The following is a 57,671-nucleotide window of genomic DNA, read 5'->3' as shown; positions in this document are numbered from 1 at the left end:
TTTGATACGGTGGTGGTATTGGACGCCAAAGAGATTGCCCCACAGGTTACTTGGGGAACAAACCCGGGGCAAGTGATCGCCATTGATCAACAAGTGCCTAATCCACAAACCATGCAAGATCCCATTGAAAAACAATCCGCCGAAAAAGCCTTAGCCTATATGGGATTAAACCCAGAAGTGAATTTAACCGATATTTCAGTGGATAAAGTGTTTATCGGTTCTTGTACCAATTCACGCATTGAAGACTTGCGTGCCGCCGCTGCTGTTGCCAAAGGGCGCAAAGTAGCACAAGGGGTACAGGCGTTAGTTGTACCGGGATCAGGCTTGGTGCGTGAACAGGCAGAACAAGAGGGATTAGACAAAATCTTTATTGAAGCAGGTTTTGAATGGCGATTACCGGGCTGTTCAATGTGCTTGGCGATGAACGATGACCGTTTAGGCGAATGGGAACGCTGTGCTTCCACCAGCAACCGCAATTTTGAAAGTCGGCAAGGACGTAATGGACGCACCCATTTAGTTAGCCCAGCAATGGCCGCTGCCGCAGCGGTATTTGGTAAATTTACCGATATTCGCCAAGTTGAGTTATTAGGAGGATAAAATGGCAGGTTTTAAACAGCATACAGGGTTAGTTATTCCTTTAGACGTTGCCAATGTGGATACCGATGCGATTATCCCAAAACAATTTTTACAAGCAGTAACCCGAGTGGGATTTGGTAAACACTTATTTCACGAATGGCGTTACCTTGATCCAGAGGGAACCCAGCCAAACCCTGAATTTGTGTTAAATTATCCACAATATCAAGGGGCAACCATTTTACTTGCTCGTGAAAACTTAGGTTGTGGATCATCAAGAGAACACGCCCCTTGGGCATTGGCAGATTATGGTATTAAAGTGATGATCGCCCCAAGTTTTGCGGATATTTTTTACAGCAACAGTTTAAATAATCACTTATTACCCATTAAATTAACGGAACAAGAAGTGGACGAAATTTTCCACTGGGTAGCCCAAAACCAAGGTACGCCTATCTCCGTTGATTTAGAGCAACAGCAAGTTTATGTTGGCGATAAGATCTATCATTTTGACCTCGATCCTTTCCGCCGTCATTGCCTGCTTAACGGCTTAGACAATATCGGCTTAACCCTCCAACACGAACAAGCTATCGCCGACTACGAAGCCAAAATCCCAGCATTTTTGCGCTAATAAAATTGATGAAAAAAGTGCGGTTTTTTGACCGCACTTTTTTATTAGAATTGTTTCGCTTTCAAATAAGATAAGCGAGCCAACATTATTTTAGGGGCTGTACTAGATAACGAGAACAAATACCCTTTAACTAGTTGTTCTAAAATGGAAATTCGAGACTTTATATTACTGTGCTCAAAACGCATTCGCACTCCTTTAAAGGTAGCTCAAAATGGGCTTTAGGAATATCATTAAACTGACGTAAATAACGTTTTGCTTGGCTCCAAAAATTCTCAATGCCATTAATATGATTATGCTCTTCAGCAAAATGTGTGTTGTGATTGGTGCTAAAATGACCAAACTTACTCATATCAAGTACATCATAACTACGATAAGTATCGGTATAAACAATACTATCAGGTTTTACTTTTTCTCGAATAATGGGAAGTAACGTTGCTAATTTTTGTATTGGATACAGTAACAGCATAAACTCTACCATTACGCTTCAAAAGCCTGAATACAGCAACTTTATTTGCCCATCTTCGTTTGTGCCTTTACGAGCTCTGCCAAAATAGCTTTCATCGGCTTCAATTTCTCCTTCAAACTTGATAAGTCAGTAAGAGAGAAAAATAAAATGCGATTGTATTTTTATTGATATATACGAGTTCAGCAACTGTTTATGCCGTAATATCAACCACAAAAAACTCAATAAGTTTATGTGGTGTAATGGACAAAAATGTGGGAAAAAAGTGGGTTAAGACCTTATACTGCAAGGCTTTAACCTACTTTTTTGAAAATGAATAAAAAATTGTCCATATTGTCAAAATAACTCAATCCACAAACATGGAAAGAAAAATACCATTCAACGCTATAAATGCAATCATTGTAATAAAACTTTTACCTTTCAAAATAAATTAAATCCCACCGAAATTTGGTTTTATTATTCTCAAGGAAAACAAACGTATAAAGAGCTTGCCATTAAATATCAATGTTCTGTTAAAACAATCCAAAGAGATATTGATAAAGCCCCTAAAACAGCGTTAAAACTTCCTCTATCAATACATTTAAATATTATTATGGATACCACTTTCTTTAAGCGAGATTTTGGTGTGTTAGTGTTAACGGATAGCTTGACAGAAAAAGTGATTTATCATCAAATTGTAAAAACAGAAAAGGCTATTTATTATCAAATAGCTTTAAATAAATTAAGAGAAAAAGGCTATATTATTCAATCAATTACCTGTGATGGTCGTCGTGGGCTGTTAAAAGAGATATTCAATACACCTGTTCAAATGTGCCATTTTCATCTTGTGGCAATGGTGATGAGAAAATTAAGAAAAAAACATCAATCTCAGGCTGGAAAGGAATTAAAAATTATTATGAAAACCTTAAAAGAAAGCCAAAAACATGATTTTTTTCGTCGTTTGCATTATTGGTATTTAAAACATCAAGATTATTTGAATGAACGCTCAGAGAAATGTAATGAAAAAGGTTATTTTCCTTATAAACATAAAGGATTAAGAGGGGCATTAGCGAGTATTAAATATTATGAAAAGTATTTATTTACTTTTGAAAAGTATGAGGAATTAAATATTGAAAAAACAATAAATCGGTTAGAAGGTTTATTTAGTGAACTTAAGCGGAAATTAATTAATCATAATGGATTAAGTAGAAATCGTAAGGTTATGTTTATAAAGGATTTTTTGAATAAAAAGAGTCAATAAAATGATATAAAAATAATGAGATCCCACACTTTTGTCCACTTGGAATAAAAATGGACAAAATCCCACATTTTTGTCCATTACACCGTTTATGTTGTTTATGCTGACTTAGATGACTTTTTCTCATTGGACTATTGCAGCCTAAATAGAAAATTTGTCAGTTATCTAACAACCTCCATATTTTATTAGTAATCCAATTCATCTTTGTGCAACAAATAATCTTGCTTTAAGACATTCACTAATTGCACAAAATCCTCAGGTAAAGGAGCATACCATTCCATTTCCTCGCCTGTTATCGGGTGGTTTAACCTTAGCATTACTGCATGCAAGGCTTGGCGTTTAAATTCCCTTAATATTTGAGCAAATTGCTCGCTAGCATTTTTCGGTGGGCGAGGACGTCCACCATAAGTTTGATCGCCTAATAAAGGGTGAGCAATATGTGCCATATGCACCCGAATTTGGTGTGTCCGCCCTGTTTCTAAGCGTAAACGTAAGCGAGTATAATCACGAAAACGTTCCATAATACGATAATGGGTTACCGCAGGCTTACCCATAGGGTGAACTGCCATCAGGGTACGTTTAGTCGGGTGGCGAGCCATAGGTTCATCAACCTTACCCCCTTTGGTCATAATACCGCTTGCCACCGCCTCATATTCACGTGTAATTCTGCGTTTTTGCAAATCACGCACTAACTTTGTCTGAGCAGGAATGGTTTTTGCCACCACCATTAATCCTGTGGTATCTTTATCTAAACGATGCACAATACCTGCTCTCGGCACCTCAATAATGTTTGGATAATGATAAAGTAACGCATTTAATACTGTACCAGAACGATTGCCTGCGCCAGGGTGAACCACAAAATTTTGTGGTTTATTTAGCACTAAAATATGCTCATCTTCATAAATAATATTTAAGGGTAAATTTTCAGGTTCATAATGATTTTCTTCTTCCACTTCCACCTGAATAACCACTTGTTCGCCACCATACACCTTTTCTCGGGGAATATTGGCAATGCGTCCGTCAAGTTGAACTAACTCCGCCTCAATCCAAGTTTTTAAACGAGAACGTGAATAATCCGGGAACAATTCCGCCAGTGTTTGGTCTAAACGTTGTCCCATTTGTTGTGGCTCAACTTGCGCCGACAAGGTAATCTGTGCCATATAAAATAACCTGTGAATTCAATTTGCTTATTTAATAATGATCGTTACAATATTATAATTTAATCGCTGAACAAACAACAGGTTAAAAAATTTGTTAAATATAGGAAACTACTTATGCGTAAATTAAAATCCCTTATGCTTGTTGCTAGCGTTGCGTTAGCCGTTACCGCTTGTTCCAACTCCAATCAAGAGGTTGAACAAGCCTCTGCACAAGAACTATACAGCAAGGCTCAAACCTATTTACAACAAGGTAATTATTCACAAGCAATTCGCTATTTGGAAGCCACTGAAAACCGTTTTCCTTTCGGTAGTTACAGTGAGCAAACCCAACTCAATTTAATTTACGCTTACTATAAATCGCAAGATTATACCCTGACCTTAACGGTGGCAGAACGTTTCTTGCGTCAGCACCCTCGCAGTCCACATTTAGATTATGTGATCTATATGGCAGGCTTAACCAACAGTGCTTTAGGCGAAAATTGGATTCAAGGGGTATTCCATGTTGATCGTGCCTCTCGTGAGCCACAATCTGCCCTTAACGCTTTTGGTAATTTTCAAGCCTTAGTGATGAATTTCCCTAATAGCCCTTATGTTCCCGATGCACTGGCACGTATGGCTTATTTAAAAGAACGCCTAGCTCGCCACGAACTTTATATTGCTCAATTTTATATGAAGCGTCACGCCTATGTGGCAGTGGCAAATCGGGTTGCCGAAATGTTGCGTCAATATTCAGATACTAATGCGACTCTACAGGCTTTACCTTTAATGCGTGATGCTTATGAAAAAATGGGATTAACGGAGATGGCGAATGATGTACAACGCATTATTGATGCGAATCAAAATAAACCTATTAAAGAGGTAGAAAAACCTGCTGAGCCTGAGATTGCTATTCCTCAAGTATAATAATTTAAAATAGGACAAGGCATGCTAACGCCATATCGCCCTAATACATTGCTAGGGCGATTTTTTATCTAACCACTTTTATTACCAAAAGGCGGTTTAGCAAACCAAACTACCGCAATAAGGCATAAAAATAGCAATGCTGATAGCCAGAAAATTTCATTAGCACCAATAATAAAACCTTGTTTGGTAATCATTTCGGCAGCATAAATTGACGATTGGGTGTCCGATAGTCCTAATTGTTCCATTTGCTGATAATATAATTGGCTATTGATATTATAAGGGGTAATGGACTCAACTAAACGTTCGTGATGAAGTGCCTCACGGTTATACCACATTGCGGTAGTCACTGACGTACCAATAGAACCCGCCAAAGTGCGTAAAAAATTAAAGAGGCTTGAGGCCGATGCCATTTTTTCTGGCGGTAAACCTGATAAGGTAATGGTAGTTAATGGCATAAAAAAGCAAGCGACCGCCAATCCTTGTACAAATTGTGGTAATGCCACGTCCATAAAGCTCATATTGGGCTCAAAAGTTTCCGCACGCCAATAAAAGGTTAAGGCATAAACAATAAAACTTAAGCTAACCAAAATTCGCATATCAATTTTACTGCCAAATTTACCAATCAATGGCGATAATAAGATAGGTAATAGCCCCACAGGTGCAGCGGCTAAACCCGCCCAAGTAGCGGTATAACCATAGACTTGTTGTAGTAATAAAGGGATTAATACCACTGAGCCTAAATAAACTAAGAAAGCTAAACTGGTGCTTAAACAACCAATACTAAAATTACGCAGTTTAAACAATGAAATATCTACAATAGGATTTTTCTCGGTTAATTCCCAAATAATTAATAATATTAGGCTAATAGCAGAAATCACTGATAACAGCATAATTTCACTGGAATTAAACCAATCTTGTTCACGTCCTTTATCTAGCACTAATTGCAAACAACCTACCCCTAAAATCAGTAAAACTAATCCAATACGATCAATGGGTTGTTGAGAGGTTTGCGTTTCACGTTTTGCCAAAATTTTCCAACTAATTAGCACCACGCTAATCCCAATAGGCACATTAATAAAGAAAATCCACCCCCAATGTAGATTATCACTAATCCAACCGCCAAGAATCGGTCCAAAAATCGGGGCAACAACCACTGTCATTGACCAAAATGCTAAAGCCATACTGCGTTTTTGTGGGGGATAGTTATTAAGTAATAGGCTTTGCGACAATGGAATAATCGGCCCTGCAGCAATCCCTTGTAATACACGACAAAAAATAAGCATTTCTAGGCTATGAGAAATGCCACATAGCCAAGAAGCAAGTACAAATAAACTGGTTGCCAATAGAAATAAACGGACTTCACCAAAGCGTTTCGCTAACCAGCCTGTAATAGGAATAGCGATCGCATTGGCTACCCCAAAAGAAGTGATTACCCAAGTACCTTGGCTAGAAGATGCCCCAAGATCACCCGCAATAGTTGGAATAGCAACATTGGCAATGGTTGAGTCTAATACTTGCATAAAAGTGGCGAGTGCTAAAGCTAAGGTCATTAGCACTAACGCCCCACCTTTTATGGGTTCATATTGCGTTGTTTGTTGCATTAATCTGCCTATTTACTATTTTCAGAAATAATTTGTTCAATGAGTTGATTTACAGGAGCAAGATCATAATCAAGCACATTAGTACGGTAAATAGGTGTAAGGCGTTTATTACTCAATAACACCTCGCCAGAGGTATCGGCGGTATTTACATTTACAGTGGCTGATAAGCCAATACGCAATGGATACTGTGCAAGTTGATCTTTATTTAAACGAATACGCACAGGAACACGCTGAATAACTTTAATCCAATTTCCTGTAGCATTTTGAGCAGGTAATAAAGAAAATGCACTACCTGTACCTAGCTCAATTCCTTCTACTTTTCCCTCAAATTCAACCTTATCACCATACAAATCAAATACTAAAGTGGCTGGCTGCCCAATACGCATATTCACTAACTGCGTTTCTTTAAAGTTCGCATCTACCCACATATCATCAGTGGCAATCACCGCCAATAATGGGCTACCAACCGTAGCTCTCGCTCCAACTTGAGCAGTACGTCTTGCCACATAACCGCTTAATGGGCTTTTAATTTGAGTACGCTGTAAATTAAGCCAAGCCTGTTTAACATTATCAATAGCATTTTTTACACTAGGTTGCTGAATTAATGGCGTATTGCCCAATAAAGCCTGATTTGCCAATAATTGACTTTTCGCCACCTGTAATTGTGCATCAGCTAAAGCAACTGCATCTTTTGCATGTTGTAAAGATTCTTGATCAATAGAACCTGATTTACTTAATTGCTGACGGCGCGCCAAATCCCCCTCCGCTCGAGCTAAGGTAACTTGATTAGCAGCGACCGTTGCTTGTAATTGTTGTACCGTATATTCTAGCTGCTTAATTGAACGTACAGCACTGGCTAAAGCATCTTTACTTTGTGCAAAAGCTAATTTTGCATCTGTATCATCTAATAAAATCAATACATCGCCCTGATGCACAAAATCCATATCATCCACATTAATTTGCGTAATGTTACCACTCACTTGAGCTGAAACCATTACTTGATTGCCTGAAGCATAGGCATCATCAGTTTCTTGATGATTACGCAAAACCAAGAACCAATAAATGGCTACACCTATACCAACAAGCAATAAAATAATAAAGAAATAAGTTAAGATTTTTTTGCGTTTACTCGAGGTTTTAACAGAATACTGTTGTTGTTCCATTATTATTCCCTTTTACGATAATAAATAGCCAACGGAGAAATTAACGATGACTTAGCGTTAAATTGCCCTCAACTATCCTATGATTAAATTGGCTAAATTATACGCTGTTATTTTGCACAAGCATACAACCAAATCAATAAACAAAAAACCGCACTAATAAGTGCGGTCAATTCTACCAATATTTCTCATTAGATTTTTTGCATTGCAGCAACTTCTGCAGCAAAATCAGTTTCCACTTTTTCAATACCTTCGCCAACTTCAAAGCGAACAAAGTTAGTTACTTCAGCACCAACCTCTTTTAAGAATTCACCAACAGATTTTGACGGATCCATCACAAATGGTTGACCAGTTAAAGAAACTTCACCAGTAAATTTCTTCATACGACCTTCTACCATTTTCTCTGCGATTTCACGTGGCTTACCTGATTGCATCGCAATATCAACTTGAATTTCACGCTCTTTCGCCACCACATCCGCAGGTACATCTTCTGGACGTACAAATTCAGGACGGCTAGCCGCAACATGCATTGCCACTTTTCTTAATTCTTCTTCAGAACCTTTACCCGCGACCAATACACCGATTTTCGCACCATGTAAGTAAGATACTAACACATCGCCTTCTAAGAACTGTACACGACGAATCGTCATATTTTCACCGATTTTAGCCACTAATGCAGCACGTTGTTCTTCAAATTGTGCTTGTAAGGCTTCAATGGTTACGCCTTTATTGGCTAAAGCATAGTCAGCAACCGCATTGGCTAATTCTAAGAAACCAGCATCTTTTGCAACGAAGTCAGTTTCACAGTTCATTTCAACTAATGCACCAAAACCTGAACCAATACGCGCAAGGATAACACCTTCTGCCGCAACACGACCTGCTTTTTTAGCCGCTTTAGCTTGACCAGATTTACGCATATTATCAATGGCTAATTCAATATCGCCGTTTGCTTCAACTAATGCTTTTTTACACTCCATCATACCAGCGCCAGTACGTTCACGGAGTTCTTTTACTAATGATGCAGTAATTTCTGCCATTTTAATGTCCTCTGTTCAATATAATTTATTCTTTATGACAAAAAAGCAGGGTATTCATGCCCCTGCTTACCTATTCATTTATTAAGGGCAATCGCCTTGTTACCAAATTATTCTTCGGTAATAATTTCTACTGCAACTTCTTCAGTAACAACTTCTTCAACGCCTTTACCTTCTTTAACTGCCGCTGCTGCTGCACTTAAATAAAGTTGAATTGCACGAGTTGCATCATCGTTACCCGGAATAATATAATCAACACCATCTGGATCAGTGTTAGTATCTACTACCGCAAATACTGGAATACCAAGATTATTCGCTTCTTTAACCGCAATATGCTCGTGATCTGCTGCAATAACAAATAACGCATCAGGTAAGCCCGCCATATTTTTGATACCGCCAAGACTTAGCTCTAATTTTTCCATTTCACGAGTACGCATTAATGCTTCTTTTTTGGTTAACTTGTCAAAAGTTCCGTCTTGAGATTGAGTTTCAAGATCTTTTAAACGTTTGATAGATTGACGAACGGTTTTCCAGTTAGTCAACATACCACCTAACCAACGATGATTAACATAATATTGTTGACAGTCTAATGCCGCTTCTTTTACTGCATCAGTGGCTGCACGTTTAGTACCAACAAATAAAATTTTACCGTTGTTATGAGCAATACGAGATAATTCAGCTAACGCATCGTTAAATAATGGAAGAGTTTTTTCCAAGTTAATGATATGAACACCATTACGAGCACCAAAAATAAACGGTTTCATTTTTGGATTCCAATAACGGGTTTGGTGACCGAAGTGAACGCCAGCCTGTAGCATATCGCGCATAGAAACTTGTGCCATAATAATTTTTTCCTTTTTAATTGGGTTTAGCCTCCACATATCAAATTAAATTGAACCATTTGGCACCCCAATTTAATGAACAAGATATGTGTGTGTTTTTGAAATTGAATAAAAAAACGCCATTTGCACAACGCAAAATGACGGACGATTTTATACCATAAAGTGCGGTCTAAATCCAGTAAATTTTTAGCTGATTGTGCTTTTTAGTAAATTAAAGGAGAATTCTTGTTAATTAAAAACAAAACCATATAGCATAAGACTTCCTCGTTTTTGAATATAAGCACACTATTTGCCTTGAGAGTAAAATACAATATAACCACTGACAAAAAGTGCGGTGCGTTTTTGTTTTTTTACTGTCATTTATTCAACTTAGCTAAGAGTTTTCGTCATTATCAATTTACCTTATCTTTCGTGTAAAGAAAAGAAGCAAGCTATTACCAAACTTGACGAGAACAAACCGATACTGCAATCCTACCAAGGCTAGCAATATCAGGTAATAGGCTATCAACGGTTATTGCAAGCAAAGAGGATTCACCAGAATATGTCAAGGAAAAGGAAATTGCCTTGATATATAGTGAAATGGGAAGTTTTTTCGGGCAGTTAAAATGGAATGTTATTTTGACAAGGTTTTTAAGAGCGTTGAACAACTTACAACACCATTGCATGAATACATTAAGTATTACAATAATCAGCTTATTCAAGGTAAATTAAAAGGGTTTAGCCCTGTGGCATATAGAGTTCTGTCATTGATGAAATGATTTCAACTTTTTGGTGGTGCTCAAAAATAGTATAATCGACATCAGCAACCATTTTGTCCATTACAGCGATTTTTAATATATTGGCTTAACCCCTATGGCGGAAGGTCATGGGAGTTGAACCCACCCAAGACTGCTGGCAGCCTTAACAGGATTTGAAGTCCTGCCGTATCACCGGATACGACGACCTTCCTTTTTGAGAAACGCTGTGAACTTTAACTGAAAAAGCAGTAACTTGCAATAAAATCTCGTTGTATTATTGGTAATAAGTTATAATTCATCGTTTTCTAATGGTTATAAGTTTGTTGTTGTGATTAATATTGTGTTTATTGCGTTTTAAACAAAGAAAAAAGGATAATTATGGAGAAATTGTTTCAACAGTTACCCTCAGTGGATAAGTTATTAAAAACAACGCAAGGGCAGCAACTTAATGAACAATTTGGGCATAGTGCTATGGTGCGAGTTTGCCGAGAGCTGTTGCAACAAGCCCGACAACAGATAAAATTTTTGCAAAAACTACCGCACTTTTGTGTAGATGAACAACATTTTTTACAGCAAGTAGCGGTTCAGTTGCGAGATAGTCAGCAGGTCAAAATCCAAGTGGTGCATAATCTTACTGGCACAGTATTGCATACCAATTTGGGGCGTGCCTTATGGGCGGAAACCGCTCAGCAAGCTGGGCTAAATGCGATGCGTAATAATGTGGCATTGGAATATGATTTGCAAGCAGGTCAGCGTAGTCATCGTGATAATTATATTAGTGAGTTACTTTGTCAACTGACAGGGGCGGAAGCGGCTTGTGTTGTAAATAATAATGCGGCTGCGGTGTTGTTGATGCTGGCTGGGTTAGCGAAAGATAAACAGGTGGTCATTTCGCGTGGTGAGCTGATTGAAATTGGTGGGGCATTTCGTATCCCTGATATTATGCAACAAGCAGGTTGCTATTTGCGAGAAGTAGGCACAACCAACCGCACCCATTTAAGCGACTATGCTAATGCCATTAATGAAGATACCGCTTTGTTGATGAAAGTACATAGTAGCAATTATCAAATTTGTGGCTTTACTGCCGCAGTTGCCGAACAGCAACTCGTAGCGTTAGCCCAGCAATATGCTCTTCCTGTTATCAGTGATTTAGGCAGTGGTGCATTGATTGATTTACGCCAATATGGTTTACCTTATGAGCCGACAGTACAAGAAAAAATTGCACAAGGGGTTGATTTAGTGAGTTTTTCTGGCGATAAATTATTAGGTGGGGTACAAGCGGGTATCATTGTTGGTAAAAAAGCCTTGATTGAGCGACTACAAACGCACCCACTTAAACGGGTTTTACGTTGTGATAAAGTGATTCTTGCAGGCTTAGAGGCAACTTTGCGGCTTTATTTACAACCAGAAAAACTACTAGAAAAATTGCCTATTTTAACTAAGCTAACGCTTTCTGTTTCTGAATTAACGGCTCAGGCGGAACAATTAAAAGTGCGGTTAGAAAATAAATTAAATTCTGATTATTCATTACAAATCAAGCCAAGTTCCGCACAAATCGGCAGTGGTTCACAGCCAATGGCACGCATTCCTTCCGTTGCGGTAACCATTCAAGGACAACATTTAACACATTTAATGGCACGTTTTAAAGCCTTGCCTGAGCCAATAATTGGGCGTTTAGAACAGGATAAAATTTGGCTGGATTTGCGTAGTGTGGCAGATTTACAAGAGTTATTGAAAACAGTTGAAAAATTATAATCGTCCCACTTTAAAATAATACAACGTTGGTATGCCCTGTCTTATTTTAAATTGAAACGATAGTATAAATGATAAGGAACAACAATGATTATTGTTACTTCAGGTCATGTGGATCATGGTAAAACAGCATTATTACAAGCATTAACAGGAACGCATACGGCACATTTGCCCGAAGAAAAAAAACGCGGTATGACCATAGATTTAGGCTATGCTTATTTACCTGTGGGGGATAAAGTCCTTGGCTTTATTGACGTACCTGGACACGAAAAATTTCTAGCCAATATGTTAGCAGGACTAGGCGGAATTGATTATGCCATGTTAGTGGTAGCAAGTGATGAAGGCATTCAACCACAAACGCAAGAACATCTAACCATTTTAACCTTATTGCAAATTGAGCAAATTATTGTAGTCATTAGCAAAGCTGATCGTGCCGATGACAAACAAATCACACAATTAAAACACCAACTACAACAACGCTACCCTGCATTAGCCCAAAGCCCCATTTTTGTTACCTCAGCTCGCACTGGACAAGGTATCGAACAGCTACGAGATTATTTACAACATCTTTCCTATCAAGGGCAAATTGATAAACCTTTCCGTTATGCGATTGATCGCGTGTTTAGCCTAAAAGGTGCAGGAACAGTGGTAACAGGCACAGCCTTTGCAGGAAAAGTCACAATAAATGACGAACTTTATCTTTCTACGGGGCAAAAAGTAAGAATAAAAAACATTCACGCCCAAAATCAACCAAGCCAACAAGGATTAGCAGGACAACGTTTAGCGTTAAATATCAATATTGATTTAGCCCACAATTCCATTCAACGTGGGGATTGGTTATTTTGCCAACCAGCCCCACCACCCACTGAACGAATTACAATTTGGCTCAATAGCCAAGTGAATTTAAGCGAAAACCAAGCGGTGCATATTTATCACGCTGCAACAAGAACCACAGGGCGACTAACGTTATTAACCAGCAAACAGCTTGCCCCACAGCAACAAGGATTAGCCGAGCTAATCTTAGATAATCCACAATTTTTAGCCTATGGCGATAAACTCATTTTACGCAGTGGGGACGCTAAAAGCGTAATAGCAGGGGCAAAAGTGGTGGAAATTAATTCGCCTAAACGTTACAAACGGCAAGAAGTGCGGTTAAATTATTTAAAATTTTTAATTCAAGCTCGCCATTGTGCAGAACGCATAAGCCTCTATTTACAATCTCAAGCTCGCACCTTTCAACAACTTTGCTGGCTTGAACAATTAACAGCCCAGCAATTAACACAAATTTTGCAACAAAATGGCGATATACATTTTCAAGATTGGTGTTTTAACCAACATTTTATGCAACAACAAAAAGCCAATTTGCTTAACGCCCTACAGCATTATCATCAACAACACCCCGATCAAATCGGGCTAGGCAAAGCCCGTTTATATCGGATTGCTTGTTTAGCTCAGCCCGAAAAATTGATATACCATTTTATTGAGCAAATGCAACAACAAGGGCAAATTCAACAAACTCGAGGCTGGCTGCATACCCCAGAACATAAATTACAGTTTACAACGGAAGAACGTGATTTTTGGCAACAAGTTTTTGCACTTTTTGAGCAACAACAAGGGCAAGCCCTATGGGTGCGAGAAGTAGCGAATACCTTGAGTGTGGAAGAAACATTGGCGCGTAATTTTATGTACAAAGCAGGCAAACTAGGCTACCTCACCGCCGTCGTCAAAGATCGTTTTTTTCTTACCGAAAGCATTTACGCCTATGCCCGTTTAATTAAGCAAATTATTGCCGAACAAGGCGGTATCAGCGTTAATCAACTACGCGATCAGCTAGGTTTTGGACGTAAATTAACCGTACAACTAATGGAATATTATGATCGTTGTGGCTTTTTAAGACGCAAGGGCAATCAACATTTATTACGAGATCAGGATATTTTTGATTTTTAACATAAAATATGGGAAGTATTTAAGCCAAAGTGCGGTGGGTTTTGCGATTTTTTTGTGTTTATAATCGTTTCAATTTGAAATAAGACAAGGTAGCACGCCGAAAAGTACACATATACGGCAAGGCGTGCCAACGCTGTACTATTTTAAAAAGGAACGGTTATACTTTAATTTTTTTAAAGTTATCAGTGCTATTTTGATTTTCATTATCACAGTTTTTTTACCATTTTCTGGCTTAAAAACCATCTTGTTTTCCCCTTACCCTTGTTTATACATATTTCCCTCATTATTTTTTAATCAATTTTTATCCAAATTTCCGTAAAAATTCTTTATTTTTTACTTGACACAAATCGTTTTTTTTTTGAATAGGGAGGTTTTGTCGGCTGAGATAGCGAATTGACAAACAAGATAATTTATTGAGATTTTTTGGAGGTTTTCATATGTATAAGTTATGGGGTAAACCCTTTTCTTTTATAGCTTTTATCCTCGTTATCGCTTTAAGCCTAACCAGTCTATCTGTTCAGGCAAATGATATTAAACAATTACAACAACGAGCGGAGCAAGGGGATGTTAATGCACAATTTGAATTAGGGGTTATGTATGATGATGGACAAGGAGTAAAACAGGATTATGCTCAAGCGGTACAATGGTATCGTAAAATAGCAGATCAGGGTTATGCTTCAGCTCAATATAATTTAGGGATTATGTATTATCGTGGGCAAGGGGTAAAGCAGGATTATATTCAATCTGTGAAATGGTTTCGTAAAGCTGCAGAGCAAGGTGATGCTAAAGCACAATTTAATTTAGGGGTTATGTATGAAAAAGGACAGGGCGTAAAACAGGATTATATTCAAGCAGTGCAATGGTATCGTAAAGCAGCGGAGCAAGGTGATGCTAAAGCTCAAAATAATTTAGGTGGTATGTATGAAAGTCTGGCTCTAAAACAGGATTACGCTCAAGCCGTACAATGGTATCAAAAATCAGCAGAACAAGGTTTGGCTGAAGCCCAAAATAATTTAGGGAGGATGTATTATCAAGGACAAGGGGTAAAACTAGATTATACTCAAGCGGTTCAATGGTTTCGCAAAGCAGCGAGGCAAGGAATGGCTGAAGCCCAATATAATTTAGGGGTTATGTATGCTAATGAGCAAGGGGTAAAACAAGATTATTTTCAAGCGATACAATGGTATCGTAAAGCAGCGGAACAAGGTCATGCTACCGCACAATTTAATTTAGGGGATATGTATAGATTAGGACAAGGGATAAAGCAGGATTATTTTCAAGCAGTGCAATGGTATCGCAAAGCAGCGGCGCAAGGTAATGCTGCAGCACAACATAATCTAGGGGGAATGTATTACTATGGACAAGGGGTTAGGCAAAACCTATCCCAAGCTAAAGAGTGGTTTGGTAAGGCTTGTGATAATGGCAACCAATTAGGTTGTGATAATTATAGAAAGTTAAATAATTGATAATCTTTAAATCAGTATAAGGAATAAAAATGTATAAAAAAGCAGTTATTTTATTAGGGTTATTACTTATTGCCCCTATTAGCGAAGCACGCAAGGCACGTTGTGCAGATTTTGCCACACAAGCGGAAGCCCAAGCTTATATGAAGCGTTATGGCGCATATTATCTAGATCGGGATCGAGATGGCGAAGCCTGTGAATGTTTACCCGGTGGTAGCAAATATGGTTCAAGTGTTTGTCGCCGATAGTGCTTTTTGATTAATATTATTTATTGGTAAAAGTGCGGTCAAAAAATTATTTATTTCTGACCGCACTTATTATTCCCTCCGACACCAACCATTTCAACTGTTAATAAATCTCTCGGTAGGCTTGAAAGGGCTTGTTTTGTTGTTCTTTTTATAAGCGTTAAGCTGGCTTAATGACAGCTAATAAATTTTTTCTAGAGGAATTTTTCCAGTTTCACTGGAGTAAATTGAGAGAGTTTTTGCCTAATTCTTTTCATTATTCTACATCATATTTAGTTTTGCTTTTGCTGATTCTATCATAGGGATCTTCTATCTTTTTCCTAAATTTATTAGATAAAAACGGATAAATTGCTTGCAAGCGGATTGAACTAATAATAAACTTAGTAACAGTGGTAAAAAGTGGGATTTTGTGGTGTTTTTTGGGGATTTTTACCCAAAACGGCCAAATGAAGACAATAATTTCCAATATTAAGGTTATTAGCTTATGTTCCGTGGTGCCTCGGCGATTAATTTAGATGGGAAAGGCAGATTCGCGATCCCTACCCGTTATCGTCCTGAGATCTTGGAGCAACACCAAGGGCAAATGATTTGTACCCTTGATATTCGCCAGCCCTGTTTATTGCTTTATCCTTTAAATGAATGGACAGTAGTGGAAAATAAATTATTGGCGTTATCTAATTTTAATCCTGCCGAGCGTAGTATACAACGTGTGATGTTAGGGCATGCCACAGAATGTGAGTTAGATAGTGCGGGTCGTATTTTACTTAGCGCCCCATTACGTCAGCGTGTGAAACTGGAAAAAAGCATTATGCTGGTTGGGCAGTTAAATAAATTTGAGATTTGGAGTGAGTCAGAATGGCAAGCTCAAATTGAAAAAGATATGCAATTGGGTATGAGCGATGAATTTGCATTATCAGAAGAATTAAAAACGTTGTCTTTATAATATAAAAGTAAAAAATCAACATAAAAGGGCAACGGCACTAGCAAAGGTAAGCGGTGGTTTACACCGCCTATCTTATCCATTTTAAATTAAAGAGTTATCAAGTAGATTATCAGCTATGGCAAGTAATACCTCGTCTTTCGTACAACCTGAACATATTACAGTATTATTGGAACAAGCTGTGCAGGCATTGGCTTTGAAAGAAAATGGGGTTTATATTGACGGTACTTTTGGGCGTGGCGGTCATTCTCGCTTGATTTTATCGCACTTATCTGAAAGAAGTCGTTTGATCGCGATTGATCGTGATCCGCGAGCCATTGAAGAAGCCCAAAAAATTCAAGATCCGAGATTTAATATTGTACATAGTGGTTTTTCTGCATTGAGAGAAATTTGTGAACAGCAAAATTTAGTTGGAAAGATTGACGGTATTTTGTTGGATTTAGGTGTATCTTCGCCACAGTTAGATGAGGCGGAACGTGGTTTTAGCTTTATGAAAGACGGGCCTTTGGATATGCGTATGGATACCACGCAAGGTATGTCAGCAATGGAATGGTTACAACAGGTTTCTGTTGCGGATTTAGCTTGGGTGTTAAAAACTTTTGGTGAAGAGCGTTTTGCCAAGAAAATTGCTCAAGGGATCGTTAGTTATAATCAGCAAGCAAAACAAAGTAGCGAGCAAGGGCTAACGAGAACATTGCAATTAGCCAATTTAATTGCTGATCTCGTGCCTTTTAAAGATAAGCATAAACACCCTGCAACTCGCAGTTTTCAGGCGATTCGGATTTTTATTAATCGTGAGCTTGATGAATTAGAAAAGGTGTTATCCGCAGCCTTGTCAGTGCTTGCTCCCCAAGGGCGTTTAGCGGTAATTAGCTTTCATTCTTTAGAAGATCGCATGGTAAAGCATTTTATGCGAAAACAAAGTAAAGGCGAGGCTTTGCCAAAGGGTTTGCCTTTGCGTGAAGATCAGATTCAGCGTCATCAATCATTAAAATTAATTGGTAAAGCCATTATGCCGAGTGAACAAGAAATTGAATATAATCCTCGTTCACGCAGTGCGGTATTGAGAGTTGCGGAGAAACTTGCTTAATGTTTAACAGTGAAGAACGTTATCCATTACGTCATTTAGTGGTAGAGGATTTATTTTCGGCTAATAAATTGGCATTGTGTTTATTAATTTTGTTGGTAGCGACAATGATCGCAACAATTTGGCTTACCCATAAAACAAGGCAATTAGTTTCGGAAAAAGGCGAGTTAGTGGTGGCTCACCAAATGTTAGAAACTGATTATTTAAATTTAAAATTAGAGGAAACCACACAAGGAGATAGCACACGCATTGAAGCGATTGCTGCCAGATTAGGTATGAAACCTGTTACACATAATCAAGAAGTTTTAATTGTTGAATAGGTAGAGAATGGTTAAATTTAATGCACCAATAAAGAAACCTAAATTAAATCGCCCTGTTAAAAAGAGCAGTAACAGTGGTGCAAAACCCAATAAAGCGAAGCCTAGTTATGATAAAAGTTTTATGAAAGGGCGTTATCGTTGGGCATTGGCATTTATTGTGGTTTGTTTATTGTCTTTAATTACCCGAGCCGCTTATGTGCAAGTGATTGACGCTGAGCAATTAATGAGTGAGGCGGACAAACGTTCTTTGCGTACCCAAAAAATCCCAGCCTTTCGTGGCTCAATTCTTGATCGTAATGGACATTTATTGTCAGTAAGTGTGCCAATGTATTCAGTTTATGTTGATCCTAAAGATGCTTTAGCCAAAAATTCATTAGAAGAAACAGAACGTTGGCAAGCCCTCGCTGAGGCAATTAATGTGCCTTATAAAACCTTGATTCAACGTGTTAAGCGTAATCCAAATTCACGTTTTATTTATCTTACACGCCAAGTATCGCCGACAGTAGCACAATATGTTAAAGAATTAAAAATTAAAGGCATTCAAATTGAAACCGAGCCTCGCCGTTTTTACCCAAGAGTTGAGGAGGTTGCCCATTTAATTGGTTATACCAATATTGATGGCGAAGGCATTGAGGGGATTGAGAAGAGTTTTAATTCGTTACTAATAGGGCAAGAAGGATCTCGTACATACCGTAAAGATCGTTACGGTAATATTGTTGAAAACATTGAAAATGTGAAAAAATTTGATGCCAATGATGTGGTATTGAGCATTGATGAAAAGTTGCAGTCAATGGTTTATCGAGAAATAAAAAAAGCGGTGGCAGAAAACAAAGCGGAATCAGGTACAGCGGTGTTAGTGGATATTCGCACTGGCGAGATTTTGGCAATGGCAAATGCCCCCTCTTATAATCCGAATAATCGTGAGGGATCAAAGGCTGAATTTCGCCGTAATCGTGCCATTACCGATACTTTTGAACCGGGTTCAACGGTAAAACCTTTTGTAGTTTTGACCGCACTTCAACGTGGTGTAGCCAATAAAAATACGGTTATTGATACCACACCATTTAAGGTAGACGGCAAGACCATTACTGACGTAGCCAAGCGTAATAGCCAAGATTTAGAAAGCATTCTGAAAAATTCCAGTAATATTGGGGTAAGTAAACTAGCATTAAAAATGCCACCTACAGCTTTAGTTGAAACCTATAATAATGCGGGCTTTGGCGAACGGACAAATTTAGGTTTAGAGGGCGAGAGTAGTGGCGTATTTCCGAAAAATCGTAAGCGTTGGTCAAATATTGATCGTGCCTCTTTTTCTTATGGCTATGGCTTAACCGTTACGCCATTACAATTAGCAAGGGCTTATGCTACTTTAGGCAGTTTTGGTATCGCTCGCCCTTTATCCATTACGAAAGTTGATCCGCCGATTATTGGTAACCGTGTGTTTTCGGAAAAAATTACTCGAGATGTGGTAAAAATGATGGAATCGGTGGCAGGCCCTGACGGCGGTGGACGAGCCGCTGCGGTAGAGGGGTATCGTGTGGCGATTAAAACGGGTACAGCCAAAAAAACCGAAAATGGGCGTTATGTGGATAAATATTTGGCTTATACCGCAGGTGTTGCCCCAGCCAGCGATCCTCGTTATGCCTTAGTGGTAATGATTGATGATCCTAAAGCGGGTAAATATTATGGTGGTGCAATTTCTGCCCCTTTGTTCTCAAGAATTATGGGCTATACCTTGCGGGCTAATAATATTGCCCCAGATAATCTTTCTTCGGAACAAGTGGCAAAACGTACGGTACGCTTAAATCAAACAAGTAAAAGTGATAACGAAAGCAAAAATAATTAAGCTGATTAAAGGCAGAAGAAATGCAAAGACTTATGGCAATGCTAGCTGATATTGCAGATCAGCTTAAAAGCATTGAAATTACGGATATGGTATTAGACAGTCGGGCGGTAAAGCCGGGCTGTCTTTTTGTGGCGTTAAAAGGGCATCAAACAGACGGACGGCAATTTATTGCACAAAGCATTGCTCAAGGGGCAGTTTGTGTGTTAGCCGAGGCAGATTGTGCGGAACAGCATTTACAACTTACTTGGCAAGATAATGTGCCAGTGGTGGCGTTTTACCAATTATCCCAGCAACTTTCCGCTTTGGCAGGTTTATTTTATGCCGAACCCTCTAAACAGTTATGTTTAGTGGGGGGAACTGGCACCAATGGAAAAACCACCGTCAGCCAATTACTCGCTCAATGGGTGGCTTTATTAGGGCAATCTAGTGCGGTAATGGGAACGATTGGTAATGGCTTATTAGGTCAGGTAACACCTGCGATAAATACCACAGGATCAGCCATTGAAGTCCAGCATAATTTGGCACAATTTGTGCAACAAGGGGCAGATTTTGCCGCCATTGAAGTGTCGTCCCATGGCTTAGTGCAATATCGGGTAGAAGCCTTGCATTTTGCTGCTGCGGTATTTACTAATTTAAGCCGAGATCATTTGGATTATCATCAAACCATGCCGAATTATGCCGCCGCAAAATATCGCTTATTTGAACAGTTATCGGTTGCGCACTCAATTATTAATGCCGATGATCCTGTGGGGCAACAATGGCTGACCGCATTGCCACAAGCGGTGGCAGTGAGCCTTGATCCTGATTATGTGATCCCACAAAAAAAATTTGTAAAAGCCACCGCACTTGAGTTTAACGCACAAGGCCTTGACATTGAATTTGACAGTGCTTGGGGCAAAGGGAGATTACAAGCGAATTTAGTGGCGGAATTTAACGCCAGTAATTTGCTATTAGCTTTAGCCACCTTATTGGCGTTAGGTTATCCATTGGAAAAATTGCTGGCGACTGCACAGCAATTAAAACCAGTTTGTGGGCGAATGGAAATATTGACTGCACCGCATAAACCTATGGTTATTGTGGATTATGCGCATACTCCTGATGCCTTGCAAAAAGCCTTACAAGCGGCACGCCGACATTGCCAAGGGCAACTTTGGTGCCTATTTGGTTGCGGTGGCGATCGTGATACAGGCAAACGTCCCTTAATGGGAAATATTGCCGAACGCTATGCGGATCAAGTGGTGATTACTGACGACAATCCTCGTACCGAACAACCTGAACGTATTATTCGAGATATTTTACAGGGATTGACTGATCCGCTTCATGCCACAGTGGTACATGGGCGAGAACTCGCCTTGCAATATGTGATTAGCCACGCTAAAGCCGATGATGTGATTTTAGTAGCAGGCAAAGGACACGAAGATTATCAGATTATTGGAAAAACTAAGTACCATTTTTCTGATCAAGCAATAATTAACGATTTATTACAACAATGATTTCATTAGACAGCCAACAACTGGCAGAGATTTTAACCGCCCAGCATTATGGCGAGCCTGTCAGTTTTCATCAAATTAGCACCGATAGCCGTAAGCCTTGTCAGGACGCGGTGTTTTTTGCGTTAAAAGGCGATAATTTTGATGCGCATCAGTATTTGCCACAAGCCTTACAACAAGGAGCGGTTGCTTTGGTGGTAGAACAATATCAAGCTAGCCTAAATGCCACGCAAATTGTGGTGGCGGATACTCGCCTTGCTTTGGGCAAATTAGCACAATGGTTAAAGCAAAAAATTAATCCTAAAACTGTCGCTATCACAGGCTCTTCAGGCAAAACAACGGTTAAAGAGATGACCGCCAGTATCCTAAGCCAAACAGCGAAAAATGCTGAGGCAGTGTTATTTACCCAAGGGAATTTTAATAACGATATTGGCGTGCCTTTGACATTATTGCGTTTAACCAAACAACACCAATTTGCAGTGTTGGAATTAGGGGCAAATCATTTGGGCGAAATTGCTTATACGGCGGAGTTGGTGCGTCCAGATGTGGCGTTAGTTAATAATGTTGCCGCCGCTCATTTAGAGGGTTTTGGTAGCCTTGCGGGCGTTGCCGCTGCCAAAGGCGAAATTTATCGTGGTTTATCCAATGAGGGCATTGCGATTATTAACCTTGATTGCCATTATTTACCGCAGTGGCAAAGTGAAATACAAAACCGCCAAGTGCGGTCATTTTCGCAAAAAAATTCGGCGGCGGATTATTTTTGCCAAGATATAAAGTTACAAGCCAATGGTTCACAATTTACCCTTTGCACCCCACAGGGCAATATTGCCATTAATTTGCCTTATTTGGGTGAGCATAATATCAGCAATGCCCTTGCGGCAGCAGCTTTGGCGATGAATGTGGGGGCGAGCTTAGATGATGTTAAGCAAGGATTAGAGCAGGTCAAAGGGGTTAAAGGGCGATTATATCCGCTCCAACCTTGTGCCAATTTATTGTTGCTTGATGATAGTTATAATGCCAATGTGGATTCATTACAATCCGCTATTAAGGTGTTGCAAGCCTACCCTGCTTATCGCATTTTATTGGTGGGCGATATGGCAGAATTGGGCGAAAGCAGTTTAGCTTGTCATCAACAGGTAGCCGATTTTGCCGCTCAAGCCAAACTTGATTTAGTCTTTTCCTTTGGCGAACAAAGTGCGGTAATTAGCCAAGCCTGTGCTGGGCAACATTTTGAGCAGAAAATGGCGTTAATCGCACAACTTATCCCAATAATCAAACAAAAATTAAACGAAAATCAACCCGTAGTAGTATTAGCGAAAGGCTCTCGCCGTATGAAAATGGAAGAGCTGATCCAACAATTAGAAGGTGAATTTGTATGTTAGTGTGGCTTGCGGACTATTTAGTTCAATATCATAGCTTTTTTAATGTGATTTCATATATTACGGTGCGAGCAATCCTTGCCTTATTAACCGCCTTATTAATTTGTTTATGGATTGGACCTAAAACCATTCGCCGTTTACAGCTATTAAAATTTGGGCAAGTGATCCGAGCGGAAGGTCCAGAAAGCCATTTAAGCAAAAAAGGCACGCCAACAATGGGTGGAATTATGATTTTAATCGCCATTGGTATCAGTGTGTTATTGTGGGCAAATTTAACCAATCCTTATATTTGGTTAAGTTTATTTATTTTATTTGGCTATGGTATTGTGGGCTTTGTGGACGATTATTACAAAGTGGTACGCAAAAATACCGATGGCCTAATTGCCCGTTGGAAATATTTTTGGTTATCTGCCATTGCTTTGGTGGCGGTGTTTATTATGTATGCCCTCGGCAAAGATAGCGATGCCACAAGGTTGGTTGTTCCCTTTTTCAAAGAAATAATGCCACAGCTAGGCTTATTCTATATTGTTCTGTCCTATTTTGTGATTGTGGGAACGAGTAATGCAGTCAATTTAACCGATGGTTTGGACGGACTAGCCATTATGCCAACGGTATTGGTGGCAGGGGCGTTTGCCCTGATTGCTTGGGCAACAGGTAATGTGAATTTCGCCGAATATTTGCATATTCCTTACATTAAATTTAGCTCAGAATTGGCGGTATTTTGTACCGCGATTGTAGGGGCTGGATTAGGCTTTTTATGGTTTAATACTTATCCCGCTCAAGTGTTTATGGGCGATGTAGGTTCACTTTCCCTAGGCGGTGCATTAGGCGTGGTAGCGGTACTGGTACGCCAAGAATTATTATTAGTGATTATGGGCGGTGTATTTGTTATGGAGGCCTTGTCAGTTATTTTGCAAGTAGGTTCTTATAAACTTCGCAACAAACAACGCATTTTCCTGATGGCACCGATTCATCATCATTATGAAAAGAAAGGTTGGCCTGAACCTCGTGTAATCGTGCGTTTTTGGATTATTTCCTTAATGTTAGTGCTAATTGGCTTGGTTACCTTAAAAATTCGTTAATCCAATATTGGGCGAGTCAAAAACAAATAATCAAGTAGAGAACATAGAAATAATGAACTATCAAAATAAAAATATCGCCATTATCGGCTTAGGCAAAACAGGCTTATCCGTTGTGGAGTTTTTGCTGGCAAAACAAGCTAACCTAAGGGTAATGGATACAAGGGCTAACCCAGCAGGGGCGGAACAACTTGATCCCCAGATTCCATTGCATACAGGCGGCTTAAATCAGCAATGGTTATTGCAAGCGGATTTGATTGTGATTAGCCCGGGATTATCGCTAAAAACAGCGGAAATTCAGACCGCACTTCAAGCGGGCGTGGAAGTAGTGGGCGATATTGAATTATTTTGCCGAGAAGCACAAAAGCCGATTATTGCCATTACAGGCTCCAATGGCAAAAGTACGGTAACCACCTTAGTGGCAGAAATGGCAAAATCAGCTGGCTTAAAGGTGGGAATGGGCGGTAATATTGGTATTCCAGCTTTATCCTTGCTAAAACAAGATTGCGATATTTATGTGCTGGAACTCTCTAGTTTTCAGTTAGAAACTACCTCAAGTTTACAAGCTGTGAGTGCTACGGTATTGAATGTCAGTGAAGATCATATGGATCGTTACGACAATATGACAGATTATGCTCAAGCCAAATTACGCATTTATCAACATTGCCAAACAGCGGTATTTAATCAACAAGATCCCTTAACCTATCCGCCAGCGAACAGTGCAAAAAGTGCGGTCAGTTTTGGCATAGAAAATGCGGATTATCATTTAACCGCTCATCAGCCTGTGCAATTTATGCAAGGGGATCAGGTTTGGTTATCAGCGGAACAAGTAAAACTCACTGGACAACATAATTACCTCAATATCCTTGCCGCCATTGCTTTGGCACAAGGTGCAGGAATACATTCTCAAGCAATTTTAACCGCACTTCAACAATTTACTGGCTTACCTCATCGTTTTCAATTAGCACATTATGCCAACGGTGTGCGTTGGATCAACGATTCAAAAGCCACCAATGTGGGTAGCACAGTGGCGGCATTAAATGGACTTCAAGTGGCGGGCAACCTTTATCTATTGCTTGGTGGCGATGGCAAAGGAGCAGATTTTTCTGAGCTAAAACCCTTATTAAATCAGCCACATATCCATTGTTATTGCTTTGGGCGTGATGGCGAACAACTGGCGAGCCTGTCGCCACAAAGTGCTTTATTTGACAATATGCCACAAGCTATTGCCGCCTTGGCGGACAAATTAGTGGCAGGGGATATGGTCTTATTATCGCCAGCTTGTGCCAGTTTGGATCAATTTGCCAATTTTGAGCAACGTGGCGAAGTATTTACTCAACTTGCCAAAGATTACGGTAATAATCAGAAATAATGGGGTTGAGTATGCAATTTTGGCACAATTTGAAACAGGATTATTTACGTTGGACACAAATCACTCCAACAGGGGCGTTATATGATCGCACTTTATTATGGTTATTTATTATCCTGTTATTAATTGGTTTTGTGATGGTTACTTCCGCCTCAATCCCAGTAGGCACACGCTTGTTTGATGACCCTTTTTATTTTGCTAAACGTGATGCCTTGTATATTGTGCTAGCAGGCTTTATCAGCTATTTCTTTTTGCAAATCCCTATGAAACGTTGGGAACAAAGTCATGTTATTCTCTTTTTTGTGGCATTTGCTTTATTAGTATTAGTGATGATCCCAGGTATTGGGCGAGAAGTGAATGGGGCAAGACGTTGGATTCCCTTAGTGGTATTTAATTTCCAACCTGCGGAATTTGCTAAGTTAGCTTTAACTTGCTATTTATCTAGTTACTTTGTGCGTAAATATGATGAAGTACGCAGCAAACAATTAAGTGCCTTTAAACCCTTTTTAGTGGTGGCATTATTGGGGGCATTATTATTGCAACAGCCCGATTTAGGTAGTGCGGTGGTTTTGGTGGTCATTACCTTTGGTTTGCTCTTTATTGTTGGGGCAAAAATTTGGCAGTTTATTGCTTTGTTTGGCGTGGCGGTATTTTTATTTATTGTATTGGTATTATCCTCTGCTTACCGTTTAAAACGGGTTACAGCTTTTATGGAGCCTTTTAAAGATCCCTATGGTGCAGGTTTCCAATTATCCAATTCCTTAATGGCATTTGGACGTGGCGAATTTTGGGGCGAAGGCTTGGGCAATTCAATCCAAAAATTAGAATATTTGCCTGAAGCTCATACCGACTTTGTGATGGCAGTAATGGGCGAAGAATTTGGCTTATTAGGCATTGTGATTATGGTGTTGTTGCTTGGGGCGTTAGTGTTTCGTGCTATGAAAATTGGACGAGAGTCCTTACAACTTGAGCAACGCTTTAATGGTTTTTTTGCCTTTGGTATTAGCTTTTGGATTTTCTTTCAAGGCTTTGTGAATTTAGGTATGGCATTAGGTTTGTTACCCACTAAAGGATTAACCTTCCCTTTAGTCAGCTATGGTGGATCCAGTTTAATTATTATGGCAATAGCGGTTACCATTTTATTACGCATTGACCACGAAAATCGCTTATTGCGTGGTGGGCATGCTTATTTAAGAGATGATTAGAATGACAGGACAAAAAAGATTATTAATTATGGCAGGCGGCACAGGGGGACACGTATTCCCTGCCATTGCCGTTGCCCAACAATTACAACAACAGGGTTGGGATATTTGCTGGTTAGGCACACCTGATCGTATGGAAGCGAGTTTGGTGCCTAAATATGGTATTCCTATTCGTTTTATTCAAGTAGAAGGCTTACGAGATCGTGGGCTTAAACCTTTGTTAATCGCTCCTTTTATGCTATTGCGTGCCATTTGGCAAGCGGTAAAAATTATCAAGGATTATCGTCCTAATGCAGTTTTGGGTATGGGGGGCTATGTTTCAGGTCCGGGCGGTGTAGCAGCAAAATTATGTGGTGTTCCCATTATCCTACACGAGCAAAATGCAGTAGCAGGGATTACCAATAAATTATTAGCTAAAATTGCCCGCAAGGTATTGCAAGCCTTTCCTACCGCATTTCCACAAGCGGAAGTGGTGGGTAACCCTGTGCGTCAAGCCTTATTTGACATTGCCAGCCCCGAACAGCGTTTTGCTGAGCGAAGCGGAGCGTTGCGTGTATTTGTGGTAGGGGGCAGTCAAGGTGCGAGAGTATTAAATTTAACCTTACCTGAAGTAGCGAAACAGCTTGGCGATAAGTTAAACATTCGTCATCAAGTAGGCAAGGGCAATGTTGATCAGGTGCGTGCTTTATATCCTGCTGACGCTCAAGTTACCTTAACGGAATTTATTGACGATATTGGCGAGGCCTATGCTTGGGCGGATATTGTGATTTGTCGTGCCGGGGCATTAACGGTAAGCGAAATTGCGGCGGTGGGCGTGCCTGCCATTTTTGTGCCTTTTCAGCATAAGGATCGACAACAATATTATAATGCCACCTATTTAGCCGATGCTGGTGCGGCGAAAATTATAGAGCAACAGGATTTAACTCCAGAATGTTTAATTCAATTACTGCAACAGTTTGATCGGCAACAATTATTAGCTATGGCAATACAAGCGAAACAACAAGCAAAACCACAAGCTACTAGTCGTGTTGCGGAAGTGATTAAACAAAATTGCAAATAAAAGAAATAGAGAAATAAGATGACAACAAAACAAGAATTACAACAACGTATTCGCTGTATGATCCCTGAAATGCGGCGAGTTAAGCAAATCCATTTTGTCGGCATTGGTGGCGCAGGTATGGGCGGTATTGCCGAAGTGTTATTAAACGAGGGGTATCAGGTTACAGGTTCAGATATTGCGGAAAGTGCGGTAACCCAGCGTCTTATGGCTTTAGGTGCAAAAATTTTCTTTGGGCATCAAGGACAAAATGTGGATAACGCCAGCGTGGTGGTGGTATCCAGTGCCATTAAAGCGGATAATATTGAAGTGATTACCGCAAAGGAAAAGCGTATTCCTGTGATACAGCGAGCTCAAATGTTAGCAGAGATTATGCGTTTTCGCCATGGTATCGCCATTGCAGGTACCCATGGTAAAACCACCACCACCGCAATGGTGGCGATGATTTATGCTCAAGCAGGCTTAGATCCCACCTTTGTGAATGGTGGGTTGGTTAAATCTGCTGGCACTAACGCACATTTAGGAGCAAGCCGTTATTTAATTGCCGAAGCGGACGAAAGTGATGCCTCGTTCTTACATTTGCAACCTATGGTTTCGGTGGTAACCAATATTGAGCCAGATCATATGGATACCTACCACGGCGATTTTGAAGAAATGAAACGCACCTATGTGAATTTTTTGCATAATTTGCCCTTTTATGGCTTGGCGGTGCTATGTGCCGATGATCCTGTGTTAGTGGAGTTAGAACAGCAAGTGGGCAGACAGGTAATTACCTATGGTTTTAATGCTGAGGCAGATTATCGTATTGAAAATTATCAACAAACAGGCTTTCAAGGGCATTATACTGTAGTTACCCCACAACAAGAACGCATAGAAGTCTTGTTAAATGTACCGGGTAAGCATAATGCGTTAAATGCCACCGCCGCATTAGCGGTTGCCAAAGAGGAAGGCATTGAAACGTCAGCAATTTTAACCGCACTTGCAGACTTCCAAGGGGCTGGCAGACGCTTTGATCAACTTGGACAGTTTATGCGCCCTAACGGCAAAGTAATGTTAGTGGACGACTATGGGCATCACCCAACGGAAGTGAATGTTACCATTCAAGCAGCACGCCAAGGTTGGCAACATAAACGCATTGTGATGATTTTTCAACCGCATCGCTATTCACGCACAAGGGATTTATTTGATGATTTTGTGCAAGTGTTATCGCAAGTTGATGTATTATTAATGCTTGATGTTTATGCGGCAGGCGAAAGCCCTATTGCTGGGGCGGATAGCCGTTCCTTATGCCGTTCTATTCGCAATTTAGGTAAGGTTGATCCTATTTTAGTTACCGATCATCAGCAATTAGCGGAGGTGATCGATCAAGTGATACAAGAGGGCGATTTAATTTTAGCACAAGGGGCGGGAAATGTGAGTAGCTTATCACGCAATTTAGTCAAGTTATGGACGCAATAACCCTTATAGTCGTTCCACTTTAAAATAAGTGCATTGTACACATTGCCTTATTTTAAATGAAAACAACGATAAAAAGTGCGGTCAAAAATCAAAAAGTTTTTTATTATTTGTGGTTATTAAGAGAAAAGCATGAAAGCATTAAAACAACAAAAAATTGCCGTATTATACGGTGGAAATTCAGCGGAGCGTGAAGTTTCCTTAGCCTCAGGACAGGCGGTATTAACGGCGTTACGTCAGCAGGGATACAATGTACAAGGGATTGATACCAAAGATTTTGCTGTGGAAAAATTAAAAGAACAAGGCATTGAACGGGTCTTTAATATTTTGCATGGACGAGGTGGCGAAGACGGTTCTTTGCAAGGCTTGCTTGAGCAATTAGCTATCCCTTACACAGGTTGTGGCGTAATGACCTCGGCATTAACGATGGATAAAATGCGAACCAAAATGTTATGGAAAGCCTTTGATTTACCTATTGCGGATATGGTGATTGTGCATAAATCGCAGTTTGCTGAACTTGATAGTGAGGCTGTGGTCAAAAAATTAGGCTTGCCTTTAATGGTAAAACCCTCACAAGAGGGATCAAGCGTAGGCTTAACCAAAGTAAAAACCCTTGAGGAATTACAAGGGGCAGTGGCATACGCTTTGCAATTTGATGATACCATTTTGATTGAAGAATGGTTAGCAGGTGAAGAATTTTCTGTGCCTGTACTTGATGGCGAAGTTTTGCCAGCGGTTAAAATTGTGCCAGAGGGCGAGTTTTATGATTATGAGGCAAAATATGTGTCGGATAATACCCAGTATTTTTGCCCAGCTGGCTTAACCGAGGAACGTGAGCAAGAGATTCGCACCTTGGTAAAACGTGCCTATGATATTGTAGGTTGCCGAGGTTGGAGTCGTATTGATGTGATGAGTGATGCACAGGGCAATTTTCGTTTGGTGGAAGTGAACACCACACCGGGAATGACCAGTCATAGCTTGTTTCCAAAGTCAGCCAAAACCGTAGGATATAGCTTTGAACAGCTAGTGGAAAAAATTTTGGAGCTGAGTGTTTAATGAATGTGCTAAAACGCAAAACCCCACAAAATGTAAGATATGGCGAACAACCGCACCGACTTTTTGTGCTAATTAAGCCGTTATTTGTGCTATTATGCGTTATTATTGGCTATTTTGTTTATACAAATTGGCATAGTTGGTTGGAAAAATTAGATAAAGAACCCATTAGCCAGTTTGCTTTATTAGGTAATCCACAATTTACCAATTATACCGATGTGCGTGATAGTCTTTTACAGCTGGGCGAATTAAAAGGTTTTTTTGGGCAAGATGTGGAGACCTTACGCCAACAAATTGAATCTTTGCCTTGGGTTAAAGGGGCAATTGTGAGGAAAATTTGGCCAAACCGTTTGAGCATTTGGGTGCTGGAATATCAACCAGCGGCAATTTGGAACGATACGCAACTTGTTTCGCCACAGGGGGAAGTTTTTAGTTTACCCTTTGATAAATTGAAAAATCCCAATTTACCTCAGTTATCAGGGGCGGATTTTCAAACGGAAATGGTACTTGAGGCTTGGCAAAAAATTTATCGTCATTTAACCGCACGAAATCTAAAATTAAAAGCGGTAGGGGTAGATGAACGAGGTTCGTGGCAAATTACCTTGGATAATGATGTGGTATTAAAATTAGGACGTGGTGATTGGAATGACAAAATTGAACGATTTGTTACCATTTATCCGCAAATTGAAGTCCCTGAACATAAAAAATTAGCTTATGTGGATTTGCGTTATAAAGTGGGGGCTGCGGTAGGTTTTGCTGATCAAGCAAGCAATGAGGTTGAATAATTTATAGTCGTTTCAATTTAAAATGAGGCGAGGCGTACCAACACCGTATTATTTTAAAGTGGAACGACGATAACAATATTAAGATAAGCAAGATAAAGAAGTATAAATATGGCAAAAATTGTGGAATCTAAAATTGTGGTTGGCTTAGAAGTAGGTACTTCTAAGGTGGTTGCTGTGGTTGGCGAGGTGTTGCCTGATGGCGTAGTAAATGTATTAGGCGTAGGCAGTTGCCCTGCTCGTGGTATTGATAAAGGCGGTATTACTGACTTAGAGGCGGTAGTGAGTTCTATTCAACGTGCCATTGAATCAGCGGAATCCGTAGCAGATTGCCAAATTATGAGCGTTACCCTTGCCATTACAGGCGAGCATATTCAAAGTATTAATGAAAGTGGTTTAGCCCCTATTGTTGATGGCGAAGTTACTCAAGAGGAAATTGATACCGCAATGTACACGGCAAGCTCGGTTAAAATGGCAGAGGGCTTGTCAGTATTGCACGTTATTCCACAGGAATTTGCGGTAGATCGTCAGCTCAATGTGAAAAATCCGTTGGGTTTGCAAGGGGTACGTTTAACCGCACAAGCTCATCTTATTGCTTGTCATCAAGATTGGTTGAAAAACCTGAAAAAAGCGGTAGAGCGTTGTAAATTAAAAGTTGATGAAGTGGTTTTTTCTGGGCTTGCCTCCAGTTATTCTGTCTTAACTGAAGATGAAAAAGAGTTAGGCGTATGCTTGATTGATATGGGCGGTGGTACTATGGATATTATGGTTTATACCAATGGTGCATTACGCTTTAGTAAGGTCATTCCTTATGCAGGAAATCGGGTTACTGATGATGTGGCTTATATGGTGGCAACCTCAAGAGCCAAAGCAGAAGAAATCAAGGTAAATTACGGTAGTGCCATTACCCCACCAACCTTACAGCCAGAAAAGAAAATTGAAGTGGCTGGTGTAGGGGGAAGACCGCCTCGTATTTTAACCAAAGAAAGTTTATCTGAAATTACTTCTGCCCGTTATATGGAATTGTTTTCTATGGTAAAAGCGGAGCTGAGTAAGTTACGTTATGAGTTAGATGAACTCAAAATGCCGTCAGAGTTAATCGCAGGTATCGTACTGACAGGGGGCGGTGCCCAAATAGAAGATGCCGCCCAATGTGCAGCCGACATTTTTGGCTCACAAGTGCGAATTGGCAGCCCATTAAATTTAGCAGGCTTGACGGATTATGTGAATAAACCACAATATGCAACAGTATTAGGTCTATTGCATTATAGCCATAATAATGATGAACAACCAAGAAAACCAAACGCTGAGGAAGAGAGTTTTGGGCGAAAAACCTTTGATATTTTGAAAAAAATTATCAATAAAGTGAAGTCTGAGTTTTGAAAATTCTTATTTTTCATCTACAATAGTAGTAATTTGAGTTTTATTAGAGTGTTAGCCTATCTAACAGCAGGGAGAGTAGAAAATGTTTGAGCCAGTAGAGTACGAATCGTTCCAAGAAGGTGCCGTCATTAAAGTGGTCGGCGTTGGTGGTGGGGGCGGTAATGCCTTAAACCATATGGTTGAAAGTATGAGAAATCATGAAGAAATGCTTCAAATGATAAATGGTATTCAGTCTTTAAGTGGATTGGAGCCAGATCAGCATGCTAGTATTAGTTTCTTCGTGGTAAATACTGATGCTCAGGCCTTACGTAAAAGTAAAGTACCTAATACTATTCAAATTGGTGAAGCTACTACTAAGGGTTTAGGTGCTGGAGCTAATCCTAATGTAGGACGTAAAGCTGCCGAAGACGATCAAGATGCTATTCGCTCTATGTTAGAAGGGGCAGATATGGTGTTTATTGCTGCTGGTATGGGCGGTGGTACAGGGACAGGTGCTGCACCTGTGGTAGCTCAAATTGCCAAAGAAATGGGGATTTTAACCGTTGCAGTGGTAACTAAACCTTTTTCTTTTGAGGCTAAGCCTCGTAAACATTTCGCTGAATTAGGTATTCAAGAACTCTCTAAACATGTTGACTCATTAATTGTTATCCCAAATGAAAAATTATTAAAAGTACTTGGTAAAAACATTTCTTTAGTTGATGCTTTCTCGGCAGCAAATGATATTTTAAAAAATTCGGTGCGTGGTATTTCTGATATGATTACCTCACCCGGCTTAATTAATGTGGACTTTGCGGACGTAAGAACGGTTATGTCTGAAATGGGACATGCTATGATGGGTACAGGTATTGGTAAAGGCGACGTAGGAAGTGGTCGAGCAGAGCAAGCCGCACAAGAAGCAGTGGCTAGTCCGTTATTAGAGGATATGGATTTATCAGGCGCTAAAGGTGTTTTAGTCAATATTTCTGGTGGTCTAGATTTATCTTTGGAAGAGTTTTATGCTGTAGGTAATACAGTAAGTGCTTTTGCTTCAGAAGATGCAACAGTGATTATTGGTACCAGTTTAATGCCTGAATTAGAAAATGAAATTCGGGTTACCATTGTTGCTACAGGGATTGGATTGGCAAATTCAACAGAGCTGACTATGGTACAAAAACCTAAAGTGCAGGGTTCTGCTGCTGTACCAACTCAGCCTACAATTTCCCATGGTTTTGAGAATAATCAGCAACAAGGGAATAATCCGCCGAGTAATAATCCGCAATATGGTTACCGTAGTCCTGAACCAAAAAATGAATTTGATATTCCGCCAGCAATGCGTAAATTAAAAGCAGAAGATGACCGCCTGTTAAATGTAGCGGCGTTCTTACGCAAAAATGGGGATTAATACCTTATGCACTTGGCATAATAAGGATAGAATATGATTAAACAAAGAACCTTAAAACAAAGTGTAAAAGTAACAGGTGTAGGTTTACATAGTGGCAATAAAGTTACTTTAACATTGCGTCCAGCAGTGGCAAATACAGGGGTAATTTATCGCCGTACGGATTTAAATCCGCCTGTTTCTTTCCCAGCAGATGCAAAATCTATTCGTGATACCATGCTTTGTACTTGCTTAGTTAATGATGATGGTGTACGTATTTCTACGGTTGAGCATTTAAATGCGGCTTTGGCTGGCTTAGGCATTGATAATATTATTATTGAAGTTGATGCCCCTGAAATTCCAATTATGGACGGTAGTGCAAGCCCATTTATTTATTTATTGCTTGATGCAGGCATTGAAGAACAAAATGCTGCTAAGAAATTTATTCGTGTAAAACAAAAAATTCGTGTAGAAGATGGCGATAAATGGGCAGAATTTGCCCCTTACAATGGTTTCCATTTAGATTTTACCATTGATTTTAATCACCCAGCCATAAGCCAAAATGTTCGCCATTATGCAATGGATTTCTCGGTGCAAGCATTTGTTCAGCAAATTAGCCGAGCAAGAACCTTTGGTTTTATGAAAGATATTGAATATTTACAATCACAAGGCTTGGCACTAGGTGGTAGCTTGGATAATGCCATTGTATTAGATGATTATCGTATCTTAAACGAAGAAGGCTTACGTTTCCAAGATGAACTCGTACGTCATAAAATGCTTGATGCTATTGGCGATTTATTTATGTGTGGGCATAATATTATTGGTTCATTTAAAGCCTATAAATCAGGACATGGTTTAAATAATAAATTATTGCGTGCCTTATTAGATAATCAACAGGCTTGGGAATATGTTACTTTTGAAGATAAGGTAACAGTGCCAAGTGGTTATATGGCAACCAATCAAGTCTTTATCTAACGGATTATTTTAAGGATAAAAGCTATATTTCAACCGAAGTATAGCTTTTTTTATAGCTATACTCATTCTTATAATCGTCCCACTCGGTTTCCGCTTTGTCTTATTTTAAAGCGAAATGACTATAGTCGTTTCAATTTAAAATGAGACAAGGCGGTACGCCGAAGACAGTACAAGTAGTACGGCGAGGCGTACCAACGCTGTATCATTTTAAAGTGGAATGACTATATAAAATGAGGCGACTATAAATTATCTATAATAACAATATATGATGACAACAATGAAATATAAAAATTTGCGTGATTTTATTGCCTTATTGGAACAACAAGGCGAATTAAAACGTATTTCACAGGAAATTGATCCCTATTTAGAAATGACGGAAATTGCAGACCGCACTTTACGAGCTGGCGGTCCTGCTTTGTTATTTGAAAAGCCAAAAGGGTTTGCTATGCCTGTCTTATGCAATTTATTTGGTACGGCAAAACGTGTTGCCTTGGGTATGGGGCAACAGGATACACAGGCTTTGCGAGAAGTGGGAAAATTATTGGCATTTCTGAAAGAGCCTGAACCGCCAAAGGGACTTAAACAGCTTATGGGGCAGTTACCACAGTGGAAACAAGTGTTAAATATGCCAACTAAGGTACTTAATAAGGCGGATTGCCAACAGATTATTTGGCAAGATGAGCAGGTAGATCTTTATCAACTGCCTATTATGCAATGTTGGAAAGATGATATCGCTCCTTTAATTACATGGGGATTAACCATTACAAAAGGTCCACATAAATCTCGGCAAAATTTGGGGATTTATCGTCAACAACTTATTGGCAAAAATAAATTAATTATGCGTTGGCTTTCTCATCGTGGTGGGGCATTAGATTTTCAAGAATGGCAACAAGCCAACCCTAATCAGCCTTTTCCTGTTTCAGTGGCATTAGGGGCAGATCCCGCAACGATCCTAAGTGCGGTAACCCCTATTCCTGATAGTTTGTCAGAATATGCTTTTGCTGGATTGTTACGAGGCAATAAAACTGAAGTCGTGAAGTCAGTGAGTAATGATTTACAAGTGCCTGCCAGTGCGGAAATTGTGCTTGAGGGCTATATTGATCCCAAGGAACAAGCCTTAGAAGGTCCTTATGGCGATCATACCGGTTATTACAATGAACAAGAATATTTTCCTGTTTTTACTGTAACCCATATAACCATGCGACAAAATCCCATTTATCATTCCACTTACACAGGGCGTCCGCCTGATGAACCTGCGGTATTGGGCGAAGCATTAAATGAAGTCTTTATTCCAATTTTACAAAAGCAATTCCCTGAAATTGTAGATTTCTACCTACCGCCAGAGGGCTGTTCTTATCGTTTGGCGGTAGTAACCATGAAAAAACAATATGCTGGTCATGCGAAACGTGTGATGATGGGGGTTTGGTCGTTTTTACGTCAGTTTATGTACACCAAGTTTGTGATTGTTTGTGATGATGATATTAACGCACGAGATTGGAAAGATGTTATTTGGGCAATCACCACACGTTGCGATCCTGCTCGTGATCTGACGCTCGTAGAGAATACCCCCATAGATTATCTTGACTTTGCTTCCCCTATTGCTGGATTAGGCTCAAAAATGGGCATAGATGCCACCAATAAATGGCAGGGTGAAACCCAAAGAGAATGGGGAACACCGATCAAAAAAGATCCAGAAGTCGTAAAGCGTATAGATCAATTATGGGACGAGTTGGGGATTTTGTAACATTTTTATAGTCGTCCTATTTTAATATAAGACGACTATAATTGATAAATGGGTTTATTTTTTGATTATCTAGGATTATTTACCGATACAGAATGAACTAAAAATATGGGTCAATAGGTCATCTGAGGTAAATTGTCCTGTAATTTCACTAAGTTGTTGTTGGGCAAGACGCAATTCTTCGGCTAATAGCTCGCCAGCTAAGTATTCAGTGAGTTGAATATGTCCTTGAGCGAGATGTTGAGCCGCTTGGTTTAATGCTTGTAAATGGCGGCGGCGAGCTAAAAAACCACCCTCAGTGCTAGATTGATAGCCCATTGTTTGTTTTAAATGTTCACGCAATAAGCCTACACCATGCTGTGTTTTGGCGGATAAACGGATTAGGGTATAATCCTGTTGTTGGCTTATTCCCTCTTGCTCGCCTGTGAGATCAACCTTGTTACGAATAAGGGTAACAGGAATATGGGCAGGTAATTTTTGTAAAAATTCTGACCGCACTTTTTCTATATCTTGATTATCTGGTTCTGTGCTGTCTAACATTAATAAAATCGCATCAGCTTGTTTAATTTCCTGCCAAGCTCGGTTAATCCCAATTTTTTCTACTTCATCAGTTGCCTCACGCAAACCTGCGGTGTCAATAATATGCAAAGGCATACCGTCAATATGGATATGTTCACGCAAAATATCACGAGTAGTACCAGCAATATCGGTAACAATCGCTGCTTCACGCCCAGCTAAGGCATTTAATAAACTGGATTTTCCTGCATTAGGACGTCCAGCAATAACCACTTTCATACCTTCACGCAATATTGAACCTTGCTTAGCTTGCAGTTGGACTTGCTCAAGTTGTTGCATAATTTGTTGTAAATGCCCCTCAATTTTGCCGTCAGCAAGAAAATCAATGTCTTCATCTGGAAAATCAATTGCCGCCTCTACATAGGTGCGTAAATAAATTAATTGTTCAACCAGTTGATTGATTTTATTTGAAAATTCCCCTTGTAGAGATTTTAACGCAGAACGTGCAGCCTGTTCTGAGCTGGCATCAATTAAATCAGCAATCGCCTCGGCTTGGGCAAGATCTAATTTATCATTTAAAAAGGCTTGCTCAGAAAATTCACCAGGACGAGCTAAACGCACATTTTCAAGTTGTAAAATCCGCTTTAATAATAAATCCAAGACCACTTGTCCGCCATGCCCTTGTAATTCCAATATATCTTCGCCAGTAAAGGAATGAGGGGCTTTAAAATAAAGGGCAATACCTTGGTCAAGGATTGTGCCATCGGCATCTTTAAAGGGCAAATAATCTGCCATTCTAGGTTTAGGGCATTTACCTAAAACTGCTTGTGCCACATTGCTTGCTTGTGGACCTGATACCCTTAATATGCCAATGCCCCCACGTCCAATGGGCGTGGCTTGTGCCACAATGGTTTCTTTTTGTTGCATAAAATTTTCCTAAAATAGACCGCACTTTGTTAACGTCTGCACGACAAAAGTGCGGTGCGTTTTGACTTTATTTTATCGCCGTTCCACTATAAATAAAAAAGCGTCAGAGGACGCTTTTCTATATTATTTTTTCGCTCTTGAATGTAAGCCTTTTTTCTCTAATCCTCGATAAATTAATTGCTGTTGGGCAATGGTAATCAAGTTAGAAGCTAACCAGTATAAAACCAACCCTGATGGGAACCAAAGGAAGAATACGGTAAACACTAATGGCATAAAATTCATAATCCGTTGTTGCATAGGATCAGCCATAGGCGTTGGCGATAATTTTTGCAACAGGAACATTGAGCCACCCATTAAGATCGGTAAAATATAATAAGGATCTGGGGCAGATAAATCTTGAATCCAGCCAAAGAATGGGGCGTGGCGTAATTCCACCGCTTCCATAAACATCCAATATAAGGCAATGAAAATCGGCATTTGCAATAGAATTGGTAAGCAGCCACCTAATGGATTGACTTTTTCCTCTTTGTAAAGTTTCATCATTTCTTGGCTCATACGTTGACGATCATCGCCAAAACGCTCACGCATTTCCTGCAATTTTGGTTGCAACATACGCATTTTTGCCATTGAGGTATATTGTGCTTTAGTCAATGGATAAAGAATAGCTTTAACCACTAAAGTAACGCCAATAATTGCTAAACCCCAGTTTTTCACGATACTTTGAATAAGCTCAAGCAACATAAATAAAGGTTTAGAAATAAACCAAGCCCAACCATAATCTACGGTTAAATCTAGGTTGTTCGCTACTTTTTCCATATCATTTTGCAATTTAGGCCCAGTCCATAATTTACTGCTAATTACTTGGCTTTGTCCTGCTGGAACAACCGTAACAGGCCCACGATAACCAATAAAGCCTAATCCATTGGCGGTACGGCTATAAAGTTGATTTTCTGCATCTTGATTTGGGATCCAAGCAGAAACGAAATAATGTTGTAATACCGCAACCCAGCCCGCTTTGGTGTCAATGGATAAATTGGCTTTTTCCATATCTTCAAAACTGTATTTTTTATAATTGGTATCGGCAGAAGAATATGCACCGCCTGTATAAGTGGGCATTGCAATATTGCCCGAACTATCTACCAATTTATGTTTTAGTTGTCCATACGGTTGAACTTCAATGGTGTTGGCACTGTTATTTTCAATCTCAAAATTAACGGCGACATCGTAAGCCTGTGGTTTCAAAATAAAGGTTTTACGATAGGTTACCCCATCTTTTTCTAAGGTTAATGGCACAACTAGTTGCTGTTCGCCCTCGGCAAGTTTAAAGTAATCGCCCTCAACTTGATAATTCGCACGTCCTGCATTGCTATCAATCCCATCTTTACCAATGAGACCACTTTGAGCGACATAAATATGAGCAGGATCATCTTGTAACAACACAAAAGGTTGGTTGGAATCTAGGGTTTCATCATATTTTAATAATTCAGATTCCACTACATCGCCACCTAAGGTGTCTATTTTTAAACGAAATACATCGTTTTCTAAGGTAATAATTCGCCCTGTTGCTTGGTTATCCACCATTGAGGTTGAACTGCTTGAGACAGGGGTGTCAGAAAATGCTGTTGTTTGTTGTTCTGTGGCGGCAGGTTTTGGCGAATGGTAATCCATTTGCCATTGCTGATACACCAAAAAAGATACAAACAGGAGAGCGATAACTAATAAACTGCGTCTTGTTGAATCCATTATTGTTTCTCTTTATTTGTTATAGATTGACGAGGTGGAACGGGATCATATCCACCAGCACTTAAAGGATGACATTTTAATACACGCTTGAGCGTAAGCCAACCACCTTTTACTACACCATAGCTTTTTAATGCTTCAATACCATATTGAGAACAAGTTGGGGTAAAACGACAACGTGGTCCAAGTAGAGGACTTATCGTGAGTTGATATACCCGAATTAGCGAGATAAAGATTTTTGTGCCAAACGAATGTGTCTTCGCCATAACTTGTCTAATAATTGGTTTAAACTCTGGTTATCCAGATTACCAATGCCTTTTTTGCCAATAATAACGAAATCACAACGAGGGAGTTGATGTTGCTTTAAACGAAAACTTTCACGACAAATTCGTTTAATACGATTACGATCATGGGCTTTTTTGACATATTTTTTTGCTACGGTTAGACCTAGTCGAGGTATTTCAAGTTGATTAGGGCGAGCAAGAATGGTAATTTCAGGTGAACTCGCTTTGAGCGGTTCTTGGAAAACAGATTTAAATTGAACAGGAGTTACTAAACGTAACTCCCTAGAAAAATTAAACTTAATCACAGGTTATGCGGATTAAGATTATGCACTTAAACGCTTACGACCTTTAGCACGACGGCGAGCTAATACCTGACGGCCGTTTTTAGTTGCCATACGTGCACGAAAACCGTGAGTACGGCTACGTTTTAATACTGATGGTTGAAATGTACGTTTCATAATGTTCTACTCACTTAATTCAATTTGTTGTAAAAATAAGGGTTACAATAATAAAATGAAGAACGGAATTTTAATCTTAATTCCTAAGTTCGTCAAATCAGAATAGTAAAAATACAAGCGAATAAAGTAAAAACACTGCGTTTTCGTTTATTTTTTCGCCTATATGTTGTTAATAATAACGGCTGAATTATACGGATTTATCATAAAAGCTCAAGTAACCTTTTTTAGTTTTTTTGTTATTTGGCTAAAGATCTTTTATTGTCTTTATTGTAGAATGAATGGCTGTGAATCAAAAAGAGAATAATAGAAAGATAACGGAGCTAGATAGTGTCTGCTTTATGGCAAGATTGCCTTTCCCAATTACAAGATCAGGTTTCTTCTACAGATTTTAGTACATGGTTGCGTCCTTTACAGGCGGATGTGAGCGGTAATACTTTAATCCTCTATGCCTCTAATCGTTTTGTGCGTGATTGGGTGCAGAACCATTATTTGGCGAAAATTACTGAAATTATCCAATTTCTTAGCCAAAATGCTGAATTTAATGTGCGCTTGCAAGAGGGAATTAAGCCTGTTAAATCCGCAGAACCTAATATGGCAGAAATGGAAACCAAAGCACAGTCTGAGCCGAGTTCTGTCAATGATATTGAGGTAGAAAAAAATACTGTTTTTCGTTCTAATCTTAATCCTAAGCACGTTTTTGAAAACTTTGTTGAGGGGAAATCTAACCAATTAGCACGTGCGGTAGCACAAAAAGTAGCCGATAATCCGGGTGAACCTACGGCAAATCCATTATTTTTATATGGTGGTACGGGATTAGGCAAAACTCATTTACTTCATGCCATAGGTAACGGCATTCTAGCCAATAATCAGCAAGCCAGAGTGGTTTATATTCATTCTGAACGCTTTGTGCAAGAAATGGTCAAAGCCTTGCGTAATGAAACCATTGAAAAATTTAAACGCTTTTATCGTTCATTAGATGTCTTACTTATTGACGATATTCAATTTTTTGCAGAGAAAAAAGGTACACAAGAGGAGTTTTTCCATACTTTTAATACCTTATTTGAAGGGGGGAAACAAATTATCCTTGCTTCCGATCGTTTTCCTAAAGAGATAGAAAAAATTGAAGAACGGTTAAAATCTCGTTTTGGGTGGGGCTTAAGTATTCCCATTGATCCGCCAGAGCTAGAAACACGAGTCGCTATTTTGTTAAAAAAAGCGGAAGAGAAAAACATTGATTTACCACAAGAAGTCGCTTTTTTTATTGGACAAAAATTGCGTGCTAATGTGCGAGAATTAGAGGGAGCATTAAATAGAATTAGTGCTACCGCAGATTTTACTGGTAAAAAAATTGATATTGATTTTGCCCGAGAATCTTTAAAGGATATGATTGCAGTGCAAGATCGCCTTGTTACCATTGAGAATATTCAAAAAGTGGTAGCAGAATATTATCGTATTAAAGTGTCAGATTTAAAAGGTAAGGTGCGAACAAAATCCATTGCTCACCCTCGTCAAATGGCGATGGCATTGGCGAAAGAATTAACCAACCGCAGTTTGCCTGAAATTGGTAAAGCCTTTGGTGATCGTGATCATACAACTGTATTGCACGCCTGCAAAACGGTGGCACAAAGACGCAAAGATGATACCAGTGTACAAGAAGATTTTTCTAATTTGATCCGAACATTATCCTCATAAGGAACAAACTATGCAGTTTATCATTTCAAGAGAAAATTTGTTAAAACCGTTACAACAAGTTTGTGGCGTATTAAGTGGGCGACCGAATATTCCTGTGCTTAACAATGTTTTACTGCAAGTGGAAGGGGAACGTTTAGTTATCACTGGTACAGATTTGGAGGTAGAGCTTTCCACCCAAGCACAACTTGTGTCTAGCTCAATAAACCAAAATATTACTATCCCTGCCAAAAAATTATTGGATATTTGTAAAAGTCTTCCCGAACAGTCTGAAATTCAAGTTTTACTTGAGGAAGATCGTGCTATTGTTCGCTCTGGACGAAGCAAGTTTACCTTAACTACCTTACCTGCGGAAGAATACCCTAATCTAGCGGCTTGGCAATCTGAAGTGGAGTTTTCATTGCCGCAAAGTACCTTACGCCGTTTAATTGAAGCCACCCAATTTTCAATGGCAAACCAAGATGCTCGTTATTTTCTCAACGGAATGAAATTTGAAACGGAAGGGAACTTGTTGCGTACAGTTGCCACTGATGGGCATCGCCTTGCAGTTTGTACCATTGCGTTAGAACAAGAATTACAAGCACACTCTGTTATTGTGCCACGCAAAGGTGTGATTGAGTTAATGCGTTTATTAGAGCATAACGATCAAAATATTCAGTTACAAATTGGCACTAATAATATTCGTGTTCAATTACCTAACATTGTATTTACCTCAAAATTAATTGATGGACGTTTCCCTGATTATCGCCGAGTATTGCCACGCAACGCTAACCGTATTCTTGAAGCTAATTGGGATTTATTAAAACAGGCTTTCTCTCGTGCCGCAATTTTATCCAATGAACGAGTGCGTAGTGTTCGCTTACAATTAAACGAAAATCAATTAACCATTACCGCCTCTAACCCAGAACAAGAAGTGGCGGAAGAAATTATTGATGTGGCTTATACTGGCGAAGAAATGGAAGTGGGCTTTAATGTTACCTATATTTTAGATGTGCTTAATGCGTTAAAATGCAACCAAGTCCGTATGCGTCTAACGGATTCGTCCTCAAGTTGTCTTATTGAAGATTGCGAAGATGCCAGTGCGGAATATGTAATTATGCCAATGCGTTTATAATTTATGGCACTTTCTCGTTTATTAATTGAGAATTTTAGAAATATCACAGCCGTTGATCTTGAATTAGATCACGGCTTTAACTTTTTGGTTGGTAATAATGGCAGTGGCAAAACTAGCCTACTTGAAGCGATTTTTTACTTAGGGCATGGGCGTTCATTTAAAAGTGCGGTCAGTAATCGAATAATTTCTTATCATCAACCGCACTTTATTCTACATGGCAAAATACAAGAGCATCAGCATCAATGGTCAGTCGGGTTACAAAAATTAAGGCAAGGTAATAGTATCGTCAAAATTAACGGCGAAGATGGTAATAAGGTTTCTGATCTTGCTCATTTATTACCCATGCAAATTATTACACCAGAAGGTTTAAATTTACTCAACGGTGGGCCAAGTTATCGCCGAGCCTTTTTAGACTGGGGGTTATTTCATCATCAATCAGCATTTCATCGTGCTTGGGCAAGTTTACACCGCCTGCTTAAACAGCGTAATGCCGCATTAGCACAAGTTCAATATTATGAAGAATTAAAAATTTGGGATAATGAACTTGTCAAATTGGCATATCAAGTAAGCCAATGGCGTACAGAATATGCCGAAGCCTTACGCCCTGAAATAGAACAAACTTGCCAATTATTCCTCCCAGAATTAGAAATCAGCGTCAGTTTTTACCAAGGCTGGGATAAAGAAACCGATTATGCTCAATTGCTCGCCCAAAATTTTATGCGTGATAAAGCTGTAGGCTATACGATGTCTGGACCACAGAAAGCCGATTTCCGCTTTAGAGCAAATGGTTTACCCGTAGAAGACGTGTTATCTCGAGGACAATTAAAGTTATTAATGTGTGCTTTACGTCTGGCACAGGGCGAACATTTAATGCGACAAAAAAATCGTCATTGTATTTTCTTAATTGATGATTTCGCTTCAGAACTTGATGAAAATAAGCGAGGATTATTAGCTGAACGACTACAAGCCAGCCATTCACAAGTTTTTATCAGTGCAATCACCAACGAACAATTAGCCAAAATGCAAGGACAACATCACCGCACTTTTCGTTTGGTTGAGGGGAGAGTGGAAAGGCAGTAAATTCTATTTATAATAAATCTTTTTCATTTGAAATATAAAACACAACTTCATCATTTTGTTTGAAAACTCAAAATCCTCTGTTACCAAATTAAAGTGTGGTGTTTTTTTAAATTATTTTTTACTGTTTATTCTCTGCATTTGGAAATAAAAATTAAGATTGTGTAGCAAAATATAGTCAATTAACGATAAAAATCACCCCCTATGCAAAGAGGGCGATAACTGTGTAAATAAAATAATCCAAAAACCTACCGCACTTTAATAACCCGCAGTAAAACGCTGTTGGCTAAATTTAGCTTGCTCTAATTCATCAACAATGGCAACGGCAAGATCAAAATTACTTATTCCTGTTGGCTGTCCGTCAAGCATAAGCACCTCATCTTTTGCTACACGATATTGTCCCTTACGTTCGGTAAATGGTGAGCCATTAAAATAAACAGGCGCTGGCGAAATCATCGTCCAATTTACATCTTGTTGCTGTTTTAACCAAGCTAAAACCTCTTTAAATAAGGTTGCCTCACGTTTAAATTCCGCAGGAAATTCTGGGGTATCCACTAATTGAATTGTTGGGGTAACATATAAACTGCCTGCACCGCCGAGCAAAAATAAACGCACTTTAGTTAATTTGGCTGCTTCAACCAATGCACGCTCCATTTGCCAAACTTTTTCCACAAAATCAGGGCTTTCACGATCAGGCACAGCGGTATTGACGACGACATCAACTTGAGCAAACTGTTTAGCCAACTCGTTTACATCAGTGAGTGAAAGGCTTATGGCTTGTAGCTGTTCTGTTGCTTGAATGTTTTGTGGCTGACGTGTTACCAAAATGACTTGATGCCCACGTTGTAATAATTCATCACAAACAGCTTTACCTGTATAACCTGTTCCGCCAATTAATAATACTTTCATAATATTTGCTCCTATATTTAGCTTTGTTAATGATGGGCATTATAACGGTAAACTATGGCTTGATCATTATACAAAAGCTCAATACACTAGTTAGCAAAACTTAATAATCATAGGTAATTTGCAATGTATGATTTTAAAAATATGTTGATTTTTATTAAAGTGGTTGAAACAGGTTCAATGACTAAAGCCGCTGATCAACTAATGATGACGTCTCCTGCTGTTACGCAAGCCATTAAAAAATTAGAACAACAATTAGCGATTAAATTATTTAACCGTACAACAAGAAAACTTTCGCTTACCGAGGCGGGCGAAGTATTTTATCAACATATTGTTCAATTACAGCAACAAGCGGATAATGCAATGAGTGCGGTTGAGGCATTACGGCAAAAACCCATGGGACAACTAAATATTGCTTGTGTAACAGGATTTCTTGATAGTGTATTAATTCAAACCTTTAAACAAATTTTGGATCAATATCCTGCGATGAATTTGAATTTATATTTTGATGATCAAGTGGTTGATTTAGTGGAACAACGGATTGATATTGCCTTGCGAGTTGGCACACATACTTTGCAGAACAATATGATTGCTAAACATTTATTTGATATTGAACTGATTGTTTGTGCTAGCCCTGATTATCTTGCCAATCGCCCCTTACCAAAGGATTTGAAGGAATTAGCCCAGTTAGATTGGATTAATTTTCGTCATCAACCTCAAATGTCATTAACCTTTCAACAACAGCAACAACAAGAGCGTATTACCCCTAATTACCGAGTACAATGCAATAGTTTATACAATAGCCGTCATCTTACCTTAAATGGCTTTGGGGTATCAATGCAGCCTAAATTAGATGTTCAACGCTATTTACAACAAGGCAATTTAGTGCAACTTTGCCCAGATTGGCAATTACCTTTATATCCGTTATATTTGGTGCGGTTACAACGTATTCAATCGGAAAAAGTGCGGATTATTTGCGAATTAATTCAACAATATTTTGCACAGTTAAAGGCAGAGAGTTAAGCCCTTTAGCTTATTTTTGTGGCTACAAAATTATTCTAAAACTGACCGCACTTGGTATGAAAGAATAAAATAATTAACACTCAATAAGCCAATATTTAAGGTAATAGGGCATTTTCTTTGTTTATGTTCATTTTGAATATCCCCTTATTTTAATTAACGATATTGAAGTAAAATTTAAATCAAGGTTTTCTGTTGCAACGTTAATTTAAGTTGTGCGTAGCATATTGGGGCGGCGACTAGTCCTGCGATGCCAAATAATGCTTCCATAACTAACATGACTAACAATAATTCCCATGCTTTGGCTTGGATTTTTTGTCCAATAATTTCAGCATTGAGGAAGTATTCAAGTTTATGGATAAAGATTAACCAAATTAAAGACGCACCAGCTAAGGGTAAACTAATGGTTAAACTGAGTAATACAATCACTGAATTTGAAATTAGGTTACCCATGATTGGCAATAATCCCACTAAAAACGTAAAGAGAATGAGTAATGTTTTTAAAGGAATATGTTGATGAAATAAAGGTAACAAAATGACTAAATATAGTGCAGTAAGTGCGGTGTTAATGGCGGATATTTTTATTTGTGAAAGAAAAACATGGTTAAAACAACACATTAAGTTGGCAAAATAATGATGTAAGGCTTGGCTAATAGGTTTGTTGGGGCTTTGATTGGGCTGATATTGTACTGCCATAATTGCACCGATAATAATACCGATAAAAAGGTAGCCGATACCTTTGAGGGTATGACCGCCTATTTGTTGAATTACTAAGCTATGTTGTTGTAGCCAATTAATAAAATAATGATGAAATGCTTGTACGCTATCAGGCAAATAATGGCTGATATTATCGGGTAAACGGGTGTGTAATTGTTGAAAAAGTTGAGCAAATTGTTGGGGAATATGGGTAAAATAATTGTGTTGATTATCGCCTAGCCAATCACCGATGGTGTAAAAAGTGCTGATTAACGCCAGTAACAGGAGGCATACTGCGATTAAGTGGCTATGGGATAATTGCGGAAAATATTGTTGTAGGCGTTGTGCAAATAATTGAGTAAGGCTATAAGTGAGTAGTAAGCTAAAAACAGCAAAGGTAAGGTGTAAAGATAATACACCAAACCAAAATAAGATTATTCCCGCACAAGCGGAAAGAAAGGCTAGCCAGAGATTGTTTGTTTTGTTCATGATGATTTTCCATGGAAATTACTTAATCATTTATGCTCGTCATTATACTGTTATTTTTTTATAGGTCATATAACCCTGTTTATTTGAAATAAGAGAAAGCGGTATGCCTAAGAGGGTACAAAGTCAATGGGATTATTTTAAAGAGGGACGACTATAATGATGTTTTATGTAGATTTTTTGCTATAATGTGGCAATGTTTTATCCTGAATAATCCCTTAATGATGAAAAAATTTGCTGAAAATCAACCGCACTTTTCTAATGCTGATCCGCTAAATGATGGGTTGAATACCGATGAACATAGTGAAACTACTCATTTTGGTTTTCAAACTGTTGCCAAAGAAAAAAAACAACAAATGGTGGCACAAGTATTCCATTCTGTGGCAGGCAAATATGATTTAATGAATGATTTATTATCCTTTGGTATTCATCGTCTTTGGAAGCGTTTTACCATTGATTGCAGTGGTGTACGCAAAGGGCAACATATTTTAGATTTGGCGGGCGGAACAGGGGATTTTTCGGCGAAGTTTTCTCGTTTAGTGGGCGAAACAGGGCGAGTGGTGTTGGCGGATATTAATGATTCAATGCTACAAGTGGGGCGAGAAAAACTGCGTAATTTAGGTATAGTGGGCAATGTGGATTATGTACAAGCTAATGCTGAAATGCTTCCTTTTCCAGATAATAGCTTTGATTGTATTGTGATCAGCTTTGGTTTGCGTAATGTTACTGATAAAGATAAAGCCTTGCGTTCAATGTATCGTGTACTAAAGCCCGGTGGACGCTTGCTGGTGTTAGAATTTTCTAAACCGATTTTTGCTCCTTTAAGTCAAGCCTATAATTTTTATTCTTTTAATATCTTGCCGAAAATTGGCGAAGTGGTGGTCAATGATGGCGATAGTTATCGTTATTTGGCGGAGTCAATTCGTATGCACCCCGCTCAGCAGGAATTGCAAACGATGATGGAGCAAGCAGGTTTTGAACAAACCAGTTATTATAATTTAACCGCTGGCATTGTGGCATTGCATCGTGGTTATAAGTTTTAGGAATTGATTATGTTGGCACAATTATTGCAAGCAGGGATAGAGAATGGTTTTAATCATTTATTGCACCATAGCCCCGAAGCCAAGCCTTATTTAGCCAAATTGCAAGGTAAAGTGTTAGCTATGCGTTTGCAATCTCAAGGTTTGCAAGTTTATTTGTGTTTTTCCACTCAAGGTATTGATGTGCTTGGTCAATATGCGGATCAAGCGGATTGTGATGTGGCGATTGCTCGCCATTTATTATTTAATCCGCCCTCTAAAGCACAATTAAGTCAATATATTAATGATAAATCCATTATTCTCAACGGCGATTTGCAAGTGTTACAAGACTTTGTTACCTTGTTAGAACAATTGGAAAAAGATCCTGCCTTATTATTAGCCCCTTATCTTGGCGATGTCTTAGCATATAGTAGCGTTAGCTTTGCACGCCACTTAACAACCCATATAAAACGGCATACTACCACTAGCCAACAATATTGGGGCGAACGTTTAACAGAAGAATGGCAATTACTTTCCCCCCGCTTAGCGGTGCAAGATTTTAATCAAGAAGTCAAAATTTTAGCCAAACAGACCGCACTTTTAGAACAACGTATTGCGAAATTACTTTATGAAAATCAGTCAAATTAAGCGTTTTTACCATATTGTTAGAACCTTTCTTATTTATGGCATTGATGAAGTGCTACCTACTCATCGCCATACCAGAATATTGCGTTGGGCAAGAAAAGGGTTGTTTTGGTTACATAATCAACATAGTGATAAATCCTTTGGGCTGCGTTTGCGTTTGGCGTTGCAACAGCTTGGACCTGTTTGGATTAAGCTAGGGCAAATGCTATCCACCCGTCGTGATCTTTTTCCCCCCGAGATTGCTGATGAGTTGGCATTATTGCAGGATCAGGTTGAACCTTTTGCTGGCGAATTAGCTCGTCAGCAAATTGAACAAGCCTTAGGCGACAAATTAGAACGCTGGTTTGTGGATTTTGAGCCACAAGCCTTGGCTTCAGCCTCTATTGCACAAGTGCATTGTGCTAAATTTAATGCTGAACAAGAACAAGCTGGGCAGGAAGTCGTCATTAAGGTAATACGTCCCCATATTTTACCTACTATTCAAGCGGATTTAAGTTTGATGTATTTATTAGCCAGTTGGGTGCCTAAGCTAAGTAAAGAGGGGTATCGTTTACGCCCTGTGGAAGTGGTGCAGGAATACGAAAAAACCTTGTTAGCAGAGTTGGATTTACGTCACGAAATGGCAAATGCTATTCAACTTAAGCGTAATTTTGAACAAAGCCCAATGCTATATATTCCTACAATGTACCCTGAATTTTGCCATAAGAATGTGATTGTGATGGAACGCATTTATGGTATTCCTGTTTCTGATATTCAACGGCTCGAGCAAAATGGTACGGATATGAAATTGCTGGCGGAACGTGGGGTACAGGTCTTTTTTACTCAAGTGTTTCGTGATAGCTTTTTTCATGCGGATATGCACCCGGGTAATATTTTTGTGAGTGAGCAACACCCGCAAGATCCGCAGTATATTGGAATTGACTGTGGTATTGTAGGGCGTTTAAATGAACATGATAAGCGTTATTTAGCGGAATGCTTTGTGGCATTTTTTAACCGAGATTATCGCCGAGTAGCGGAAATGCACGTTAAATCAGGTTGGACTCCGGAAGATACCAATATTGATGAATTTGAACAGGCGTTTCGTGAAGTCTGTGAACCTATTTTTGCTAAGCCTTTAGCGGAAATTTCCTTTGGGCAAGTTTTGCTGAACCTTTTTAATACCGCACGTCGTTTTAATATGCAGGTACAGCCTCAGTTAGTGTTGTTACAAAAAACCTTGTTGTATATTGAGGGCTTAGGGCGACAGCTTTATCCTCAGTTAGACTTATGGCAAACCGCTAAGCCTTTCTTGCAAGATTGGTTATCTCAACAAATGGGGGTAAAAATGTTGTGGCATAAAGTACAAGAACAATTACCCTATTGGCGTGAGCATGCGGTGGATTTACCCATGACCTTATTTGATGCCTTACAGCAACAAAAAGGGATCCAACAGCAGTTAAGCCAAATTAATCAGCAGTTGCAACAACGAAGAAAACAGCAAGGAAAATATCCTTTTTTATTGGTAGGAATGGTGATTTTTGTGGCGACGCTATGGCAATTTGCTACATTGCCCACTTGGTTAGCTACCATATCATTAGTTAGTGCAACTATCTTATGGCTATATGGTTTATTTTTTCGCCGATAATGGCAAAGAGAAAAAATAATTCCGTTAAGCTATTGTTCAACCGAGCTAAAAGGGCTAAACTCTAACAAGTTTCATTAATTAATAATAAGGAAAATAATATGGGTGGTATTAGTATTTGGCAACTTCTTATTATCGTTGCAATCGTTGTTTTACTTTTTGGTACAAAAAAATTAAGAACCTTGGGTTCTGATTTAGGCGAGTCAATTAAGGGCTTTAAAAAAGCAATCAAAGAGGACGAGCCTGCGACAAAAGATGCTGAGTTTAAATCTATTGAGAATGATACAACTCAAGTGAAAAGCGAAGCTAAAAAAGAAAAAGAACAGGCGTAATTGTGTTTGATATTGGTTTTTCTGAATTAGTATTAGTGATGATTGTGGGGCTAATTGTATTAGGCCCACAACGTATGCCTATTGCCATTCGTACGGTAATGGGGTGGGTAAGAACCCTGCGTAATTTAGCCAGCAATGTGCAAAATGAATTATCACAAGAACTAAAATTACAGGAATTAAAAGACAGTATCAAAAAAGCTGAAGAATTGAACCTCAAATCCTTATCGCCAGAATTAAGCAAAACCGTAGAAGAATTAAAACAATCTGCACAAAAAATGAAAGCAGAGTTAGATAGCCAAGGTAAGGTTGCTACCTCTTCTATTCAAGCTGAGATTGATAAGGTACAGCGTGCCATAGATAAAGATTTGGCTGAGGTAAATCATTCAGAGCAAAACGCAGACGCAGATAATGTCAATTCTGCACAAAAAACAACAGAAAAAGACACCGCACTTTTAAATAATCAACCCCAATTAGCAGAAGATGATCAAGCGGAACTGGCCGAGCAAGACGAATTATTGGCAAAATATATTGACCAATATCACCCTGAGGAGGGAGAGTTAGTGCCAGCTAAACCCATAGATAACAGCAAAAAACATAATCTTTGATTTTCTTCGGCTGGATAATAACTGAGAGCCTGTATGACCGTTGAAGAATCCCAACCGCTGATTTCCCATTTAATTGAATTACGTAACCGCATTTTGCGTTGTATTGCTTGTATTTTATTGGTATTTCTGGCGTTAGTGTATTTTGCTAATGATATTTATCATCTCATTTCTGCGCCTTTAGTGGATCAGTTACCTAATGGGGCAAGTATGATTGCTACTAGTATTGTTACGCCTTTTTTTACCCCCATTAAATTAACCTTAATTGCTTCAGTGTTTGTTTCAGTGCCTTATATTTTGTATCAAATTTGGGCATTTATTGCTCCCGCACTGTATCAACACGAAAAACGCCTGATTTATCCGTTGCTTTTTTCTAGTACGCTATTGTTTTATGTAGGTGTGGCTTTTGCTTATTATGTGGTCTTTCCTCTGGTCTTTGCCTTTTTAACCAAAACTGCTCCAGAGGGGGTAGCGATTGCCACCGATATTAGTAGTTACCTTGATTTTGTGCTGACTTTATTTTTAGCTTTTGGGGTTTGCTTTGAAGTGCCTGTGGCGATTATTTTGCTTTGTTGGTCAGGGATCACCACCCCAGAAGACCTTAGACAAAAACGTCCTTATATTATTGTTGCCGCTTTTGTCATTGGTATGTTACTTACCCCACCCGATGTATTTTCACAAACCTTATTAGCCATTCCTATGTGCCTATTGTTTGAAGTAGGGGTTATTTTTGCACGTTTTTATCGTCCAAAGGAAGAGGCTGAACAAAATGATGAACAGCAAGATAAGGAATAATTGATGTTTTATGCCTTATTGGCGGTGTTTATTTGGGGAAGCTCTTTTACCGCAGGAAAAATTGCCTATACTATGGCTGATCCTGTGTTGGTTACTCAGTTTCGTTTTCTGTTAGCAGGATTATTAGTTGCCCCTGTTTTTTTTAAATCTTATCAGCAAATCCCACCGCACTTACGCAAAAAAGTGTGGTGGTTAGCCTTATTAAATTTCCCTATTTCCTTTTTATTACAATTTATTGGCTTGCAATATACCTCTGCCTCTGTGGCTGCTACCATTGTGGGGGCAGAACCGCTGATTACGGTGTTAATTGGTTTTTTATTTTTTAAACAAAAGGGAACTTGGCTAGATTGGTTAATGAGTGCGGTGGTATTTATTGGCATTTTATTGATCGTGATTTCCACACACAGTAACGCGGGGAATAGTGCTTTATTTGGCGTATTATTAATTATCGCTGCCGCTATTGCCTTTGTTTTTTGTTTATACCTTGGCAAAAGTTTGTTACAAGAGATTGAACCCAAGGTATATAGTAGCGTATTATTAGGGCTTGCCCCTTTATTATGCTTACCTTTTACTTTAGTACTTACTCAAAATTGGCAAATTACCCCAAACTCAGAGGGAATTTTAGCGATTTTATACCTTGCTTGGGCTTGTGGTTGGTTAGCTATTCATTGCTGGAATAAAAGTATTCAAAAAATTTCCGCCAACCACGCTGGCATTATTATTGCTTTAGAGCCGGTTTTTGGCGTGTTTATTGCGATGATTTGGTTAGGCGAAAGCTTATCTTGGCTAACAAGTCTAGGTGTTATTTTAGTCATTGGTGCAACAATTATCGCTGTAGGGTTGCCTGCGTGGCGACAATATAGCAAGAAAAAATCTTGATTTTAATTAACTTCGGATAACAATATGACAACACAAATTTTTACGGGCTTTCCTGCTCGCCGTTTACGCCGTATGCGTAAACAAGACTTTAGTCGCCGTTTAATGGCTGAGCATAAATTAAGCGTTGATGACTTAATTTATCCTGTTTTTGTTATTGAGGGCGAAAATCAACGAGAGCCAATCCCCTCAATGCCGAATATTGAGCGATTAACCATTGATCAATTATTAGTGGAAGCCGCCTTATTAGTGAAATATGGCGTACCTGCTATCGCCTTATTTCCTGTTGTACCACAACAGAAAAAATCCCTCAACGCAGAAGAGGCTTATAATCCTAACGGCTTGGCACAACGAGCAGTAAAGGCATTAAAAGCCCATTATCCGCAACTTGGTGTGATAACTGATGTCGCCCTTGATCCTTTTACTTTACACGGGCAAGACGGCATTATTGATGAACAAGGCTATGTGCTTAATGATATTACCTGTGAGGTTTTAGTTAAACAAGCACTTTCCCACGCCGAAGCGGGGGCTGATATTGTGGCTCCAAGTGATATGATGGACGGCAGAATTGGACGTATTCGTCAAGCCTTAGAACAACAAGGTTTTGTTAATACCCAAATTATGGCGTATTCCGCCAAATATGCCTCAAATTATTATGGACCTTTTCGTGATGCCGTTGGATCAGCAGGCAATTTAAAAGGGGGTAATAAAAAGACCTACCAACTTGACCCTGCTAACAGCAACGAGGGCTTGCAAGAAGTGGCTTTAGATTTACAGGAGGGGGCTGATATGGTCATGGTTAAACCGGGTATGCCTTATTTGGATTTGGTGTATCGTGTTAAACAATATTTTGGTGTTCCTACGTTTGCCTATCAAGTTTCAGGCGAATACGCTATGCATATGGCAGCCATTCAAAATGGTTGGCTCGCAGAAAAAGACTGTATTTTAGAATCCTTGCTTTGTTTCAAACGGGCAGGTGCTGACGGTATTCTGACTTATTTTGCCAAACAAGTGGCAGAGTGGTTGTATTTTGAATATCAGCAAAAAGATTAATAGATATTCTTGATTATTGAGGTAAAAATGAAAAAAATAGCATCAGTGCTATTTATTATTATCTGTATTTTAGTGAGTATCTTGGTTGCATTTGTGGGATATATTTTTTATCTTGAAGATAAAACTTTTGAGCAAGGTAGCAAAATTGTTAATGTCTATAATGCGAGTAATACCTATACAGAATATAGTAGCAGAAAGCGTAGCATTGTGTTTGGCAAGCAATATAAAATTGATTTAGCTTATAAAGAAAATGGGCAAACCATTAATCTTGGATTAAGCGATATTAGTAAAGCTGAATTGGAGCAGCTAGCAAATGGTAATACTATCCAACGGGAAATTGCATTGGATAATCCTCGTTATATTCGCCCTGTTGGTGAAACCAATAGAAATATTCTGTTATCAAGTTTAGCCTTTATTTTACTTATGATTTTTGGGATAGCTAATACAATCTATCGTTGGAAAAAAGGTTATTTGGATAAGAAGTAAATAAAACATAATTATAAATTATTGTCATCCTACTTTAAAAGAAAACAGCGTTGACACGCCTTGCCTTATTTTAAATTGGAATGACAATAATATTAATCCTTTATTTGAATATAATTAGGAGTATTTATGCAAAAACTAAAATTAATTATTGTCGCATTGGGTATGTTTGTAATAATGGCTTTCCTTGTTTTTGAAGGGTTTAGAGTAATTGAAAACAATAAAAAATTTGCCCAAGGAACAAAAGTTGTTGAGGCTTATAACACCACCAATGAATATTCCGAGGGACGGATACTTCGCTTTATTCCTACTGGAAATTATAGTACCAAATTAGGCTATACCCCTGATAATGGACCTAGCATTTATTTGGGCGACTTACCTATTAGCAAAGAAGAACTTGAAGCGATTGAGCGAGGAGAGCGTATTCAACGTGAAGTAGCCTTATCCGATCCCACACTAGCCCGTCCAGTAGGTAAAGTTCAACAACCTTGGTTTGAATTTGGCGCTGCATTATTGTGTTTAATTGCCACGATTACAGGCATTCGTTCTCGTTGGAAAAAGGTCAATAACAATAAATAATTTATTCAAGAGCGGTTTATTTTTATAATATTTTTGTTAAATAAACCGCACTTAAAATACATAAAATAGGAATATTAATGAAAACAGTGTTGCATCAATTAAAATGGGGAAATTTCAATTTAATTCAAGGCGATATGATTTCTGATTTTGCTTGTACTTATGGAGAATGGTCCGAAGTTGAGGTCGCTTTTTTTCATGATATTTTAACGGAACAAAGTAATATTGTTGAAGTGGGAGCAAATCTGGGGTTACATACAATCCCTTTAGCTAAAAAAGCAAATAAGGGGAAATTATTTTGTTTTGAGCCACAACGTATTATTTTTCAATTACTTTGTGGTAATATCACAATGAATAATCTCACTAATGTTTATGCTTATCAGCAAGGTGTAGGGAGAGAGCAAAGTAAGTGTGAAATACATTCTACTAATTATAATGAGTCTTGGAATTACGGCAGTTTTTCTTTAGATAAAAGTTTTAGTACAGAACAAGATTATCAAGGAGAAATTGAAACTGAACAGGTTGATATTATTTGTTTAGATAAACATCAACAAATTAATCAACTTGATTCTTTAACATTATTAAAAGTTGATGCTGAAGGTTTTGATTTACAAGTATTACAAGGTGCAGAAAAAGTCATTGCAAAATATCAACCAATTATTTTTATTGAAGCACATTTTTATCAAGCACCAGTTTTAATTCGCTATTTAAATCAATTAAATTATCAATGCTATTGGTTTATTTCTGATCGTTATCAAACTAATAATTTTTTTCGCCAACCAAAAACTTTAACGGGATTAGATGTTAATTTAGCTTGTTTCCCTTGTAAAAACAATGTCGGTGGGGGGGGGGGAGAATACCAAGTTATCTTATTGATTTATCAGTAGAAAATTTCCCGGATTTTGATAACATTCCTATTTTATATCAGCGTACTGATTAAGAATTAAAATAGTCATTTCAATTTAAAATAAGACAAAGCGCCTCCCATATTATTTTAAAATAGAACGGCTATCATAAGAATTTAGGGTAATATTACCAAAGTGCGGTGCGTTTTAGCAAAAATTTTTAGAAAACTATGTCAATTTTATCGCAAAAATATCAATCTTTTCGCCAGCTTTGTGGCACGATTTACTGGCGTGAATTAATTTTATGCTCCCCTGCAATCCTGTTGGTATTAGCTATTAGCACTGATTTTAGTTATATCCATGCTGTCATTATGGTAGGAGCGGCATTTTCTGTGGGGTTTGGTGCTTCACGTAGTTTTTATGGGCATCGTTGGGGAGCGGTAACGGCTTCCGCTGTGGGTATGGCAATTGCAGCGGTAGCGGGGTCATTATTTGGACATGAAGGTTTATGGTTGTACTTTGCTATTGCATTATTGTCCGCTGGCTGTGCAATTTTAACTAGCTATAACAATGATTTATGGTGGATTACTCTGCAAATTGTGGTGGCATTCTTAGTGGCGAGCTACTATCCTGAAAATATAGAAAATGCGTTGTTGCGAGGAGGATTTACCCTATTAGGGGCTGGCTTACAATTAATAGGAATGATGCTAAGTGCAAGATTATTTCCTTATAGTGCTGCACTTTTACCACCAGCTTCCATTAGTGCATTATCCTTTAACAAACAAATTCGTTTTGTTATTGCTGTTGTTTTAGCGGTTAACTTTTCACTATACATTGCCAAAAGTGCAGGTTTAGCCAATGATTATTGGGCGGCGATGACCGCATTAATTATTTTACGTCCTGACAGTAAAACAACGTTAGAACGTGCTATTAATCGTTTTATTGGGACATTGTTAGGTTGTTGTTTAGCCACCTTGGCAATTTCTTGCTTATACGATAACCAATTTATTTTGCTTGGCTTACTTGCCTTAACCTCTGGCGCTGCGTTTTCTATGCAGAAAGCCCATTATGCCTTATTAACCAGTATGATCTCTGCCACCATTGTGTTACTGATTGGATTAGGTAATGGCGATCCAGTGGCAATTACAGAACATAGGATTATTGCCACTTTATTAGGCGGTGGGGTTACATTGGTTATTTGTCGCTTATTACGTGTGTAAAAATCTGTGGTCATCAGTCAACATGACCACAGCAATAAGGTTAAAGCGATTTCGCTAGTTTTTCTAGCATTGCTAAAACAATTTGTGAGGAAGATTGGGCGGCAATAGGCAAAAATTCTTCAAAGGACATTGTTGCACCACTATCACCATTATCAGAAATAGCTCTTACCACCACAAATGGCACATTGAACATATAACAAACCTGTGCAATGGCGGCGGCTTCCATTTCAACAGCAATCGCCTCAGGAAAATATTGCTTAATTTTTGCTAAGGCATCGCCCCCTTGCACAAAGCTATCTCCTGAACAAATTAAACCCAATTTTGCCTGTTTATTTTGTTGTTGTAGTATATCCGTTGCTAATTTTACTAAGTGCGGATCTGAGGGAAAGCGTGCTGGGCAATTAGGTAATTGTCCCATTGCATAGCCAAAG

At 38.9% G+C, this 57,671-nt stretch carries 54 protein-coding genes, 1 tRNA gene and 2 pseudogenes (2 of these 57 only partly in view); 42 read left to right on the top strand and 15 right to left on the bottom strand.

Going from position 1 to position 57,671, the window contains the following annotated elements:
- Together leuC and leuD are read left to right on the top strand one after the other, a co-directional pair.
- Window positions 1-597 carry the end of a 3-isopropylmalate dehydratase large subunit gene (gene leuC, locus A6A20_RS08785; protein ID WP_279573074.1) on the top strand. 816 nt of this gene lie to the left of the window's left edge, so 597 of the gene's 1,413 nt are visible here — the last part of the coding sequence; its start codon lies off the left edge, out of view; the stop codon is at window positions 595-597.
- A gap of 1 nt (window position 598) precedes the next feature.
- Window positions 599-1,201, top strand: coding sequence for a 3-isopropylmalate dehydratase small subunit (gene leuD, locus A6A20_RS08780; RefSeq protein ID WP_279573073.1), 603 nt, complete (start codon window positions 599-601; stop codon window positions 1,199-1,201).
- 44 nt (window positions 1,202-1,245) lie between these two features.
- Here the strand turns inward: leuD and A6A20_RS08775 are convergent.
- Window positions 1,246-1,914 (bottom strand): annotated as a pseudogene (locus A6A20_RS08775) (IS1595 family transposase).
- A gap of 66 nt (window positions 1,915-1,980) precedes the next feature.
- Between A6A20_RS08775 and A6A20_RS08770 the strand changes: the two are divergent.
- Window positions 1,981-2,904: an IS256 family transposase, variant Zn-binding type gene (locus A6A20_RS08770; RefSeq protein WP_424585445.1), complete on the top strand. Its 924-nt coding sequence runs from the start codon at window positions 1,981-1,983 to the stop codon at window positions 2,902-2,904.
- Between the two features lie 182 nt (window positions 2,905-3,086).
- Here the strand turns inward: A6A20_RS08770 and rluD are convergent, their stop codons facing one another.
- Window positions 3,087-4,061, bottom strand: a complete 975-nt coding sequence (gene rluD / locus A6A20_RS08765) for a 23S rRNA pseudouridine(1911/1915/1917) synthase RluD (protein ID WP_279573071.1) — start codon at window positions 4,059-4,061, stop codon at window positions 3,087-3,089.
- A gap of 114 nt (window positions 4,062-4,175) precedes the next feature.
- On the opposite strand from rluD, the gene bamD reads away from it, so the two are divergent.
- Window positions 4,176-4,964 carry an outer membrane protein assembly factor BamD gene (gene bamD / locus A6A20_RS08760; RefSeq protein ID WP_279573070.1) on the top strand — a complete coding sequence of 263 codons (789 nt, stop codon included), beginning with the start codon at window positions 4,176-4,178 and terminating at the stop codon, window positions 4,962-4,964.
- A 68-nt stretch (window positions 4,965-5,032) separates the two neighbouring features.
- On the opposite strand, the gene A6A20_RS08755 is transcribed toward bamD, so the two are convergent.
- From A6A20_RS08755 to rpsB, 4 genes are all read right to left on the bottom strand, one after another.
- Window positions 5,033-6,565, bottom strand: a complete 1,533-nt coding sequence (locus A6A20_RS08755) for a DHA2 family efflux MFS transporter permease subunit (protein WP_279573069.1) — start codon at window positions 6,563-6,565, stop codon at window positions 5,033-5,035.
- 8 nt (window positions 6,566-6,573) lie between these two features.
- Entirely contained in the window at window positions 6,574-7,728 is a 1,155-nt protein-coding gene (locus A6A20_RS08750; RefSeq protein ID WP_279573068.1) for an EmrA/EmrK family multidrug efflux transporter periplasmic adaptor subunit, read from the bottom strand.
- Window positions 7,729-7,916: 188 nt separating this feature from the next.
- The gene (gene tsf / locus A6A20_RS08745) at window positions 7,917-8,762 is read right to left on the bottom strand and encodes a translation elongation factor Ts (RefSeq protein WP_279573067.1); all 846 of its coding nucleotides are present in this window, start codon (window positions 8,760-8,762) and stop codon (window positions 7,917-7,919) included.
- A gap of 107 nt (window positions 8,763-8,869) precedes the next feature.
- The gene (gene rpsB / locus A6A20_RS08740; protein WP_279573066.1) at window positions 8,870-9,601 is read right to left on the bottom strand and encodes a 30S ribosomal protein S2; all 732 of its coding nucleotides are present in this window, start codon (window positions 9,599-9,601) and stop codon (window positions 8,870-8,872) included.
- Between the two features lie 599 nt (window positions 9,602-10,200).
- On the opposite strand from rpsB, the pseudogene A6A20_RS12775 reads away from it, so the two are divergent.
- Window positions 10,201-10,359, top strand: a pseudogene (locus A6A20_RS12775) (IS3 family transposase); the annotation flags it as partial.
- Between the two features lie 95 nt (window positions 10,360-10,454).
- Here the strand turns inward: A6A20_RS12775 and A6A20_RS08735 are convergent.
- Window positions 10,455-10,549, bottom strand: a tRNA-Sec gene (locus tag A6A20_RS08735).
- A 167-nt stretch (window positions 10,550-10,716) separates the two neighbouring features.
- Here A6A20_RS08735 and selA point away from each other — a divergent pair.
- The 21 genes from selA (at window position 10,717) to ubiD (ending at window position 36,263) form a co-directional block, all read left to right on the top strand.
- Complete coding sequence (gene selA, locus A6A20_RS08730) at window positions 10,717-12,093, top strand: L-seryl-tRNA(Sec) selenium transferase (RefSeq protein ID WP_279573065.1); 1,377 nt, start codon at window positions 10,717-10,719, stop codon at window positions 12,091-12,093.
- An 84-nt stretch (window positions 12,094-12,177) separates the two neighbouring features.
- Complete coding sequence (selB, locus tag A6A20_RS08725) at window positions 12,178-14,037, top strand: selenocysteine-specific translation elongation factor (RefSeq protein WP_279573064.1); 1,860 nt, start codon at window positions 12,178-12,180, stop codon at window positions 14,035-14,037.
- 437 nt (window positions 14,038-14,474) lie between these two features.
- The gene (locus A6A20_RS08720; RefSeq protein WP_279573063.1) at window positions 14,475-15,503 is read left to right on the top strand and encodes a tetratricopeptide repeat protein; all 1,029 of its coding nucleotides are present in this window, start codon (window positions 14,475-14,477) and stop codon (window positions 15,501-15,503) included.
- 29 nt (window positions 15,504-15,532) lie between these two features.
- Complete coding sequence (locus tag A6A20_RS08715; RefSeq protein WP_279573062.1) at window positions 15,533-15,748, top strand: excalibur calcium-binding domain-containing protein; 216 nt, start codon at window positions 15,533-15,535, stop codon at window positions 15,746-15,748.
- A gap of 481 nt (window positions 15,749-16,229) precedes the next feature.
- Window positions 16,230-16,688, top strand: a complete 459-nt coding sequence (mraZ, locus tag A6A20_RS08710; protein WP_279573061.1) for a division/cell wall cluster transcriptional repressor MraZ — start codon at window positions 16,230-16,232, stop codon at window positions 16,686-16,688.
- Window positions 16,689-16,803: 115 nt separating this feature from the next.
- Window positions 16,804-17,775 (top strand): 16S rRNA (cytosine(1402)-N(4))-methyltransferase RsmH, encoded by a 972-nt coding sequence (gene rsmH / locus A6A20_RS08705; protein ID WP_279573060.1) that lies wholly within the window; start codon window positions 16,804-16,806, stop codon window positions 17,773-17,775.
- The gene (gene ftsL, locus A6A20_RS08700; RefSeq protein ID WP_279573059.1) at window positions 17,775-18,092 is read left to right on the top strand and encodes a cell division protein FtsL; all 318 of its coding nucleotides are present in this window, start codon (window positions 17,775-17,777) and stop codon (window positions 18,090-18,092) included. Before rsmH ends, ftsL begins: the two co-directional genes overlap by 1 nt.
- A gap of 7 nt (window positions 18,093-18,099) precedes the next feature.
- Window positions 18,100-19,938 (top strand): peptidoglycan glycosyltransferase FtsI, encoded by a 1,839-nt coding sequence (ftsI, locus tag A6A20_RS08695; RefSeq protein ID WP_279573058.1) that lies wholly within the window; start codon window positions 18,100-18,102, stop codon window positions 19,936-19,938.
- 20 nt (window positions 19,939-19,958) lie between these two features.
- Window positions 19,959-21,431 carry a UDP-N-acetylmuramoyl-L-alanyl-D-glutamate--2,6-diaminopimelate ligase gene (gene murE, locus A6A20_RS08690; RefSeq protein ID WP_279573057.1) on the top strand — a complete coding sequence of 491 codons (1,473 nt, stop codon included), beginning with the start codon at window positions 19,959-19,961 and terminating at the stop codon, window positions 21,429-21,431.
- On the top strand, window positions 21,428-22,810 hold the full coding sequence (gene murF, locus A6A20_RS08685) for a UDP-N-acetylmuramoyl-tripeptide--D-alanyl-D-alanine ligase (RefSeq protein WP_279573056.1): 1,383 nt from the start codon (window positions 21,428-21,430) through the stop codon (window positions 22,808-22,810). Before murE ends, murF begins: the two co-directional genes overlap by 4 nt.
- The gene (mraY, locus tag A6A20_RS08680) at window positions 22,804-23,889 is read left to right on the top strand and encodes a phospho-N-acetylmuramoyl-pentapeptide-transferase (protein ID WP_132690997.1); all 1,086 of its coding nucleotides are present in this window, start codon (window positions 22,804-22,806) and stop codon (window positions 23,887-23,889) included. Before murF ends, mraY begins: the two co-directional genes overlap by 7 nt.
- A 52-nt stretch (window positions 23,890-23,941) precedes the next feature.
- Window positions 23,942-25,258 carry a UDP-N-acetylmuramoyl-L-alanine--D-glutamate ligase gene (gene murD / locus A6A20_RS08675; RefSeq protein ID WP_279573055.1) on the top strand — a complete coding sequence of 439 codons (1,317 nt, stop codon included), beginning with the start codon at window positions 23,942-23,944 and terminating at the stop codon, window positions 25,256-25,258.
- Window positions 25,259-25,269: 11 nt separating this feature from the next.
- Window positions 25,270-26,460 (top strand): putative lipid II flippase FtsW, encoded by a 1,191-nt coding sequence (ftsW, locus tag A6A20_RS08670; RefSeq protein WP_279573054.1) that lies wholly within the window; start codon window positions 25,270-25,272, stop codon window positions 26,458-26,460.
- A gap of 1 nt (window position 26,461) precedes the next feature.
- Window positions 26,462-27,517, top strand: coding sequence for an undecaprenyldiphospho-muramoylpentapeptide beta-N-acetylglucosaminyltransferase (murG, locus tag A6A20_RS08665; protein WP_279573053.1), 1,056 nt, complete (start codon window positions 26,462-26,464; stop codon window positions 27,515-27,517).
- Window positions 27,518-27,535: 18 nt separating this feature from the next.
- Window positions 27,536-28,972 (top strand): UDP-N-acetylmuramate--L-alanine ligase, encoded by a 1,437-nt coding sequence (murC, locus tag A6A20_RS08660; protein WP_279573052.1) that lies wholly within the window; start codon window positions 27,536-27,538, stop codon window positions 28,970-28,972.
- A 129-nt stretch (window positions 28,973-29,101) separates the two neighbouring features.
- Complete coding sequence (locus tag A6A20_RS08655) at window positions 29,102-30,025, top strand: D-alanine--D-alanine ligase (RefSeq protein WP_279573051.1); 924 nt, start codon at window positions 29,102-29,104, stop codon at window positions 30,023-30,025.
- Window positions 30,025-30,807 carry a cell division protein FtsQ/DivIB gene (locus tag A6A20_RS08650; protein ID WP_279573050.1) on the top strand — a complete coding sequence of 261 codons (783 nt, stop codon included), beginning with the start codon at window positions 30,025-30,027 and terminating at the stop codon, window positions 30,805-30,807. Before A6A20_RS08655 ends, A6A20_RS08650 begins: the two co-directional genes overlap by 1 nt.
- 108 nt (window positions 30,808-30,915) lie before the next feature.
- Window positions 30,916-32,187 (top strand): cell division protein FtsA, encoded by a 1,272-nt coding sequence (ftsA, locus tag A6A20_RS08645; protein ID WP_279573049.1) that lies wholly within the window; start codon window positions 30,916-30,918, stop codon window positions 32,185-32,187.
- Window positions 32,188-32,269: 82 nt separating this feature from the next.
- Entirely contained in the window at window positions 32,270-33,568 is a 1,299-nt protein-coding gene (gene ftsZ, locus A6A20_RS08640; protein WP_279573048.1) for a cell division protein FtsZ, read from the top strand.
- Window positions 33,569-33,601: 33 nt separating this feature from the next.
- Window positions 33,602-34,519, top strand: a complete 918-nt coding sequence (gene lpxC / locus A6A20_RS08635; protein WP_279573047.1) for a UDP-3-O-acyl-N-acetylglucosamine deacetylase — start codon at window positions 33,602-33,604, stop codon at window positions 34,517-34,519.
- 277 nt (window positions 34,520-34,796) lie between these two features.
- Window positions 34,797-36,263 (top strand): 4-hydroxy-3-polyprenylbenzoate decarboxylase, encoded by a 1,467-nt coding sequence (ubiD, locus tag A6A20_RS08630; RefSeq protein ID WP_279573046.1) that lies wholly within the window; start codon window positions 34,797-34,799, stop codon window positions 36,261-36,263.
- A gap of 75 nt (window positions 36,264-36,338) precedes the next feature.
- Here ubiD and mnmE read toward each other — a convergent pair whose 3' ends face one another.
- From mnmE to rpmH, 5 genes are all read right to left on the bottom strand, one after another.
- The gene (gene mnmE, locus A6A20_RS08625; RefSeq protein WP_279573045.1) at window positions 36,339-37,703 is read right to left on the bottom strand and encodes a tRNA uridine-5-carboxymethylaminomethyl(34) synthesis GTPase MnmE; all 1,365 of its coding nucleotides are present in this window, start codon (window positions 37,701-37,703) and stop codon (window positions 36,339-36,341) included.
- Window positions 37,704-37,826: 123 nt separating this feature from the next.
- Window positions 37,827-39,446, bottom strand: a complete 1,620-nt coding sequence (gene yidC / locus A6A20_RS08620; RefSeq protein WP_279573044.1) for a membrane protein insertase YidC — start codon at window positions 39,444-39,446, stop codon at window positions 37,827-37,829.
- Window positions 39,446-39,709 carry a membrane protein insertion efficiency factor YidD gene (gene yidD, locus A6A20_RS08615; RefSeq protein WP_279573043.1) on the bottom strand — a complete coding sequence of 88 codons (264 nt, stop codon included), beginning with the start codon at window positions 39,707-39,709 and terminating at the stop codon, window positions 39,446-39,448. Before yidD ends, yidC begins: the two co-directional genes overlap by 1 nt.
- Window positions 39,664-40,032 (bottom strand): ribonuclease P protein component, encoded by a 369-nt coding sequence (gene rnpA, locus A6A20_RS08610; RefSeq protein WP_279573042.1) that lies wholly within the window; start codon window positions 40,030-40,032, stop codon window positions 39,664-39,666. Before rnpA ends, yidD begins: the two co-directional genes overlap by 46 nt.
- 18 nt (window positions 40,033-40,050) lie before the next feature.
- A complete protein-coding gene (gene rpmH / locus A6A20_RS08605; RefSeq protein ID WP_084255372.1) occupies window positions 40,051-40,185 on the bottom strand; it encodes a 50S ribosomal protein L34 in 135 nt (44 codons plus the stop codon).
- A gap of 327 nt (window positions 40,186-40,512) precedes the next feature.
- Between rpmH and dnaA the strand changes: the two genes are divergently transcribed.
- The 3 genes from dnaA to recF are packed head-to-tail and all read left to right on the top strand — an operon-like array spanning window position 40,513 to window position 44,068.
- Complete coding sequence (dnaA, locus tag A6A20_RS08600; protein WP_279573041.1) at window positions 40,513-41,877, top strand: chromosomal replication initiator protein DnaA; 1,365 nt, start codon at window positions 40,513-40,515, stop codon at window positions 41,875-41,877.
- 10 nt (window positions 41,878-41,887) lie between these two features.
- Complete coding sequence (dnaN, locus tag A6A20_RS08595) at window positions 41,888-42,988, top strand: DNA polymerase III subunit beta (protein WP_279573040.1); 1,101 nt, start codon at window positions 41,888-41,890, stop codon at window positions 42,986-42,988.
- Window positions 42,989-42,991: 3 nt separating this feature from the next.
- Complete coding sequence (gene recF, locus A6A20_RS08590; RefSeq protein WP_279573039.1) at window positions 42,992-44,068, top strand: DNA replication/repair protein RecF; 1,077 nt, start codon at window positions 42,992-42,994, stop codon at window positions 44,066-44,068.
- A gap of 255 nt (window positions 44,069-44,323) precedes the next feature.
- Here the strand turns inward: recF and A6A20_RS08585 are convergent, their stop codons facing one another.
- A complete protein-coding gene (locus tag A6A20_RS08585; RefSeq protein WP_279573038.1) occupies window positions 44,324-44,974 on the bottom strand; it encodes an NAD(P)-dependent oxidoreductase in 651 nt (216 codons plus the stop codon).
- Window positions 44,975-45,097: 123 nt separating this feature from the next.
- On the opposite strand from A6A20_RS08585, the gene A6A20_RS08580 reads away from it, so the two are divergent.
- Window positions 45,098-45,994 carry a LysR family transcriptional regulator gene (locus tag A6A20_RS08580; RefSeq protein ID WP_279573037.1) on the top strand — a complete coding sequence of 299 codons (897 nt, stop codon included), beginning with the start codon at window positions 45,098-45,100 and terminating at the stop codon, window positions 45,992-45,994.
- Between the two features lie 174 nt (window positions 45,995-46,168).
- On the opposite strand, the gene A6A20_RS08575 is transcribed toward A6A20_RS08580, so the two are convergent.
- Window positions 46,169-47,176 (bottom strand): AI-2E family transporter, encoded by a 1,008-nt coding sequence (locus tag A6A20_RS08575; protein WP_279573036.1) that lies wholly within the window; start codon window positions 47,174-47,176, stop codon window positions 46,169-46,171.
- Window positions 47,177-47,394: 218 nt separating this feature from the next.
- Between A6A20_RS08575 and ubiE the strand changes: the two genes are divergently transcribed.
- From ubiE to A6A20_RS08515, 12 genes are all read left to right on the top strand, one after another.
- Window positions 47,395-48,216 carry a bifunctional demethylmenaquinone methyltransferase/2-methoxy-6-polyprenyl-1,4-benzoquinol methylase UbiE gene (gene ubiE, locus A6A20_RS08570; protein WP_279573035.1) on the top strand — a complete coding sequence of 274 codons (822 nt, stop codon included), beginning with the start codon at window positions 47,395-47,397 and terminating at the stop codon, window positions 48,214-48,216.
- Window positions 48,217-48,225: 9 nt separating this feature from the next.
- Window positions 48,226-48,840 (top strand): ubiquinone biosynthesis accessory factor UbiJ, encoded by a 615-nt coding sequence (locus A6A20_RS08565; protein ID WP_279573034.1) that lies wholly within the window; start codon window positions 48,226-48,228, stop codon window positions 48,838-48,840.
- The gene (ubiB, locus tag A6A20_RS08560) at window positions 48,821-50,461 is read left to right on the top strand and encodes a ubiquinone biosynthesis regulatory protein kinase UbiB (RefSeq protein ID WP_279573033.1); all 1,641 of its coding nucleotides are present in this window, start codon (window positions 48,821-48,823) and stop codon (window positions 50,459-50,461) included. Before A6A20_RS08565 ends, ubiB begins: the two co-directional genes overlap by 20 nt.
- Window positions 50,462-50,559: 98 nt before the next feature.
- Window positions 50,560-50,790, top strand: coding sequence for a Sec-independent protein translocase subunit TatA (gene tatA, locus A6A20_RS08555; protein WP_279573032.1), 231 nt, complete (start codon window positions 50,560-50,562; stop codon window positions 50,788-50,790).
- Between the two features lie 2 nt (window positions 50,791-50,792).
- Complete coding sequence (gene tatB / locus A6A20_RS08550) at window positions 50,793-51,395, top strand: Sec-independent protein translocase protein TatB (protein WP_279573031.1); 603 nt, start codon at window positions 50,793-50,795, stop codon at window positions 51,393-51,395.
- Window positions 51,396-51,428: 33 nt separating this feature from the next.
- Window positions 51,429-52,187, top strand: a complete 759-nt coding sequence (gene tatC / locus A6A20_RS08545; RefSeq protein WP_279573030.1) for a Sec-independent protein translocase subunit TatC — start codon at window positions 51,429-51,431, stop codon at window positions 52,185-52,187.
- A gap of 3 nt (window positions 52,188-52,190) precedes the next feature.
- Window positions 52,191-53,066 carry a DMT family transporter gene (locus A6A20_RS08540; RefSeq protein ID WP_279573029.1) on the top strand — a complete coding sequence of 292 codons (876 nt, stop codon included), beginning with the start codon at window positions 52,191-52,193 and terminating at the stop codon, window positions 53,064-53,066.
- A 24-nt stretch (window positions 53,067-53,090) separates the two neighbouring features.
- The gene (gene hemB / locus A6A20_RS08535; RefSeq protein ID WP_279573028.1) at window positions 53,091-54,116 is read left to right on the top strand and encodes a porphobilinogen synthase; all 1,026 of its coding nucleotides are present in this window, start codon (window positions 53,091-53,093) and stop codon (window positions 54,114-54,116) included.
- Window positions 54,117-54,143: 27 nt separating this feature from the next.
- Window positions 54,144-54,602 (top strand): hypothetical protein, encoded by a 459-nt coding sequence (locus A6A20_RS08530; protein ID WP_279573027.1) that lies wholly within the window; start codon window positions 54,144-54,146, stop codon window positions 54,600-54,602.
- A 126-nt stretch (window positions 54,603-54,728) separates the two neighbouring features.
- Window positions 54,729-55,178, top strand: a complete 450-nt coding sequence (locus tag A6A20_RS08525; protein WP_279573026.1) for a hypothetical protein — start codon at window positions 54,729-54,731, stop codon at window positions 55,176-55,178.
- A 77-nt stretch (window positions 55,179-55,255) separates the two neighbouring features.
- Window positions 55,256-56,062, top strand: coding sequence for an FkbM family methyltransferase (locus A6A20_RS08520; protein WP_279573025.1), 807 nt, complete (start codon window positions 55,256-55,258; stop codon window positions 56,060-56,062).
- Between the two features lie 188 nt (window positions 56,063-56,250).
- Window positions 56,251-57,240 carry an FUSC family protein gene (locus tag A6A20_RS08515; RefSeq protein WP_279573024.1) on the top strand — a complete coding sequence of 330 codons (990 nt, stop codon included), beginning with the start codon at window positions 56,251-56,253 and terminating at the stop codon, window positions 57,238-57,240.
- Window positions 57,241-57,280: 40 nt separating this feature from the next.
- Here the strand turns inward: A6A20_RS08515 and A6A20_RS08510 are convergent, their stop codons facing one another.
- A protein-coding gene (locus A6A20_RS08510; RefSeq protein ID WP_279573023.1) for a 5'-methylthioadenosine/adenosylhomocysteine nucleosidase crosses the window boundary here: on the bottom strand, window positions 57,281-57,671 show its 3' portion. The gene runs 311 nt beyond the window's last position; the window shows 391 of its 702 coding nt (coding positions 312-702); its start codon lies beyond the right edge, outside the window — the gene reads right to left on this strand; its stop codon occupies window positions 57,281-57,283.

This window comes from Volucribacter amazonae, assembly GCF_029783845.1.
Classification (GTDB): Bacteria; Pseudomonadota; Gammaproteobacteria; order Enterobacterales; family Pasteurellaceae; genus Volucribacter; species Volucribacter amazonae.
The sequence above is the reverse complement of the archived record's forward strand: the minus strand, read 5'-3'. Positions and strand labels throughout refer to the sequence as shown.

Excerpts from the sequence above, each read along its gene's own strand:
- mraZ (WP_279573061.1), top strand. The coding sequence starts at position 16,230 with ATGTTCCGTGGTGCCTCGGCGATTAATTTAGATGGGAAAGGCAGATTC.
- ftsI (WP_279573058.1), top strand. The coding sequence starts at position 18,100 with ATGGTTAAATTTAATGCACCAATAAAGAAACCTAAATTAAATCGCCCT.
- A6A20_RS08515 (WP_279573024.1), top strand. The coding sequence starts at position 56,251 with ATGTCAATTTTATCGCAAAAATATCAATCTTTTCGCCAGCTTTGTGGC.
- ubiE (WP_279573035.1), top strand. The coding sequence starts at position 47,395 with ATGATGAAAAAATTTGCTGAAAATCAACCGCACTTTTCTAATGCTGAT.
- tatA (WP_279573032.1), top strand. The coding sequence starts at position 50,560 with ATGGGTGGTATTAGTATTTGGCAACTTCTTATTATCGTTGCAATCGTT.
- rpmH (WP_084255372.1), bottom strand. The coding sequence starts at position 40,185 with ATGAAACGTACATTTCAACCATCAGTATTAAAACGTAGCCGTACTCAC.
- ubiB (WP_279573033.1), top strand. The coding sequence starts at position 48,821 with ATGAAAATCAGTCAAATTAAGCGTTTTTACCATATTGTTAGAACCTTT.
- leuD (WP_279573073.1), top strand. The coding sequence starts at position 599 with ATGGCAGGTTTTAAACAGCATACAGGGTTAGTTATTCCTTTAGACGTT.
- ubiD (WP_279573046.1), top strand. The coding sequence starts at position 34,797 with ATGAAATATAAAAATTTGCGTGATTTTATTGCCTTATTGGAACAACAA.
- bamD (WP_279573070.1), top strand. The coding sequence starts at position 4,176 with ATGCGTAAATTAAAATCCCTTATGCTTGTTGCTAGCGTTGCGTTAGCC.
- selA (WP_279573065.1), top strand. The coding sequence starts at position 10,717 with ATGGAGAAATTGTTTCAACAGTTACCCTCAGTGGATAAGTTATTAAAA.
- ftsA (WP_279573049.1), top strand. The coding sequence starts at position 30,916 with ATGGCAAAAATTGTGGAATCTAAAATTGTGGTTGGCTTAGAAGTAGGT.
- recF (WP_279573039.1), top strand. The coding sequence starts at position 42,992 with ATGGCACTTTCTCGTTTATTAATTGAGAATTTTAGAAATATCACAGCC.
- A6A20_RS08650 (WP_279573050.1), top strand. The coding sequence starts at position 30,025 with ATGAATGTGCTAAAACGCAAAACCCCACAAAATGTAAGATATGGCGAA.
- selB (WP_279573064.1), top strand. The coding sequence starts at position 12,178 with ATGATTATTGTTACTTCAGGTCATGTGGATCATGGTAAAACAGCATTA.
- A6A20_RS08715 (WP_279573062.1), top strand. The coding sequence starts at position 15,533 with ATGTATAAAAAAGCAGTTATTTTATTAGGGTTATTACTTATTGCCCCT.
- A6A20_RS08720 (WP_279573063.1), top strand. The coding sequence starts at position 14,475 with ATGTATAAGTTATGGGGTAAACCCTTTTCTTTTATAGCTTTTATCCTC.
- murG (WP_279573053.1), top strand. The coding sequence starts at position 26,462 with ATGACAGGACAAAAAAGATTATTAATTATGGCAGGCGGCACAGGGGGA.
- A6A20_RS08585 (WP_279573038.1), bottom strand. The coding sequence starts at position 44,974 with ATGAAAGTATTATTAATTGGCGGAACAGGTTATACAGGTAAAGCTGTT.
- murC (WP_279573052.1), top strand. The coding sequence starts at position 27,536 with ATGACAACAAAACAAGAATTACAACAACGTATTCGCTGTATGATCCCT.
- murF (WP_279573056.1), top strand. The coding sequence starts at position 21,428 with ATGATTTCATTAGACAGCCAACAACTGGCAGAGATTTTAACCGCCCAG.
- ftsL (WP_279573059.1), top strand. The coding sequence starts at position 17,775 with ATGTTTAACAGTGAAGAACGTTATCCATTACGTCATTTAGTGGTAGAG.
- A6A20_RS08580 (WP_279573037.1), top strand. The coding sequence starts at position 45,098 with ATGTATGATTTTAAAAATATGTTGATTTTTATTAAAGTGGTTGAAACA.
- dnaN (WP_279573040.1), top strand. The coding sequence starts at position 41,888 with ATGCAGTTTATCATTTCAAGAGAAAATTTGTTAAAACCGTTACAACAA.
- A6A20_RS08655 (WP_279573051.1), top strand. The coding sequence starts at position 29,102 with ATGAAAGCATTAAAACAACAAAAAATTGCCGTATTATACGGTGGAAAT.
- A6A20_RS08750 (WP_279573068.1), bottom strand. The coding sequence starts at position 7,728 with ATGGAACAACAACAGTATTCTGTTAAAACCTCGAGTAAACGCAAAAAA.
- yidD (WP_279573043.1), bottom strand. The coding sequence starts at position 39,709 with ATGGCGAAGACACATTCGTTTGGCACAAAAATCTTTATCTCGCTAATT.
- A6A20_RS08575 (WP_279573036.1), bottom strand. The coding sequence starts at position 47,176 with ATGAACAAAACAAACAATCTCTGGCTAGCCTTTCTTTCCGCTTGTGCG.
- rsmH (WP_279573060.1), top strand. The coding sequence starts at position 16,804 with ATGGCAAGTAATACCTCGTCTTTCGTACAACCTGAACATATTACAGTA.
- A6A20_RS08540 (WP_279573029.1), top strand. The coding sequence starts at position 52,191 with ATGTTTTATGCCTTATTGGCGGTGTTTATTTGGGGAAGCTCTTTTACC.
- A6A20_RS08565 (WP_279573034.1), top strand. The coding sequence starts at position 48,226 with ATGTTGGCACAATTATTGCAAGCAGGGATAGAGAATGGTTTTAATCAT.
- yidC (WP_279573044.1), bottom strand. The coding sequence starts at position 39,446 with ATGGATTCAACAAGACGCAGTTTATTAGTTATCGCTCTCCTGTTTGTA.
- ftsW (WP_279573054.1), top strand. The coding sequence starts at position 25,270 with ATGCAATTTTGGCACAATTTGAAACAGGATTATTTACGTTGGACACAA.
- murD (WP_279573055.1), top strand. The coding sequence starts at position 23,942 with ATGAACTATCAAAATAAAAATATCGCCATTATCGGCTTAGGCAAAACA.
- mnmE (WP_279573045.1), bottom strand. The coding sequence starts at position 37,703 with ATGCAACAAAAAGAAACCATTGTGGCACAAGCCACGCCCATTGGACGT.
- A6A20_RS08755 (WP_279573069.1), bottom strand. The coding sequence starts at position 6,565 with ATGCAACAAACAACGCAATATGAACCCATAAAAGGTGGGGCGTTAGTG.
- mraY (WP_132690997.1), top strand. The coding sequence starts at position 22,804 with ATGTTAGTGTGGCTTGCGGACTATTTAGTTCAATATCATAGCTTTTTT.
- tatC (WP_279573030.1), top strand. The coding sequence starts at position 51,429 with ATGACCGTTGAAGAATCCCAACCGCTGATTTCCCATTTAATTGAATTA.
- rluD (WP_279573071.1), bottom strand. The coding sequence starts at position 4,061 with ATGGCACAGATTACCTTGTCGGCGCAAGTTGAGCCACAACAAATGGGA.
- tsf (WP_279573067.1), bottom strand. The coding sequence starts at position 8,762 with ATGGCAGAAATTACTGCATCATTAGTAAAAGAACTCCGTGAACGTACT.
- lpxC (WP_279573047.1), top strand. The coding sequence starts at position 33,602 with ATGATTAAACAAAGAACCTTAAAACAAAGTGTAAAAGTAACAGGTGTA.
- hemB (WP_279573028.1), top strand. The coding sequence starts at position 53,091 with ATGACAACACAAATTTTTACGGGCTTTCCTGCTCGCCGTTTACGCCGT.
- ftsZ (WP_279573048.1), top strand. The coding sequence starts at position 32,270 with ATGTTTGAGCCAGTAGAGTACGAATCGTTCCAAGAAGGTGCCGTCATT.
- rpsB (WP_279573066.1), bottom strand. The coding sequence starts at position 9,601 with ATGGCACAAGTTTCTATGCGCGATATGCTACAGGCTGGCGTTCACTTC.
- murE (WP_279573057.1), top strand. The coding sequence starts at position 19,959 with ATGCAAAGACTTATGGCAATGCTAGCTGATATTGCAGATCAGCTTAAA.
- A6A20_RS08530 (WP_279573027.1), top strand. The coding sequence starts at position 54,144 with ATGAAAAAAATAGCATCAGTGCTATTTATTATTATCTGTATTTTAGTG.
- A6A20_RS08525 (WP_279573026.1), top strand. The coding sequence starts at position 54,729 with ATGCAAAAACTAAAATTAATTATTGTCGCATTGGGTATGTTTGTAATA.
- A6A20_RS08520 (WP_279573025.1), top strand. The coding sequence starts at position 55,256 with ATGAAAACAGTGTTGCATCAATTAAAATGGGGAAATTTCAATTTAATT.